Source organism: Caulobacter segnis, from assembly GCF_003243465.1.
Taxonomy (GTDB): domain Bacteria; phylum Pseudomonadota; class Alphaproteobacteria; order Caulobacterales; family Caulobacteraceae; genus Caulobacter; species Caulobacter segnis_A.
The window spans coordinates 1-54,313 of the sequence record NZ_QFQZ01000024.1 but is presented as its reverse complement, the minus strand read 5'-3'; the positions used below and the strand labels follow the sequence as shown (position 1 = coordinate 54,313).

The 54,313-nt window shown below is 67.4% G+C and carries 58 protein-coding genes and 1 pseudogene (1 of these 59 cut by a window edge); 35 read left to right on the top strand and 24 right to left on the bottom strand.

From position 1 onward, the window contains the following. Nucleotides 1–618, bottom strand: partial view of an alanine dehydrogenase gene (ald, locus tag DI526_RS09895; RefSeq protein WP_304277123.1) — the 5' portion only. 495 nt of this gene lie to the left of the window's left edge; 618 of the gene's 1,113 nt are visible here — the first part of the coding sequence; it begins with the start codon at nucleotides 616–618; the stop codon falls past the left edge of the window. A gap of 118 nt (nucleotides 619–736) precedes the next feature. Here ald and DI526_RS09890 point away from each other — a divergent pair, with 118 nt between their 5' ends. Then, the gene (locus DI526_RS09890; protein WP_304277121.1) at nucleotides 737–1,210 is read left to right on the top strand and encodes an Lrp/AsnC family transcriptional regulator; all 474 of its coding nucleotides are present in this window, start codon (nucleotides 737–739) and stop codon (nucleotides 1,208–1,210) included. Nucleotides 1,211–1,283: 73 nt separating this feature from the next. After that, entirely contained in the window at nucleotides 1,284–2,105 is an 822-nt protein-coding gene (locus DI526_RS09885) for a carbonic anhydrase (RefSeq protein WP_304277119.1), read from the top strand. 14 nt (nucleotides 2,106–2,119) lie between these two features. Here DI526_RS09885 and DI526_RS09880 read toward each other — a convergent pair whose 3' ends face one another. From DI526_RS09880 to DI526_RS09870, 3 genes are read right to left on the bottom strand one after another with little or no spacing between them, the layout of a single operon-like run. Continuing rightward, complete coding sequence (locus tag DI526_RS09880; RefSeq protein WP_304277117.1) at nucleotides 2,120–2,752, bottom strand: carbonic anhydrase; 633 nt, start codon at nucleotides 2,750–2,752, stop codon at nucleotides 2,120–2,122. Further along, nucleotides 2,753–3,385 (bottom strand): maleylacetoacetate isomerase, encoded by a 633-nt coding sequence (gene maiA / locus DI526_RS09875; protein WP_304277114.1) that lies wholly within the window; start codon nucleotides 3,383–3,385, stop codon nucleotides 2,753–2,755. Nucleotides 3,386–3,392: 7 nt separating this feature from the next. Continuing rightward, nucleotides 3,393–4,073, bottom strand: a complete 681-nt coding sequence (locus tag DI526_RS09870; RefSeq protein WP_304277112.1) for a fumarylacetoacetate hydrolase family protein — start codon at nucleotides 4,071–4,073, stop codon at nucleotides 3,393–3,395. A gap of 197 nt (nucleotides 4,074–4,270) precedes the next feature. Here DI526_RS09870 and DI526_RS09865 point away from each other — a divergent pair, with 197 nt between their 5' ends. Next, nucleotides 4,271–5,149, top strand: coding sequence for an ABC transporter ATP-binding protein (locus DI526_RS09865; RefSeq protein WP_304277110.1), 879 nt, complete (start codon nucleotides 4,271–4,273; stop codon nucleotides 5,147–5,149). 13 nt (nucleotides 5,150–5,162) lie between these two features. Next, the gene (locus DI526_RS09860; protein WP_304277108.1) at nucleotides 5,163–8,750 is read left to right on the top strand and encodes a M1 family aminopeptidase; all 3,588 of its coding nucleotides are present in this window, start codon (nucleotides 5,163–5,165) and stop codon (nucleotides 8,748–8,750) included. Nucleotides 8,751–8,804: 54 nt separating this feature from the next. Here DI526_RS09860 and DI526_RS09855 read toward each other — a convergent pair whose 3' ends face one another. Next, on the bottom strand, nucleotides 8,805–9,437 hold the full coding sequence (locus DI526_RS09855; protein WP_304277106.1) for a DUF4142 domain-containing protein: 633 nt from the start codon (nucleotides 9,435–9,437) through the stop codon (nucleotides 8,805–8,807). Between the two features lie 126 nt (nucleotides 9,438–9,563). Between DI526_RS09855 and DI526_RS09850 the strand changes: the two genes are divergently transcribed. Continuing rightward, nucleotides 9,564–10,760, top strand: coding sequence for a CaiB/BaiF CoA-transferase family protein (locus tag DI526_RS09850; RefSeq protein WP_304277104.1), 1,197 nt, complete (start codon nucleotides 9,564–9,566; stop codon nucleotides 10,758–10,760). Here DI526_RS09850 and aac(6') read toward each other — a convergent pair. Both aac(6') and DI526_RS09840 read right to left on the bottom strand, forming a co-directional pair. After that, nucleotides 10,757–11,200, bottom strand: coding sequence for an aminoglycoside 6'-N-acetyltransferase (gene aac(6'), locus DI526_RS09845; protein WP_304277103.1), 444 nt, complete (start codon nucleotides 11,198–11,200; stop codon nucleotides 10,757–10,759). The genes DI526_RS09850 and aac(6') overlap by 4 nt on opposite strands. A 4-nt stretch (nucleotides 11,201–11,204) precedes the next feature. Continuing rightward, a complete protein-coding gene (locus DI526_RS09840) occupies nucleotides 11,205–13,043 on the bottom strand; it encodes an HWE histidine kinase domain-containing protein (protein WP_304277101.1) in 1,839 nt (612 codons plus the stop codon). Nucleotides 13,044–13,227: 184 nt separating this feature from the next. Between DI526_RS09840 and DI526_RS09835 the strand changes: the two genes are divergently transcribed. From DI526_RS09835 to DI526_RS09820, 4 genes are all read left to right on the top strand, one after another. After that, a complete protein-coding gene (locus DI526_RS09835) occupies nucleotides 13,228–13,578 on the top strand; it encodes a hypothetical protein (protein ID WP_304277099.1) in 351 nt (116 codons plus the stop codon). Continuing rightward, the gene (locus DI526_RS09830; RefSeq protein ID WP_304277097.1) at nucleotides 13,575–13,973 is read left to right on the top strand and encodes a hypothetical protein; all 399 of its coding nucleotides are present in this window, start codon (nucleotides 13,575–13,577) and stop codon (nucleotides 13,971–13,973) included. Before DI526_RS09835 ends, DI526_RS09830 begins: the two co-directional genes overlap by 4 nt. Before the next feature lie 257 nt (nucleotides 13,974–14,230). Then, on the top strand, nucleotides 14,231–14,848 hold the full coding sequence (locus DI526_RS09825) for a superoxide dismutase (protein WP_304277095.1): 618 nt from the start codon (nucleotides 14,231–14,233) through the stop codon (nucleotides 14,846–14,848). A gap of 109 nt (nucleotides 14,849–14,957) precedes the next feature. Next, the gene (locus tag DI526_RS09820; RefSeq protein WP_304277093.1) at nucleotides 14,958–15,131 is read left to right on the top strand and encodes a DUF1328 domain-containing protein; all 174 of its coding nucleotides are present in this window, start codon (nucleotides 14,958–14,960) and stop codon (nucleotides 15,129–15,131) included. Nucleotides 15,132–15,175: 44 nt separating this feature from the next. Here the strand turns inward: DI526_RS09820 and DI526_RS09815 are convergent, their stop codons facing one another. Then, on the bottom strand, nucleotides 15,176–15,961 hold the full coding sequence (locus DI526_RS09815) for a metallophosphoesterase (protein ID WP_304277091.1): 786 nt from the start codon (nucleotides 15,959–15,961) through the stop codon (nucleotides 15,176–15,178). Continuing rightward, nucleotides 15,958–16,809 (bottom strand): diacylglycerol kinase family protein, encoded by an 852-nt coding sequence (locus DI526_RS09810; RefSeq protein ID WP_304277090.1) that lies wholly within the window; start codon nucleotides 16,807–16,809, stop codon nucleotides 15,958–15,960. Before DI526_RS09810 ends, DI526_RS09815 begins: the two co-directional genes overlap by 4 nt. Before the next feature lie 127 nt (nucleotides 16,810–16,936). On the opposite strand from DI526_RS09810, the gene DI526_RS09805 reads away from it, so the two are divergent. The 3 genes from DI526_RS09805 (at nucleotide 16,937) to DI526_RS09795 (ending at nucleotide 18,574) form a co-directional block, all read left to right on the top strand. Beyond that, the gene (locus tag DI526_RS09805; RefSeq protein ID WP_304277088.1) at nucleotides 16,937–17,281 is read left to right on the top strand and encodes a glycine zipper domain-containing protein; all 345 of its coding nucleotides are present in this window, start codon (nucleotides 16,937–16,939) and stop codon (nucleotides 17,279–17,281) included. Between the two features lie 76 nt (nucleotides 17,282–17,357). Beyond that, entirely contained in the window at nucleotides 17,358–17,819 is a 462-nt protein-coding gene (locus DI526_RS09800; RefSeq protein WP_304277087.1) for an OmpA family protein, read from the top strand. 491 nt (nucleotides 17,820–18,310) lie between these two features. Continuing rightward, nucleotides 18,311–18,574 (top strand): hypothetical protein, encoded by a 264-nt coding sequence (locus DI526_RS09795; protein WP_304277085.1) that lies wholly within the window; start codon nucleotides 18,311–18,313, stop codon nucleotides 18,572–18,574. Between the two features lie 117 nt (nucleotides 18,575–18,691). On the opposite strand, the gene DI526_RS09790 is transcribed toward DI526_RS09795, so the two are convergent. Then, nucleotides 18,692–19,492 (bottom strand): response regulator, encoded by an 801-nt coding sequence (locus DI526_RS09790; RefSeq protein ID WP_304277083.1) that lies wholly within the window; start codon nucleotides 19,490–19,492, stop codon nucleotides 18,692–18,694. 226 nt (nucleotides 19,493–19,718) lie between these two features. Here DI526_RS09790 and DI526_RS09785 point away from each other — a divergent pair, with 226 nt between their 5' ends. From DI526_RS09785 to DI526_RS09765, 5 genes are all read left to right on the top strand, one after another. Then, the gene (locus DI526_RS09785) at nucleotides 19,719–19,904 is read left to right on the top strand and encodes a NepR family anti-sigma factor (protein WP_297512500.1); all 186 of its coding nucleotides are present in this window, start codon (nucleotides 19,719–19,721) and stop codon (nucleotides 19,902–19,904) included. 2 nt (nucleotides 19,905–19,906) lie between these two features. Further along, on the top strand, nucleotides 19,907–20,512 hold the full coding sequence (locus DI526_RS09780) for a sigma-70 family RNA polymerase sigma factor (RefSeq protein WP_304277080.1): 606 nt from the start codon (nucleotides 19,907–19,909) through the stop codon (nucleotides 20,510–20,512). Nucleotides 20,513–20,568: 56 nt separating this feature from the next. Further along, entirely contained in the window at nucleotides 20,569–22,197 is a 1,629-nt protein-coding gene (locus DI526_RS09775) for a sensor histidine kinase (protein WP_304277127.1), read from the top strand. Between the two features lie 105 nt (nucleotides 22,198–22,302). After that, nucleotides 22,303–22,443, top strand: a complete 141-nt coding sequence (locus tag DI526_RS09770; RefSeq protein ID WP_099537138.1) for an entericidin A/B family lipoprotein — start codon at nucleotides 22,303–22,305, stop codon at nucleotides 22,441–22,443. 222 nt (nucleotides 22,444–22,665) lie between these two features. Further along, nucleotides 22,666–23,676 (top strand): hypothetical protein, encoded by a 1,011-nt coding sequence (locus DI526_RS09765; protein WP_304277076.1) that lies wholly within the window; start codon nucleotides 22,666–22,668, stop codon nucleotides 23,674–23,676. A gap of 2 nt (nucleotides 23,677–23,678) precedes the next feature. Here the strand turns inward: DI526_RS09765 and DI526_RS09760 are convergent, their stop codons facing one another. Genes DI526_RS09760 through chpT form a run of 3 tightly spaced genes read right to left on the bottom strand, consistent with a single transcriptional unit; the run spans nucleotide 23,679 to nucleotide 25,619 of the window. Beyond that, entirely contained in the window at nucleotides 23,679–24,509 is an 831-nt protein-coding gene (locus tag DI526_RS09760; RefSeq protein WP_304277073.1) for a protein-glutamate O-methyltransferase CheR, read from the bottom strand. Continuing rightward, a complete protein-coding gene (locus tag DI526_RS09755; protein WP_304277070.1) occupies nucleotides 24,506–24,883 on the bottom strand; it encodes a PleD family two-component system response regulator in 378 nt (125 codons plus the stop codon). Before DI526_RS09755 ends, DI526_RS09760 begins: the two co-directional genes overlap by 4 nt. 58 nt (nucleotides 24,884–24,941) lie before the next feature. Next, nucleotides 24,942–25,619 carry a histidine phosphotransferase ChpT gene (gene chpT / locus DI526_RS09750; RefSeq protein WP_304277069.1) on the bottom strand — a complete coding sequence of 226 codons (678 nt, stop codon included), beginning with the start codon at nucleotides 25,617–25,619 and terminating at the stop codon, nucleotides 24,942–24,944. Between the two features lie 65 nt (nucleotides 25,620–25,684). On the opposite strand from chpT, the gene DI526_RS09745 reads away from it, so the two are divergent. From DI526_RS09745 to DI526_RS09720, 6 genes are all read left to right on the top strand, one after another. Continuing rightward, nucleotides 25,685–25,873 carry a DUF3553 domain-containing protein gene (locus DI526_RS09745; RefSeq protein WP_304277066.1) on the top strand — a complete coding sequence of 63 codons (189 nt, stop codon included), beginning with the start codon at nucleotides 25,685–25,687 and terminating at the stop codon, nucleotides 25,871–25,873. Further along, complete coding sequence (gene cysQ / locus DI526_RS09740) at nucleotides 25,870–26,664, top strand: 3'(2'),5'-bisphosphate nucleotidase CysQ (RefSeq protein ID WP_304277064.1); 795 nt, start codon at nucleotides 25,870–25,872, stop codon at nucleotides 26,662–26,664. The genes DI526_RS09745 and cysQ overlap by 4 nt, the downstream gene beginning before the upstream one ends. 58 nt (nucleotides 26,665–26,722) lie before the next feature. Continuing rightward, entirely contained in the window at nucleotides 26,723–27,523 is an 801-nt protein-coding gene (locus tag DI526_RS09735; RefSeq protein WP_304277059.1) for an SDR family oxidoreductase, read from the top strand. A gap of 83 nt (nucleotides 27,524–27,606) precedes the next feature. Then, the gene (gene rlmN, locus DI526_RS09730) at nucleotides 27,607–28,818 is read left to right on the top strand and encodes a 23S rRNA (adenine(2503)-C(2))-methyltransferase RlmN (protein ID WP_304277056.1); all 1,212 of its coding nucleotides are present in this window, start codon (nucleotides 27,607–27,609) and stop codon (nucleotides 28,816–28,818) included. A gap of 123 nt (nucleotides 28,819–28,941) precedes the next feature. After that, nucleotides 28,942–29,370, top strand: a complete 429-nt coding sequence (locus DI526_RS09725) for a DUF350 domain-containing protein (protein ID WP_304277055.1) — start codon at nucleotides 28,942–28,944, stop codon at nucleotides 29,368–29,370. 19 nt (nucleotides 29,371–29,389) lie between these two features. Continuing rightward, nucleotides 29,390–30,223 carry a serine protease gene (locus tag DI526_RS09720; RefSeq protein WP_304277052.1) on the top strand — a complete coding sequence of 278 codons (834 nt, stop codon included), beginning with the start codon at nucleotides 29,390–29,392 and terminating at the stop codon, nucleotides 30,221–30,223. Here the strand turns inward: DI526_RS09720 and DI526_RS09715 are convergent. The 9 genes from DI526_RS09715 to rdgB all read right to left on the bottom strand — a co-directional run bounded on the left by DI526_RS09715 (nucleotide 30,220) and on the right by rdgB (nucleotide 40,120). After that, nucleotides 30,220–31,917: an MFS transporter gene (locus DI526_RS09715; RefSeq protein WP_304277049.1), complete on the bottom strand. Its 1,698-nt coding sequence runs from the start codon at nucleotides 31,915–31,917 to the stop codon at nucleotides 30,220–30,222. The two genes, DI526_RS09720 and DI526_RS09715, sit on opposite strands and share 4 nt — an antisense overlap. Before the next feature lie 34 nt (nucleotides 31,918–31,951). Then, entirely contained in the window at nucleotides 31,952–33,499 is a 1,548-nt protein-coding gene (locus DI526_RS09710; RefSeq protein WP_304277047.1) for a response regulator, read from the bottom strand. 36 nt (nucleotides 33,500–33,535) lie between these two features. Then, a complete protein-coding gene (locus tag DI526_RS09705) occupies nucleotides 33,536–35,068 on the bottom strand; it encodes a YifB family Mg chelatase-like AAA ATPase (protein ID WP_304277044.1) in 1,533 nt (510 codons plus the stop codon). Nucleotides 35,069–35,176: 108 nt separating this feature from the next. Beyond that, the gene (gene gshB / locus DI526_RS09700; protein ID WP_304277041.1) at nucleotides 35,177–36,130 is read right to left on the bottom strand and encodes a glutathione synthase; all 954 of its coding nucleotides are present in this window, start codon (nucleotides 36,128–36,130) and stop codon (nucleotides 35,177–35,179) included. An 89-nt stretch (nucleotides 36,131–36,219) separates the two neighbouring features. After that, on the bottom strand, nucleotides 36,220–37,035 hold the full coding sequence (locus DI526_RS09695) for a SirB1 family protein (protein ID WP_304277039.1): 816 nt from the start codon (nucleotides 37,033–37,035) through the stop codon (nucleotides 36,220–36,222). Beyond that, entirely contained in the window at nucleotides 37,032–37,430 is a 399-nt protein-coding gene (locus tag DI526_RS09690; protein WP_304277036.1) for a YraN family protein, read from the bottom strand. The genes DI526_RS09695 and DI526_RS09690 overlap by 4 nt, the downstream gene beginning before the upstream one ends. After that, nucleotides 37,427–38,299, bottom strand: coding sequence for a 16S rRNA (cytidine(1402)-2'-O)-methyltransferase (gene rsmI / locus DI526_RS09685; protein WP_304277035.1), 873 nt, complete (start codon nucleotides 38,297–38,299; stop codon nucleotides 37,427–37,429). Before rsmI ends, DI526_RS09690 begins: the two co-directional genes overlap by 4 nt. Before the next feature lie 77 nt (nucleotides 38,300–38,376). After that, the gene (gene hemW / locus DI526_RS09680; protein ID WP_304277033.1) at nucleotides 38,377–39,525 is read right to left on the bottom strand and encodes a radical SAM family heme chaperone HemW; all 1,149 of its coding nucleotides are present in this window, start codon (nucleotides 39,523–39,525) and stop codon (nucleotides 38,377–38,379) included. Beyond that, complete coding sequence (gene rdgB, locus DI526_RS09675; protein WP_304277032.1) at nucleotides 39,518–40,120, bottom strand: RdgB/HAM1 family non-canonical purine NTP pyrophosphatase; 603 nt, start codon at nucleotides 40,118–40,120, stop codon at nucleotides 39,518–39,520. The genes hemW and rdgB overlap by 8 nt, the downstream gene beginning before the upstream one ends. Before the next feature lie 35 nt (nucleotides 40,121–40,155). On the opposite strand from rdgB, the gene DI526_RS09670 reads away from it, so the two are divergent. The 4 genes from DI526_RS09670 (at nucleotide 40,156) to DI526_RS09655 (ending at nucleotide 41,895) form a co-directional block, all read left to right on the top strand. Then, nucleotides 40,156–40,749, top strand: a complete 594-nt coding sequence (locus tag DI526_RS09670) for a glutathione S-transferase family protein (protein WP_304277030.1) — start codon at nucleotides 40,156–40,158, stop codon at nucleotides 40,747–40,749. Nucleotides 40,750–40,914: 165 nt separating this feature from the next. After that, the gene (locus DI526_RS09665) at nucleotides 40,915–41,031 is read left to right on the top strand and encodes a hypothetical protein (RefSeq protein ID WP_304277028.1); all 117 of its coding nucleotides are present in this window, start codon (nucleotides 40,915–40,917) and stop codon (nucleotides 41,029–41,031) included. Between the two features lie 82 nt (nucleotides 41,032–41,113). Further along, nucleotides 41,114–41,647 (top strand): DUF2975 domain-containing protein, encoded by a 534-nt coding sequence (locus tag DI526_RS09660; protein WP_304277026.1) that lies wholly within the window; start codon nucleotides 41,114–41,116, stop codon nucleotides 41,645–41,647. Between the two features lie 17 nt (nucleotides 41,648–41,664). Continuing rightward, nucleotides 41,665–41,895, top strand: coding sequence for a helix-turn-helix transcriptional regulator (locus DI526_RS09655; RefSeq protein ID WP_304277024.1), 231 nt, complete (start codon nucleotides 41,665–41,667; stop codon nucleotides 41,893–41,895). On the opposite strand, the gene DI526_RS09650 is transcribed toward DI526_RS09655, so the two are convergent. Beyond that, nucleotides 41,892–42,869: a S1C family serine protease gene (locus DI526_RS09650; protein WP_304277022.1), complete on the bottom strand. Its 978-nt coding sequence runs from the start codon at nucleotides 42,867–42,869 to the stop codon at nucleotides 41,892–41,894. The two genes, DI526_RS09655 and DI526_RS09650, sit on opposite strands and share 4 nt — an antisense overlap. A gap of 61 nt (nucleotides 42,870–42,930) precedes the next feature. Next, nucleotides 42,931–43,647, bottom strand: a complete 717-nt coding sequence (gene rph, locus DI526_RS09645) for a ribonuclease PH (protein ID WP_304277020.1) — start codon at nucleotides 43,645–43,647, stop codon at nucleotides 42,931–42,933. Nucleotides 43,648–43,784: 137 nt separating this feature from the next. On the opposite strand from rph, the gene hrcA reads away from it, so the two are divergent. The 8 genes and pseudogenes from hrcA to DI526_RS09605 all read left to right on the top strand — a co-directional run bounded on the left by hrcA (nucleotide 43,785) and on the right by DI526_RS09605 (nucleotide 54,139). Beyond that, entirely contained in the window at nucleotides 43,785–44,861 is a 1,077-nt protein-coding gene (gene hrcA, locus DI526_RS09640; RefSeq protein WP_304277018.1) for a heat-inducible transcriptional repressor HrcA, read from the top strand. Between the two features lie 12 nt (nucleotides 44,862–44,873). Next, nucleotides 44,874–45,497, top strand: coding sequence for a nucleotide exchange factor GrpE (grpE, locus tag DI526_RS09635; protein ID WP_304277015.1), 624 nt, complete (start codon nucleotides 44,874–44,876; stop codon nucleotides 45,495–45,497). A 147-nt stretch (nucleotides 45,498–45,644) separates the two neighbouring features. Beyond that, the gene (dnaN, locus tag DI526_RS09630; RefSeq protein ID WP_304277012.1) at nucleotides 45,645–46,763 is read left to right on the top strand and encodes a DNA polymerase III subunit beta; all 1,119 of its coding nucleotides are present in this window, start codon (nucleotides 45,645–45,647) and stop codon (nucleotides 46,761–46,763) included. Nucleotides 46,764–46,828: 65 nt separating this feature from the next. Further along, nucleotides 46,829–48,763 carry a S9 family peptidase gene (locus DI526_RS09625; protein ID WP_304277010.1) on the top strand — a complete coding sequence of 645 codons (1,935 nt, stop codon included), beginning with the start codon at nucleotides 46,829–46,831 and terminating at the stop codon, nucleotides 48,761–48,763. An 81-nt stretch (nucleotides 48,764–48,844) separates the two neighbouring features. After that, nucleotides 48,845–49,216, top strand: coding sequence for a VOC family protein (locus tag DI526_RS09620; protein WP_304277007.1), 372 nt, complete (start codon nucleotides 48,845–48,847; stop codon nucleotides 49,214–49,216). A gap of 45 nt (nucleotides 49,217–49,261) precedes the next feature. Beyond that, nucleotides 49,262–50,425, top strand: coding sequence for a DNA replication/repair protein RecF (gene recF / locus DI526_RS09615; RefSeq protein ID WP_304277005.1), 1,164 nt, complete (start codon nucleotides 49,262–49,264; stop codon nucleotides 50,423–50,425). Beyond that, nucleotides 50,422–52,887, top strand: coding sequence for a DNA topoisomerase (ATP-hydrolyzing) subunit B (gyrB, locus tag DI526_RS09610; protein ID WP_304277001.1), 2,466 nt, complete (start codon nucleotides 50,422–50,424; stop codon nucleotides 52,885–52,887). Before recF ends, gyrB begins: the two co-directional genes overlap by 4 nt. Before the next feature lie 114 nt (nucleotides 52,888–53,001). Further along, nucleotides 53,002–54,139, top strand: a pseudogene (locus DI526_RS09605) (methyl-accepting chemotaxis protein). The last annotated feature ends 174 nt before the right edge of the window (nucleotides 54,140–54,313 follow it).

The following is a 54,313-nucleotide window of genomic DNA, read 5'->3' as shown; positions in this document are numbered from 1 at the left end:
CTCGCGCATCCGGGGGATCGAACGCTCCAGCACCACGACCTCGGCGCCGAGGCCGGCGGCCATGCGCGCGGCGTTGCTGCCGACTACGCCCCCGCCTAGGACAGCCACGCGCGCCGGCGGCACGCCGGGCACGCCGCTGAGCAACAGACCCATGCCGCCGTTGTGCTTGAGCAGGGTCTCGGCGGCCGAAAAGACAGCGATCCGGCCGGCGACCTCGGACATCGGCGCCAGCAGCGGCAGGCCGCCGCGCGCATCCGTGACCGTCTCATAGGCGATGGCGGCGCAGCCGCTGGCCAGCAGTCCTTCGGTCTGGGCGGGATCGGGCGCCAGGTGAAGGTAGGTGAAGAGGATATGGCGCGGTTCTAGCTTCTCCCACTCGACCTTCTGAGGTTCCTTGACCTTGACGATCATGTCGGCGCCGGCGAACACCGCCGCGGCGTCAGGGGCGATCGTCGCGCCCGCCCTGACATAGGCCTCATCGCCATAGCCGGCGCCAAGGCCCGCCCCGGACTGGACCAGGACCGTATGGCCGTGGCCGACATATTCCCGGACGGCCGTGGGCGTCAGCCCGACGCGATGTTCGCCCGGTTTGATCTCTGATGGAACGCCAACCCGCATGATGCTTCCTCCAAAGGCGCTTTCCCCGAATTCTGCTCTTCGACCTGCGCAGTGTCCTTGGTGATTTCATGCCTCAGCGCTACGCTTGTGCAGGATTCCTGCGCGAGACAGGTCAAGCATGATGAAACCCGCCGCTGGCCTTGATGGTTTCGACCGGAAGCTCCTCCACCTCCTGCAGAGGCGGGGGAGGGCTAGCTATGTGGAAATGGGCGAAGCGGTGAATCTGTCCGAGTCCGCCTGCCTTCGCCGCGTGCGGGCGCTGGAGGAGGCGGGGGTGATCAGCCGCTACGCCGCCGTGATCGATGAACGCGCCGTCGGCCTGCCGCTCAGCGTCTTCGTCACCGTCACCCTTTCCTCCCAGGCGGAGTCGGCGCTCAGCGCTTTCGAAAAGGCGATCGCGGGGGTCCGCGAGGTCGCGGAGTGCTATCTGATGACGGGCGGATCCGACTACCTGCTGCGCCTGGTGGTCCGCGACGTCGATGATCTGGAACGCGTGCACGCCCAGGAGTTGACGCGCATTCCCGGCGTCGTTCGAGTCAGCTCCAGCATCGCCATGCGCACGGTGGTCAAGCGCGTTGAATTGCCGCTGTAGCGCTCGGTTAACGTTCCTTAGAGCCGTTGTGGTCTAGCTGTTTCTCCGACATCGACCGACGTCGGGGGACGAGATGGTTTCGAGACGACTTCTGCTGGGCGCGCTCCTAGGCGCGACGGCGCCCGCCTTGGCTTTCGCCGAGGGCGAGGGCGGCTCTCCCAGCGTCCTGACCAAGAAGGGCCGCCGCACCGCACGGGCGCTGACTCACCAAGCCGCCGACAAGGCCGCCCTGGACAAGGCGCTGGCGACGGTCAAGCCCATGGAGCCGGCCCCGCCTCCCGCGCCCGCTCACGAGGCGATGGCCGTCAGCCCCGACGAAGCCCTCGGCCGCCTGAAACAGGGCAACGCCATCTTCGCTCGCGGGGGCGCCAACATCTCCCTGCCTTCCATGGTCCGCGTGGCGGAGCTGTCCAAAGGTCAGAAGCCCTTCGCGGTGATCATCGGCTGCTCGGACAGCCGCACCGCGCCGGAGCTGATCTTCGACTGCAACCTGGGTGAGTTGTTCGTGGTGCGCGTGGCCGGTTCGACCGTCAGCCGCGAGGGCCTGGGCTCCATCGTCTATGCGGTCGAGCATCTGGGCGCGCCGCTGGTCGTCGTGCTGGGCCACACCAAGTGCGGCGCCGTCGGGGCGGCCGTCGACGTCGCCACCAAGCACGCCGAACTGCACGGCGCCCTTCACGAGATGGTGCTGCCGATCCTGCCCGCGGTCCTGGAGGCCGAAGAGCAGCATCCGGCCGATCTCCAGGACGCGGCCATCCGCCAGAACGTCCGCGACATCGCCCACCGCTTGAAGGTGGCTGACGGGACGCTTTCTGAACGGCTCGAAGAAGGGCGGCTGAAGATTGTCTCGGCTTGCTATGACCTGAGCACGGGTGTGGTCGCCTTCGACGCCTGACGTCGAGTCCGTCTTCAGCCAGGCATCGACTCGGCCACGACGCGCTCGTAGTCGGCGAGACTGGCGATGCCGATGTCGAGGTCGTTCACGAGGCCGTCGTGCAGCGAATAGACCCAGCCGTGAACGGCGAGCGGCTGGCCGCGCGCCCAGGCGTCCTGGACGAAGACGTCGGCGGCGACGTTGCGCACCTGGCGAGCCACATTGAGCTCGGTCAGGCGGTCCAGCATCGCGCGCTTTTCGGGGATTTGCCCGAGCTCGTGCTTATGCTCGGCGCACACCTCACGGATCGGATGCAGCCAGTGGTCGACCAGACCACGACGCTGTCCGTCGATCGCCGCCGCCACGCCGCCGCAGCCATAGTGGCCCACGACCATGATGTGCTTCACCTTCAGCACATCGACGGCGAACTGCAGAACGCTCAGATAGTTGGCGTCCTGCGGCGGGGCTAGGTTGGCGACGTTGCGGTGGACGAACAGCTCGCCCGGATCCAGGCCCACGATCTCGTTGGCGGGGACGCGGCTGTCGCTGCAGCCGATCCAGAGATATTCCGGGCTTTGCTGGCCTTCCAGACGCTTGAAGAAATCCGGATCGACCTGGGTCTTGCTCTTCGACCAGGCGGCGTTCCTGGCTTTTAGGTCCTCAAGCATCTAGCGCTCCGGATGATGGTCGGGGTGTGCGGCCGCGATGGCCGGGTGCCGCGCCGCGCGACCGGCGGCGGCCTGGATCGCTGGAAACGGTGAAAGGTCGACGTTGAAGCGGCCTGCGTTGAACACTTGCGGAACCAAAAGACAATCCACGAGACCCGGCGTGTCGCCGAAGGCATAAGCGCCGCCGTGGCGCGAGACCATCGGCTCCAACGCCGAAAAGCCGTCGGAGATCCATCGGTTGGCCCAAGCGTTGCGCTGGGCTTCATCGATCTCCAGCGCGGTCAGGGCCCGCAGGATCCGCAGGTTGTTCAGCGGATGGATGTCGCAGGCGATGATCTCGGCCATCGCCCGCACCGTCGCCCGGTCGAAGGGATCGGTCGGGAGAAGACGGGGTTCGGGAAAGGCCTCGTCCAGCCATTCCAGGATCGCCAGGCTCTGGGTCAGCGCGCGGCCGTCCACCTCCAGCGTCGGGACCAGCGCCTGGGCGTTGAGGCTGCGATAGTCCTCGGTCTGGTGGGCGTTGGTGACCAGATCGACCGGGCGCAGCTCGAAGTCGAGCCCCTTAAGCTTCAGGCCGATCCGCACCCGATACGGCGCGCTCGCGCGCTTGGCGCTGTGCAGGACGAGTTTCATTCCAGCCTCAGACCAGGGTGAATTCCAGGCGGCCCACGCCCTCGACCTCGCCGGTCACAAGATCGCCGCGAGCGATCGCGCCGACGCCCTCGGGGGTGCCGGTGAAGATCAGGTCGCCGGCCGCCAGGGTCCAAAGCGCGCTGGCCTTGGCGATCACCTCGCCGATGTTCCAGATCATGTCGCCGATCTGTCCACGCTGACGCTCGGCGCCGTTGACCGAGAGGCTGACGAGAGCCTGTGGCGCGGGCTCGCCCATCACGCGGATCGCGCTGATCGGCGCGCTGGCGTCGAACGCCTTGCCGGCCTCCCAGGGCTGACCCTTGGCCTTGGCCGCGCCCTGCAGGTCGCGCCGCGTCAGGTCGACGCCGACCGCATAGCCGAACACGCAAGCCAAGGCCTGCTCCGGCGTCAGGTCCGCGCCGCCCGCCTTCAGCGCCACCACGAGCTCGATCTCGTGATGCAGGTCGCTGGTCGCGGGCGGGTAGGGGATTTCCGAGCGCACCGGGGCGATCGCGTCGGCCGGCTTGGCGAAGAAGAACGGCGGATCGCGTTCGTCGCCGCCCATCTCCCGCCGGTGCGCGGCGTAGTTTCGGCCGACACAAAGGATTCTGCGGACCGGGAAGACCGCGTCAGATCCTTCCACCGGGACCGTCGGAAGGGCGTGCGGGGGAAAGGCGTAAGGGGTCATGGCGATTCCTGTAGACCCAAACCGGCCGCGTAAAAACCCTTTCGTCGGCGCCCCGAGAGGCGGGCCCCAAGCCGCCGAACGGTCAAAAGGGCTTGGTTGAAGCGCGCCTAAACGTTCTTTCACTTGCCCCTATCAAGGCCGCCGAGTCATGACGGTGCGGGGATATTCGGGCGGAGTTCGGGGGCCTTGGAACGTTCATGCTGATCATCGAGAACTTAACCCACGTCTACGGCAACGGCGTCAAAGCCTTGAACGAGGTCAATCTGACGATCCCGCGCGGGATGTACGGCCTACTGGGGCCGAACGGCGCGGGTAAATCGACCTTGATGCGCACCATCGCGACCCTCCAAGCGCCAACCTCCGGCCACATCCGCTTCGGCGACATCGATGTCCTGAAGACGCCGGAGCTGCTGCGTCGGACGCTGGGTTATCTGCCGCAGGATTTCGGTGTCTATCCCCGGGTCTCCGCCTACGACATGCTGGACCATATGGCGGTGCTGAAAGGCGTCGCGGACGCCAAGGACCGCAAGGCGACGGTCGAGCACCTGCTGAACCAGGTAAACCTCTGGAACGTGCGCAAGAAGGCCATCGCCGGCTTCTCCGGCGGGATGCGTCAGCGGTTCGGGATCGCCCAGGCCCTGATCGGCGATCCGCGCCTGATCATCGTCGACGAGCCCACGGCGGGGCTCGACCCCGAAGAGCGCAACCGTTTCCTGAATCTGCTGGCCGAGATTGGCGAGAACGTGGTGGTGATTCTCTCGACCCACATCGTCGAGGACGTTTCCGACCTTTGCCCGGCCATGGCGATCATCTGCGACGGGCGCATCGTCAGCGAGGGCGCGCCGGCCGATCTGGTGGCCAAGCTCAAGGGCCGGATCTGGAAGAAGATCATCGACAAGAGCGAGCTCGAGGCCGCCAAGGCCCGTTACAAGGTCATCTCCACGCGTCTGCTGGGCGGGCGCACCGTCATCCACATCGAGTCCGACGACAATCCGGGCGACGGCTTCACGTCGGTCGAGGGCGGGCTGGAGGATGTCTATTTCTCCACCCTCTCGACCACGCGGCGCGCGGCCTGACGGAGGGCGGCCGATGTTTCGCAAGATCGCGGGCTTCGAGCTCCGCTATCAACTGAAGTCCCCCGTCTTCTGGGTGGTGGCGACCATCTTCTTCCTGCTGACCTTCGGGGCGGCGACGATCGACCAGATCCGCATCGGCGGCGGCGGCAACATCCACAAGAACGCGCCGTTCGCCATCGCCCAGACCCATATCATTCTCTCGATCTTCTACATGTTCGTGACCACGGCCTTCGTGGCCAACGTCGTCGTGCGAGATGACGAGACCGGTTTCGGGCCGATCCTGCGCTCCACGCGCGTGGGCAAGTTCGACTATCTGTACGGCCGTTTCACCGGAGCCTTCCTCGCGGCCGCGATCTCGTTCCTGGTCGTGCCGTTGGCGATCTGGCTGGGATCTTTCATGCCCTGGATCGACCCCGAACGTCTGGGGCCGAACGATCTCCACGCCTACCTCTTCTCGTATTTCGCGTTGGCCTTGCCGTCGATCCTGTTGACCTCGGCGCTGTTCTTTGCGCTGGCCACGGTCACCCGATCGATGATGTGGACCTACGTCGGCGTCATCGCCTTCATCGTGCTTTGGATCATCGCCGGCATCGCGCTGCGTCGGCCGGAGTATGCGAAGATCGCCGCCTACTGGGAGCCGCTGGGCGCATCCGCCTTCGGTCAGGCCACGCGCTACTGGACGGCCAGCGAGCGAAACAGTCTCGTGCCAGCCCTAACCGGCGCTCTCCTGTTCAACCGTGCCTTCGCCGTCGCTCTGGCGATGGGTTTCCTGGCGCTCGCCTACGGCCTCTTCCGGTTCCAATCGGCGGACCTGTCTGGGCGACGTAAGGGCAAGGCGGCGAAGGCCGTGCGAGACGACGCCATGCCCCCGCCGAGAAGCGGGCCCCTGCCGGCGCCGCGTTTCGATCGACGGACGGCTTTGGCTCAGCTGGTGGTGCGCACGCGGCTCGACATGGGCCAGGTGTTCAAGAGTCCCGCATATTTCGTGCTGCTGTTCCTGGGCCTCGTGAACGCCATGGGCTCTCTGTGGTTCGCGACGGAGGCCGGGACCTATGGCGGGGTGATCTATCCCGTCACGCGCGTTCTTCTTGAGCCCCTGATGGGCTCGTTCAGCCTGATCCCGATCATCATCGCCATCTACTATTCCGGCGAGCTGGTCTGGCGTGAACGGGAGCGAAAGACCCACGAGATCATCGACGCCACCCCCGTGCCTGACTGGGCGTTTGTCGCGCCCAAGACCCTGGCGATCAGCCTGGTGCTGATCTCGACCCTCCTGATCAGCGTCGTGGCGGCTGTGCTGAGCCAGGCGCTGCACGGCTACTTCAACTTCGAGTTCCAGAAGTATCTGCTGTGGTATCTACTGCCGCAGTCGGTGGACTGGATCCTGCTGGCGGTCCTCGCCGTGTTCCTGCAGGCGATAAGCCCACACAAGTTCATCGGCTGGGGACTGATGGTGATCTACCTGGTCACCACCATCACCTTCGTGAACCTGGGCTTCGAGCATAAGCTCTACAACTACGGCGCGGTGACAGCGACGCCGTTCTCGGACATGAACGGCGAAGGGAAGTTCTGGATCGGAGCCTGGTGGCTCCGCGTCTACTGGAGCGCCTTCGCCCTGGTCCTGATGGTGCTGGCCTACGCCCTGTGGCGTCGGGGGACCGAGAGCCGGCTTCTGCCGCGTCTTCGCCGCTTGCCCATCCGGCTGAACAGCGCGGCGGGGCTCCTGATGGCTGTCTCGATCGTCGTTTTCGCAGCGGCCGGCGGCTACATCTACGTGAACACGAACGTCTGGAATCCTTACCGCACCAAGATCGACAACGAAAAGTGGCAGGCCGACTACGAGAAGACCCTGCTTCCGTTCGAGAACACGCCCCAGCCGAAGATCGTGGCGATGACGCTCGACGTCGATCTGCGCCCGCATGCGCCCAGCATCGAGACCAAGGGCTCGTATGTCATCGAGAACAAGACCAGCGAGCCGCTGAAGGAAATCCACGTCCGGTTCGACCGCGACCTGCAGGTCAAGGGGCTGTCGATCGAGGGCGCGCGTCCCAAGAAGACGTTCGAGGCTTTCAACTACCGGATCTTCGCGTTCGATACGCCGATGCGGCCCGGCGAGCGTCGCAAGATGAGCTTCATCACCCTGCGCGCCCAGCGCGGCTTCCCCAACAGCGGCCAGGAACGCCGGGTCGTCGACAATGGGACCTTCATCAACAATTTCGAGATTGCGCCGATCCTGGGCATGTCGCGCGAGGGCTTGCTGCAGGACCGCGCCAAGCGCCGCAAATACGGCCTGCCAGCCGAGCGCCGCATGGCCAAGTTGGGTGATATCCCGTCCCGGCAGTTCAACGGCCTGCGCAAGGACGCCGACTTCGTCAGCTCCGATATCACGGTCTCGACCGAAGCCGACCAGACGCCGATCGCGCCGGGCTACAAGGTTTCGGAGACGCTGAAGAACGGTCGCCGCGTCGCGCGCTTCGTGACCGAGGCGCCGATCATGCCGTTCGTCTCGATCCAGTCGGCGCGCTACCAGGTGTCGCGCGAGCTCTACAAGGGCGTGGACCTGGCGGTCTACTACGACGCGCAGCACCCCTGGAACATCGAGCGCATGAAGACCGCGATGAAGCGGTCCCTGGACTACTTCCAGGCCAATTTCAGCCCCTACCAGTTCCGCCAGCTGCGCTTCCAGGAGTTCCCGGACTACGAGCAGTTCGCGCAGTCGTTCGCCAGCACCATCCCATGGTCGGAAGGTCTGTTCTTCATCTCCGACTATCGCGATCCGTCCAAGATCGACATGGTCACCTATGTCGGGGCGCACGAGATCGGCCACCAATGGTGGGCTCACCAGGTGATCGGCGCGGACCAGCAGGGCGGCGCCATGCTGAGCGAGACCTTCGCCCAGTATTCGGCGCTCATGGTCATGAAGCACGCCTATGGCGAAGACCAGATCCGCAAGTTCCTGAAATTCGAGCTCGACAGCTACCTGCGCGCCCGCGGCGGCGATGTGATCGACGAACAGCCCTTGGCCAAGGTCGAGAGCCAGCCCTACGTCTATTACCGCAAGGGCTCGCTGGTCATGTACCGCCTGCAGAACGAGCTGGGCGAGGAGACCGTCAATCGCGCGCTGCGCAAGCTGATCGCTCAGTATGCCTTCAAGGGCGCGCCCTATCCGATCACCACGGACTTCCTGACCTATCTCCGCGCCGAGGCGCCGGCGGACAAGCAGGCGCTGATCACCGATCTCTTCGAGAAGATCACGCTCTATGACCTCAAGGCCAAGAGCGCTTCGGTGAAGGCGCGTCCCGATGGGAAGTTCGACGTCACGATCACCGTGGACGCCCAGAAGAAGTACGCCGATGGCAAGGGCAAGGAGAGCGCCGCGGCTCTGAACGAGGCGATGGATATTGGCGTTTTCACCGCCAAGCCGGGCGACAAGGGGTTCGGCGCCAAGGATGTCCTGGTCTACCAGCGGCGTCCGATCCGCTCGGGCGTGCAGACTTTCACCTTCACCGTGGCCGGGAAGCCTAGGTTCGCGGGGATCGATCCCTACAACACGGTGATCGACCGCAACGGCGACGACAACACGGTCGCGGTCGGCAACTGACGCGAAAAAGCCCGCCGTCGCGATGACGGCGGGCTCTGTCCGGACGAGGCGGGCTTAGCGCTTGGCGTTGTCCTTGGCGACGTCCTCGCCGGTGTCGAAGCCCTTCTTCAGGCCCTCGGCCATGTTCAGGTGCTCCTGGACCTTCGGGGCCGTGGCGGCGGCGAAGGACTTTAGAGCAGCAGTGTCGCCGTCCTGGGCGTAGCGCTGCAGCAGGTTCAGCGCCGCCTGGTGGGCGTCGACCTGGCTGTCGGCGTACTTCTTGTCGAAGTCCTTGGCGTCGGCCTTGTTCAGGTCGTCCAGGTCCTCCTGCAGATCTTCCGGCAGCATGGCCGGGGTGGTGATCGCGGCGCCCGAGGCGGCGATGGCGGCCTTAAGCTCCTCGGTCGTCTTCATGTGCGCCTTTTGCATATTGGCGGCGAACGTCTTGACCGACGGATTGGTCGAGCGCTTGGCGGCGATCTTGGCGGCCTCGACCTCGAACATGTCGCTGGCGGCGGCCTTGGCGACGAAGACGTCGGCCTTGGTCTCGTCCGACGGGGTCGGGACGGTGGCGGCGGGGTTGGCGTCCGGCGTGGCGGCCTGCTCGGCCGGCGTCGCGGCGCCCTTGGTTTCGTCGGACTTCTGGCCGCAAGCGGCAAGGCTCAGCGCCGCTACGGCGGCGCCGACAATCATCAGGTGACGGGTCATGGCTCTGTCTTTCCCTGGGTTCTTTTTTGTAGAGAGGGATAAAACTCCGGCGCCGCGGTTCGCCGTCGCGTCACAAAGAACATCACGGGGCCGTGAACGGTTCCCGTGAAGCTGGGAAACATGCCGATGGCTGAAGGTCCGCTGTCCGGATTGCGGGTGATCGAGATGGGATCGCTGATCGCTGGCCCGTTCTGCGGCCAGGTCCTGGGAGACTTCGGCGCCGAGGTGATCAAGCTCGAGGACCCCAAGGTCGGGGACCCGATGCGTCAGTGGGGGCGCTCCAAGCCCAAGGGTCTCTCGCCCTGGTGGCCGGTGATCGGTCGCAACAAGAAATCGGTGACGATCGACCTTCGCACCGGAGAGGGCCGCGACATCGCGCGGACCTTGATCGCCAAGGCCGATGTGGTGGTCGAGAACTTCCGGCCCGGCACGCTGGAAAAGTGGGGCATGAGCTACGACGTCCTGGCCCGGACCAATCCAGGCCTGGTGATGGCCCGGGTGTCCGGCTTTGGCCAGACCGGCCCCTATGCGAAGCGCGCAGGCTATGCGCTGGTCGGCGAGGCGATGGGCGGCCTGCGCCACATCACCGGCGAGCCCGACCGCCCGCCGGCCCGCGCCGGCATCTCGATCGGCGACAGCCTATCGGGCCTCAACGCGGCGCTGGGCGTGATGATGGCCCTGCACGCCCGTCAGCGGACCGGCAAGGGGCAGGTGGTCGACGCGGCGATCTACGAGAGCGTCTTGACGGTCATGGAGAACCTGATCACCGAGTACGACCTCACCGGCTATGTCCGCGAGCGTTCGGGCGCGGTGTTGCCGGGCATCGCGCCCTCGAACGTCTATCCAACTAAGTCGGGCGAACTGGTGCTGATCGGCGCCAACCAGGACACGCTCTTCAAGCGGCTATGCGACCTGATGGAGCGGCCTGACCTGGCCGACGATCTGCGCTATCGCGATCACGCCGCGCGCGGCGCGCACCAGGGGGAGCTCGACGCCCGCATCGCCGCCTGGACCGCCGACCAGGACATCGATGACCTGCTGCCGAAGCTGGAGGCGGCGGGCCTGGCGACCGGCCGTATCTACCGCGCGCCCGACATGCTGAAGGATCCGCAGTTCCAGGCGCGCGAGTCGATCGTCACGGTGCCCCACCCCGTGTTCGGCGCCTTGAAGATGCAGAACGCCTTTCCGCGCCTGACGGAGACGCCTGGCGGCGTCCGTTGGCCGGGGCCGATGCTCGGCGAGCATACCGACGGGGTGCTGAGCGACTTGGCGGGGCTGAGCGCGGACGCCTTGGCCGACCTTCGGGCGAGGAGCGTGATCTAAAGAGCCTTGCGGAAATAGACCACCCGCTCGGTCTCCTCGAAGCCGACGGCCTGATGGAAGGCATGGCTCTCGAGGTTGTCCGACAGGGCGTCCGACGCCAGCTCGCTGCAGCCGCGCCGCCGGGCCCAATCGACGACCGCCTCGCAAAGGGCGCGTCCGACCTGGGCGCCGCGAAACTCCGGGCGGACATAGAGCCCTTCTACGAACCCGACCGGCGAGGTCTCACAGCCATTCACATAGTCGTGGCGCAAGGCCGCTTCGACAAAGCCGGCGAGGCGTCCGTCCGTCGCTTCGGCGACATAGGCGACGATGTCCTTCTCCGAGGCCAGCGCTTCGGCCACCTCCGTGCGGTGGTCGTCGGCCGTGTCCTCAGGCCAGAGCTCGGCCCGAAGGGCGGTCCAATCCTCCAGGTCTCGCGGCGCGGCCGGACGGATCAGCACAGGGTCAGCCCCGGCCGGTGACGCCGGCGACCGCGCGGGCGATTTGGTGGACGTTGTAGGGCTTGCGCACGATCGGCGCGTCGAAGCCCATGGGCGCGGCCTTGTCGGCATAGCCGGTGGCGAACACGAACGGCCGGCCCATGCTGCGCAGGATCTCGGCCACGGGCGCGACGGACTGGCCGTTCAGGTCGGCGTCCAGCACGGCGACGTCGAAATCCTTCTCGACCATCGACAGCGCCTCGCCAAGCTCGGCGGCGCAGCCCACGACCTCGACGCCGGCGTCCTCCAGGCCCGCCTCAAGCTCCAGCGCCAGCAGCAACGAGTCCTCGACGATCAGCACCTTCAGGCCGGCGATGGCGCCCGGACGAACCGTCTCGTCGGCGGCGACCACGGTCTCGACGATTCTTTCTGGCGCGGCGCTGACAGGCTCCACCGGCGGCGCGTCCGCCAAGGCCTCCGCCGACCCGACGATCATCGCGGTGACGCCGCTGGAGCGATAGTCGATCTTGGCCGAACCGCCCAACTCACGCCCGGCCACGTCCTCGATCAAGGTGGCGCCGAAGCCCTTGGTGACCGGCGCGACGGCGGGCGGTCCGCCGGTCTCGAGCCACTCCAGCGCGAAGCCCCCGTCGGGCGAGCGTCGCCAGACCACCTCGACCTTGCCGTTCTCGGTCGACAGGGAGCCATAGCGCACAGCGTTCACGGCCAGCTCGTGCAGCGCCAGGGACAGCGCGGCGGCGGCCTTGGGCGTGAGGAAAAGCTCGGGGCCGTCCCAACGCGTTTGAGTCGGCGCTAGCCCGCCTAGCTCCGCCGCGGCGATGCGCGCCAGGGTCGCGCCGCGCCAGCGGGCGGCGGTCAGAAGATCGTGCGCAGAACTCATCGACTTCAGGCGCGCCGCGAAGGTCTTCAGGAAGACGTCCAGCGAGGCCGACTTCCGCGCCGACTGGGCGGCGACGGATTGCACGACCGCGAGCAGGTTCTTGATGCGGTGGTCCAGTTCGGCGACGAGGTTTTCCCGCTGCTCCTCCTCGGCCTTGCGCTCGCTGATGTCCTGAACGACGCCGATCAGGTAGTTTGGCTGGTGCTGGGGGCCAAACAGCATCACACCCGAGCAGTGGTACCAGACGGCCCGGCCATCGGCGTCCGGAACGCGACGGTGCTCCACGCTGTAGCGACCGGTCTCCTGCAGCTGCTTGTCGATCGTCGCCCGCGCGACCTCGCGCTCGTCGGGGTGGATATAGGGATAGAGGGCCGTGCCGTTCTGAGCGGGCATTTCGCCCGGCGGCAGTCCTGCGATCTTCGCGAGGCGCGGGCTAATCTTGAAGACGTCGCGCTGGATGTCCCACTCGAACTCGCCAAAGGCGGCGGCGGTGATGGCCAGGTTCAGCCGCTCGCCCTCGAGCGATCGGTCGCTGAAGGGCTTGGCCGTCAGCATCTCGGACGCCAGGTCAGCGAGATCTTCGAGCGACTGCAGATCTTCGGCGTGCGCCGCACCGCTCGCGCCCGGCCCCTCGACGAGCAAGGCGCCTAAGACATGACCTTGGCCATCACGAATGGGGGCGGCGAAATCGATGGTTCGGCCGGAGGACACGACCCGCTCGGCCAGACTGCCGGCGCGCGGGGCCTCCGCCGACCCGTAGCCGACAAAAGCCTTCCGCCAGATCCGGTCCTGATCAACCAGAGCGACCGCAGCCTTGGGGGTGTCGAAAAGCCGGGCGGCCAGGCGAACCACTCGCAGCAGCCGCGGCTCGTTGACCTCGCCATCCAGGATTCCGAGCGCGCGCAAAGCTATCAGGCGCGAGGATTCCTGACGGTCGTCGCTGACGATTGGGGCGTCGTCCATGATTCGACCTTAGACTCGGTTCGCGTCCGGCGCGAGCGCCTTTCGGGCGGGGCTCCGCGAGGCGGATTCCGCTGTGGTGAAGCTTCTTCGCCTTGACTATCTTGGAACCGCACCGACGAATGCCACGTTGACGGGACGCCGCTTCCCGAGTTTCGGTCGGTTGCGTCGCGAACAGGAGATGCCAATGCCCGCCAATTCCCTGAACCCGGCCGCCAAGGAAGCCGACAAGGCCAAGGCCTCCAGCATGGATGCCGTGGAACACGCCGAACGCAGCTTCACGGAAGCCGCGCATGCCGCGCGCGTCTCGCTGACCGAGGCGGCCAAGCGGGTCGAGAAGTCCGTCGCGGAGGGTTTCGAGACCCTGCGCGCCCAAAGCCGCGCCTACACCGACACGGCCGGCCAACAGATCGAAGAAGCCCAGCGCTACGTCTCGGAGCGCGTTCGTGAGCGACCGATCACCGCCACCCTCGCCGGCGTCGGCGTGGGCGTCCTGATCGGCCTGCTGATCGCCGGCGGCCGTAGCAATAACCGGTGATGTTCGAGAAAACCCTCATGACCCTTGCTGCGGCCGCGGCGATCGCCGCGGCCGCAGCGGTGAGCGTCGTTTCGGCCGCCTTCGCGGTCTACGCGATCCTGCTGCCGATCGTGGGCGCCGCGGGTGCTTCGGCCATTGTCGCCGCCGTCGCCGCGCTAATCGTGGCGATTGCCGGCATGGTCGCCGCACGCAAGGCTGAAAGCCGTCGAACCAGCCATGAAGACATCCCGCAAGCAGGCTTCGACTTGACGGGCAGGGTCGTGGACATTGTCCGGGAGCGTCCGCTGATGTCGCTCGGCATCGGGCTCGCCGCGGGGATCATCGCCCTGAAGAACCCGACCCTCACAGCCTCGCTCGCCAAGGCGTTTCTCGATCCCAAGCCGCCGCAGCGTTAGACGCTCGCGGTTTGACCGCTCCGACACGCCAAGCCCCCGTCCCGAGCGCTGGAGCTCGGGACGGGGGCTTGGCCAAGGGTGGTCGCCGTCTCTGTCGCCGCGGTCCTGCCTCCCGCGCTGTTAGAGGCGTTGCAGAGCTTATCTCTAAAATTTGACCCAGATCAGATGTTCGACGACTTACACTCGCGCGCGTCTGTCTCTAGATGCCACGTCGCCTTTCCGCGCCATCGCGTGGCGCCGCCTTCCATGGAGTGAACATGTACAAGCTGCCGGACCTGCCCTACGCCTACGACGCGCTGGAGCCGACGATCTCCGCGAACACGCTCCGCTTCCATCACGACAAGCACCATGCCGCCTATGTCACGGCGCTGAACGGCCTGCTGAACGGCGACGACAAGGGTTCGCTGGAAGCGGTGATCAAGTCGGCCGGTCCTGGCAAGGTGTTCAACAACGCCGCCCAGGCCTGGAATCACGCCTTCTTCTGGGACGGCCTCAGCCCCACCAAGACCGCGCCGGGCGCTGAGCTGGCCGCAGCCATCGACAGCACCTTCGGGGGCCTAGCCGAGCTGAAGGAAAAGTTCGTCGCCGAAGGCATCGGTCACTTCGGTTCGGGCTGGGTGTGGCTGGTCTCGGACGCTTCGGGCGCGCTGAAGGTCATCTCGACCCACGACGCCGAGAGCCCGGTCACCCAAGACCTGACGGCCCTCGTCGTCGCCGACGTCTGGGAGCACGCCTACTACTTGGACTATCAGAACCTGCGGAAGGGCTTCCTCGAAGCGGTGTTCGACAATCTGGTCAATTGGACCCTGGCGGACAGCCAATACGCCGCCGCCAAGTCCGGCGCCCAAGGCTGGGCCTATCCCGCCCCGGAATAGCGTCGACTCCGGAACATGACGGGCGCCGGGTGCGTTGTCGAAAGCGAGGCCGTGAGCCTCGCTGACGAACATCGCCCCGGCGCATCGCCGGGCCTATCCGGAGAGGCCAATGCTGAACTGGGCCGTGACCTTCCTGGTGATCGCCTTGATCGCCGCCCTGCTGGGCTTCACCAGCGTCGCGGGCGCCGCGATCGGGATCGCCAAGATCCTGTTCTATGTCTTCCTGATCCTGTTTCTCGTGTCGCTTGTCAGTCACCTCTTCCGAGGTCGACGCGCGCCGTAGTCGGCGATTCAGTCGCGGCCTGATCGGCGCATGGCGTTGACGCCTTAGCGCCGGTCAAACGCCCAGGTTCGCCAGACCTCGTACCGCCCGTGCTCATAGCCGAGGGCGGTTACGCGGACGCAGTCAGCCTCCACATCGATCAGGTTGAATCCCGGCGCGGCCCCACGCTCGCGCAGGGACAGCGTGCCTGAACCGACCAGCTGGGTCTTGCCGTCGCCGAAGGGGATCGGCGTGACGAAGGGCAGGTGGATATGGCCGGACAGGATCATGTCGGCCCCCGCCTGGACGAAGCGATTGGCGGCGTCAACGCCGCCGCGGACGCGGGCGGTCATCGGCCCGCCCAGCACTTCCATCAGTGGGTGATGGCAGACCACCACCTTGAAATCGTTCGCCGGCGCGGCGTGCAGGGCCTCGCACACGCGGCGGATCTGCCCTCGCGAGACCGCGCCTTTGGACCAGTTCCAACGTAGCTGGGCGGCGCGAGCGGTATTGAGCGAGGTGACCGTGATCCCGTCGCTGCGCCAGTCCGCGCCGTCCTCGCGCCCGAAGCGTTCGGCGAACCGGCCCCAGGGGCGCGTAAAGCGCACCGACAGCTCGCCTGGCCCGACGAACGGCGTGTCGTGATTACCGGGCGCGACCAGCTTGGGGACGTCAAGTGTCCGGAGCCAGCCCGCCGCGGCGTCGAACTCCGCCGTCTTGCCATCAAGCGTCAAATCACCCGCCACGACCAGCAGGTCGGGCGCCTCTTCGGCAATGCGTCGCGCCGCAGCCTCGACAGCGTCACGATTCTCGCCGCCAAAGTGGATGTCCGAAACCTGCGCCAGCTTCATGCGGGAGGAACCAGGGCCCGAAACGCCTTTGGCCGAAAACGGATCGACACCTTAGGGTCAAATCGAGCCGGCTCTCCGTCGAGGATCGCCGGAATGCGGCCGCCGGCCCAGACGCGGCCGGTCCGGCAGCGTCCCACGGATACGGACGGGTCGTCCCGCCACTGTCCCCTCGCGGCGTTGAAACCGAGGCGGAAGACATCCAGGGCGCTCGACGGGTCCAGCGCCGCCGCTTCCAACGCTCGCTCTTCGGCGGCCAAGGCCGTGGATACGAGCGGGCACATCAGGGTCAAGGCCTCCGCTCTCTGCTTAGGTCGCCCGTCGAGCACAAACCGCAGCCTGCCGGAGAAGGCGCGTTGGAACGCCCGCCGCGCGCGCGCCACGGCGAGATCGAGGCGACCTTCCCGCGCCGCCTCGCGGGCTGTGGCCCAAAGAGCCGGACTGCCGAGAATGGCCGCGACGAAGAACAGCCGCCCTCCGACCTCGCCGCCGGAGATCATCCGGGCCTCACCGCTTTCGAGGCAGGCGGTCATCGCCTCCTCCCAGGAGCGTTCGCCATACAAGGCGTGCGGCAGCATGTTCATGGTGCCTCCAGGCAGCGGGGCGATCATGGGTCCCTCGGGGCCAGCCAGCTCGGCCGCAGCGCGCGCCGTGCCGTCTCCCGCCACGACAAGAACCGCGTCTGGCCCGGCGTCGATGACGGACTTGAGGCAGGCTTCGAGCTCGCTCGTTTCGGGAGCGTGCACGCGCCCGCTGACGCCATACTTGGCCATCAGGCGCTCGGCGATAGCCGGGGCCTGAGGGCCTACGGAGCCCGAGGCCGTGTTGACGACGATATCGATCCGCCGCAAGGGCGCCCCCTTCTGCCGAACTGCGGACCCAACGGTTCGCGGCGTCGCATGGTTCCGCTTGCCGGCGGAACCCTCCGGAACGGTGACCGTTTGCAGGGCAGGGGACAAGCTCGAACGGAGAGCCAAGATGAAGACGACCATGATCGCCCTGATGGGCGTGGGTGTGCTCGCCGCCGCGTGCACCTCGACCGGCAATGTGGAGCGCAACGCCGCTGGCGGCGCGGCGCTCGGCGCGCTCGCGGGTGCGGTGATCGGCAACAACGTGGGCGGCGGCAGCGCGAGCACGGGCGCGGCCGTCGGCGCGGCGCTCGGCGGGACCGTCGGCGCCGTGAAGGGCTGCCGCGAAGACGGCGGCTGCGGTGCCAACGCCGTCAACCGCCGCCAATATTACGACGAGCGCGCGGGCCGATACTATTACTACGACTCCCGCAGCGGCCGGTACTACTGGGAGGATGGCAGCCCCCGCTACTAGGCGGTGACCGCGGAATTATCGAAGGCGATCGGCCAAGCCGATCGCCTTCTTCATGTTGGCGATCGGGAGAGGGACCATGAAGACGACGAAAGCCATCGCCTTGGCCGTGACGACACTGGCGCTATCAGCCTGCAGCCAGACGTCCGGGCCTTGGCGCACCCTGAAGAAGCCTGTGGCCGCGGCTGGCCCGCCCTGCGCGGGCTTCACCTCGTCGATCTATTTTGACCGGGACAGCGCCGCGCTCACGCCAGAGGCTCAGCGCATGCTTGTAAACGCCCGCGCCCAGGCCAGAGGTTGCGTCATTCGCGCCGTGCACGTTGTGGGACTCGCCGACGCGGTGGGCGCCCCGGAGGCCAATCTCGCGCTTTCGAGGCGGCGCGCGCAGGCCGTATCAAGCGCACTTGCGGCGCAGGGATTCGGTAAGGCGGCTTTCGACCTAGCGGCGGTGGGCGACGCGGGAGCGGAAGCGCCTTCTGGCGCGGCCGCGCCGCTCCGTCGCCGCGCCGACATCATCTTCGACATCGCGCCCTCGCGCTGACTCACGAAGAAGGGCGGGCCGGAGCGCCGGTCCGCCTGAGTTCGCATCAACAAAGGGGGGTGTGAAGGCGGCAGGCTGGCTTTCGCTAGCCTCAAGTCGGGGGGGCGTCGCCGCCTTCACGCAGAAGAGAACGAGGTCGCGCCAAGGAGGTTCCCGTGAGGCGTGTACTTTTTTTGCGGAGGGCTCGGCTCCATCGGCCAGGGAACAGCGGCGGGACCGGGGCGTTGCCTAGAGGACCGCCCGCGAGGCGCTTGCGAACAAGGGGAATTGCACCGTGGTCCCGAGCTATCCCGCTGAACCCGCCGCGCTGTTAAAGCTTGGCGAACCTGGGCGGCCACGTCGTTGGCGTAGCGCCCTGATGGCGGTTGTCGTGATAGCGACCACCGCGTTCTCCGCCGCGACCTTGATGACTTTTACTCACCGCGCCGCCGCCCCGGCAAGCGCACCCATTGCAGCGTCCTGGTAGCGCCGGGACCATCAGGAGGCAGATCATGCCCGCCGACATTCACCACCACTCCGACGCTCGATCCTCCGGCCCGCGGGTCAATGCGACTCGCGCCAAGCAGGGCGGCGTCGGACGCCACATCTTTTGGATCCTGATCGTTTCGACCGTACTGGCGGCCCTGGCCCTGTTCGGAGCCTGGACCTTCCGGGCCCGCGACCTCGCCGCTGTGGACGCCAATACCGGCGCCACGACCCCCGCCGAGGCGCAATCAGGGACGACGACGCAGCAGCCGGCGCGGCAGGCTCCCTAGAGCCGGTCCTTACCTGGGCGGAAGGCCGGCCAAGTCCACGCATCCAAGACGCGGGCGCAAAAAACGGCCTCCCAGACGGGAGGCCGTTCTTTTGACTCGCCAAGGATATGTCCCGGCCTACGCCGCTTTGCGGGTGCGGCGCGGGTGGAAGAATAGGGCCTGCCCGATCGCCGCCTTCACCGTCTCCGGTTGGAAGGGCTTGGTGATCAGGAAGGTCGGTTCCGGCCGCTCACCCGTCAGGAGGCGCTCGGGGAACGCGGTGATGAAGATCACCGGCACGTCCAGGCGCCCAAGGATGTCCTTGACGGCGTCGATACCCGAAGAGCCGTCCGCCAGTTGGATATCGGCCAGCACCAGACCGGGCGTGCGGCGGGCGACGGCGTCGACCGCCTCGCCGCGCGTGGCGGCGATGTCGGTCACGTCGTGACCCAGTTCGCGCACCAGCGCCTCGATGTCCGCGGCGATCACCGGTTCATCCTCGATGATCAGGACTTCGGTCGCCAGTTCCGCATCGATTTCGGCTTGAGCGTCGGCGATCAGTCGTTCGATCTCGCCGAAGTCGCAGTCGAGGATCTGAGCGGCTTCGGTCGGCGTGAAGCCTTCCAGAGCGGTCAGCAGGAACGCCTGGCGAGAGCGCGGAGCGATTCGCATCAGGCGTTGGGCGGCATCGTCGGGCGGCGAGGCGCTCTCGTCGCGGCGGGCCTCCAACTGGGCGCCGGAGCTCAGCCAGATCGCATGGAAAACGCGGTAGAGCGCCACGCGCGGCGAAAGATCGGCGTCGAGCGAACGCTCGCCGGCGGCAAGGGCTTCCAGGGCCACGCGAACGTAATGGTCACCCGTATTCTGGTCGCCGGTCAGGGCGCGGGCGTAACGGCGGATGTAAGGCAGATGCGGCGCCAGCCGAGCAAGAAGACTCATGACCCCTCCCGATGCGGTGTCTCGAAAAAGCAGGAACGTACGGCAAAGCTGCGCTGTTCCGTCGAAGGCCCATAACGCCTCCTCAACTGAGCGGTTCCTTCAATCGACTATTTTTGACATCTTATGCCCAAGCTTATGGAACCCGGCACGGAAAAGCACGTTGTCATCCGGCGGAAAGACATTCGGCCAAAGGGGGCGGACGCCGATGCACTTCGGTGTCGAGGACATGATCGAACACGTACCCATGGAAGACAAACGCAAGAGCGCCGCGGCGCTTGACGAGGCGCGACTGCGCCAGCAGGCCATCGGCGTGAAGTTGCGCCAGATGTTCGACGAGGTCGTCAACGAGCCCGTGCCGGACGAATTCCTCGACATTCTGCGCAAGGCTGAACCGCCGGCGGGAGGCCAATGAGCATGGCCGAAGAAAAAGTGGGCCGTTCGCCGCCCGACCCCGCGCGTGACGCCCTGTTCAAGCGCGAGCTGGTTACGCTCATCCCTCATCTGCGCGCTTTCGCCCGCACCTTGACGGGTGATCCCACGGCCGCCGACGATCTGGCGCAGGACGCCATGATGAAGGCCTGGGACGCGCGCGCCAGCTTCCAGCTGGGCACGAACATGAAGGCCTGGACCTTCATGATCCTGCGCAACCAATTCTATTCTGAAAAGCGTCGCAGCTGGCGTCAGAGCCAGCTGGACCAGGAGGCGGCCGAGCGGACCCTCGTGGCGGTCGACGATCCCGAAGCGCCGGTCGCGCTGGACGAACTTCGTCTGGGCCTGGCCATGCTGCCGGCCGAGCAACGCGAAGCGCTGATCCTGGTCGGCGCCGGCGGCTTCGCCTACGAGGAAGCGGCCGACATCTGCGGCTGTGCGGTCGGGACGGTGAAGAGCCGGGTCAGCCGAGCGCGCCGTGCGCTGCAAGCGATCTTGGAGGCGGGCGCCTATGACCGTGACGGCGCGGCCGCTGGGGACGCGATGCACGCTATCCTGGCCGACGCGGAGCGCTTGAGCTCTCTGCGGTGAACGCTTTGCCCGGCCGCGCCGCGCGGGCCGTCAACTCGATCCGGGTCCGCCTCGCGATCGCCCTGAGCGTTGCGCTGCTGCCTGTCCTGATCCTCGGCGTCATGCAGTCCGTCTTCGCCTTCCGGGCGGAGGCGGACTCGCGCCGGCAGAGTCTGGAACTGGCGGCAGGGCGCAGCGCGGCCATCGCGCGGGCCCGGATAGAGGCGGCTGGCGTGCTTCTGCAGACCCTGGGACCGCAGTCTGTCGGTCTGGAATGCGCGCAGCGCCTAGCTGATGTCCGGGCGCGCCTGCCCGGATACGCGAATCTCATCCGCTTCGACGCTCGCGGTCGGGTGGCCTGCGCGGCCGCGACGACGCCATATGACCCGCAACGCGGCGCGAGAACCTGGTTCCAGTCCTTGCGCCAGGGCGAAGCCTTGGTGGTGGCGGCCGAACCTGGCGCTGCCTACGCCAACGAGCCGTCGGTTCTGGCCGCGGTTCGCGCTGGTCCGCCTGGAGAGTTCGAGGGCGCGATGGCCGCCGTCCTGACCTTGGCGGACCTGAAGGTGGAGACCGCCAACCGGTTCCTCCCCGGCGGAGCCGAGGTGGCCTTGGCCGACTCCAGCGGCCGCGTGTTCGCCGCGACCGATCCCGCCGCCTTCAGCGCCCCGCCCAGTGGCTGGCGCGCGGTCGCCGCCGAGCACGGCGCGGCCCTCTGGAGCGCGCGTGACGCTCAGCGTCGTGATCGAACCTATTCCGCCGCCCCCCTGGTCGATGACAGCGTCTTTGTGATCCTGTCAGCGCCGTCGCCGCGGCTGCTCTCGTGGGCGATCAATCCCATTTCGCGCCTGATGTTGCCGCTGCTGGCCTTCGTCCTGGGCCTCGGCGCGGTGTGGTTCGCGGCCGAGCGTGGGGTCATCCGCTGGATCGTCTATCTCCAGCGCGTCGCGGCGATCTATGCGCGCGGCCGCTTCACGGTCCGGCCCCTGCAGGCCGAACGCGCGCCGCCCGAGATCCGCGAACTGGCCGCCACGCTCGACGCGATGGCCGGGGCCATTGTCGCCCGGGACGCGTCGCTGATGGATAGCTTGGCGGAGAAGGACGCGCTGATGCGCGAGATCCATCACCGGGTGAAGAACAACCTTCAGATCATCACCTCGCTCCTGAACATGCAGCAGCGCGCCCTGGCGGACCCGGCGGCCAAGGCGGCGATGAATGACACGCGCCAGCGGATCACCGCGCTCGCCCAGATCTACCGCGCCCTCTACCAAGGGCCTGATCTGAAGCGCGTCGACCTGCGCCCGTTCCTCGAGGAGCTGACCGCCCAACTGCTGGCCAACGACATGGCCGCGTCGGGCCTCGTCCGCACGGAGGTACACGCCGATCCTCTGGTGATCGATCCCGACCGCCTGGCGCCGATCGCCCTCTTCGCGGTGGAGGCGATCACCAACGCGCAGAAGCACGCCTTCGGGCCGGCCGGCGGAACTCTCCGCGTCAGCTTCAGCGTGCGCGGCGAAGAAGCGGAGCTGTCGATCAGCGACGACGGCCCCGGCGCCCCCGACAGCCTGGGCGGTGGGGTGGGGCGTACGCTGATGACGGCCTTCGCCCGTCAGCTGAGGGGAAAGGTCGCGTTCGAGAGCCAGGCGCCGCGGGGCCTGACGGTGCGTCTTGTCTTCCCTACCCCGCTCGTGGGCGGTCTCTCCTGAATCGGGAAACTCGGCTGGAACCCAGCTTCGCCGCTGACGTTCTTTCCGGGCGATTGTAAAACAGCCTTCCCACGATGCTCTGGGAGGCGAACAGCGGAGAAGACCATGCGTAAACTGGTGATCCTGGCCGCCCTCGCCGCCAGCCTTTCGGTGGCGGCCTGCAACACGGTGGAAGGCGCCGGCAAGGACGTCTCGTCGGCCGGACGCGCCGTCAGCGACACGGCCAAGGACGTCAAGAACAACTAAGTTCGACGTCAGCCCGATAGAAGGCCCGCCGGAGACGGCGGGCCTTTTTCGTGTTGGGAATATTGCTGCGCCGAAAAATAACAGGGTCGCTGCGATATAATGTTGAAAAACACGCAGCAGATCGTCGTCGTCTGGAGGGGCGGCGGCTTGCTGAACAAGGTTCTGTTTATTCATAGCGGCTGGCGATGCTCCAGCACGTACATTTGGCATCGCTTTCGTGTCATGCCGGGCGTTCGCGCCTATTACGAGCCCTGGCACGAGCAGCTCGCGCGGATGACTTGCGACGACCTCCGCGCCGAGACGCCTAAGAACAGCGGCCTGCGTCATCCGGGCGGCGACGAGCCCTATCTCAAGGAGTTCGAGCCTGTCCTCGATCCCCGAGGCGGCGTGGGCCGGTTCGACCCCAGCTTCGCCCTCGACCGCTTCTGGATTGAGCCTGAAGCCAGCGATCTGGCCCAGCAAGCCTATGTCGAGGGCCTGATAGACACGGCGCGGGGCCTAGGCGAAACCCCGGTTCTGGCCTGTTGCCGGACGCTGGGACGCGCTGGCTGGCTTAAGCGGCGGTTCGGCGGGTTCCATGTCGTGCTGGTTCGCGATCCCGTCCAGCAATGGCTTTCCTTCTACTCGCTGCGGAAGCGTCCGCGACCGACCTATTTCGAGCTCTGCCACTACCTTCTGTTGTCCGAGATGTCTGGCTGGGGCGATGTCGCCGATCGGATCTTGGGTGTCGGGACTCCTGGTTCTGGAACGCTGGCCGAGCGCTTGGCTAATGTTCGGCGCAGGTTCAAGCGCAGCCCCGCCAGCCTCTCGTTCCAAGCTTTTCTCGCGGTCTGGCTGGCGTCGCACCTGAAGGCGTTGCCCCACGCCGATCTTGTCGTCGACGTCGATCGGTTGGCCCGCGACCAGGCCTACGCCCGCGAGGTGGAGTCGGCGATCGCACGCGGATGCGGCCTCAAGCCCGACTTTTCTGATTGCCGTGCGCCGACCCCGCACGGCGTGGCGCCGCCGATCGCTTGGCGTAAGGCCGCTCGATCGGTCGTCGAGGCGATGGGACTGCACCAGGCGATCGTCGGTCCAGACGCGCACCCGATCCTGTTCCGCAAGCTGGCGCCGGCGTTTGCGGCGCTGCCGCCTAGTCAGGCGGGACCGCTGGCGCGGATGGGCGAGACGCTGGGCGGCCTTGCGGGCGGGGCGGCGTTGGCGCGACTGCAGGCGCGCCTCAAGCGCGCCTAGGTCTAGGCGGCCACAAGGCGCGCGATCGATGGGTCGCGGAGGTAGATCCCTGCGTTCCCCGGCGCGGCGACGAGCCGGTCGGTCAGGCCGGAGACATCGTCTTCCGGATCCAGCACCAGAACGCCATCGGGCGAAAGCCGGTCGGCCAGGCTTCGCACGATCTTCCCGCGCAGCGGCGCGGCCATGTTGCGCAGCACGTTCCGCAGGAGGATGACGTCGAACAGGCCCAGCGCCGACAGATCCGAAAGCAGGTTGATCCGACGCCAGCGAACCATCTGGCGAAGGCGCGGCGAGATCGTCCAGGTGTCATCCTGGCTCTCGAAGTACTTCACCAGCATCCGGATGGGCAGGCCGCGCTGGACTTCGAACTGGGTGTAGAGCCCGCTCTGGGCTTTTTCCAGGCAACGTTCGGAGAGGTCCGAGCCGAACAATTCGAACCGAGCACCGGCGGCGAGCTCCGTGGCCTCGGCGGCGGTCATCGCCAGGGAATAGACCTCCTGGCCAGTGGCGCAGGCCGCGCTCCAGATCCGCAGCGGCGTGTCGCGGCGATGCGATAGCGCGGGCAGGACGCTGTCTCGCAGCGCGTCGAAGGCTTCGCGGCCGCGAAAGAAGGTCGTGTCCGTGCGACAGAGCGACTCCACGACCGCCCAGATCAGTCGCTCTTCGCGCTTGGCGCGGAGCTCGTCGATGAGGGCCTCGATGCTCTCGAACCCTTCCCGGCGAACGAGCGGGGTCAGGCGGCTTTCGATCAGGTAGGGCTTTTCGACATCGACGCGCACGCCGGCCCGCGCGCGCCCGAGCGCCGCCAGAAGATCGATGTGCTCGGGCGTCACAGAAGGCCCGCCTGGGCGAACTTCGCCTGGATGATGTCGCCGTCGAACGGCTTCATGATGTACTCGTCGGCGCCGGCGTCCAGCGCCTCGCGAATGCGGTCGACGCTGTTCTCGACCGTGCAGAAGATGACCTTGGGCGTCTTGCCGTCGCGTTCCCGTCGCAGGAGACGAAGGAACTCCAGCCCGTTCATCACGGGCATGTTCCAGTCGAGCAGCACCGCGTCGGGCATAGCCGCGCGACACCAGGCCAGAGCTTCCATGCCGTCGGAAGCCTCGGCGATGTCGAAGCCGATGTCCTCAAGGACTCGGCGGGCGACCTTGCGGATCACCCGGCTGTCGTCGACCACCAGGCAGGTCTTCACGGCTTGCTCCAATCCAGACGCCCACAATGCAGACCTCTGGTTAAGGAGCGGTTTGCCGCGCTCGAAGGTGCTAGGCCGGCACCCAGGCGGCCACGGACGCGCGTTCCTCGCCCACCTCGACGGCGATTTGACCGCCGGCGGCCCGAACCAGGGCGTTCAGATAGGCCGCCTGCACCCAGGGGCCGCCAAGGCCCTCGGCGAGCGGCTCTCCCTTCAGCCCCGCCAGCACTTCCGGCCGGAGACGCGCGCGGGCGCCGATCGCCTCGGCGATGATCGAGAAGCGGCCGTCGGCGTTCACGCCCTTGATCGTCGCTACGCCGCCCGCTGGCAGGGCGCTGGCGGCGATCTGGGCGATGTTGAGCACCGCGCGGGCCGAGGGCTTGTTCATGGCCTGGGGTTCGATCGCCCAGTTCAGGGTGGGTCGCACATGGGCGAACACGCCCTGCGCCAGCTTCTCCAGTTCTCGGCTGTCGAAGTTCTCCGCCGAGGCGGAGGCCCCAAAGGCCACGCGCGTGAACTGCAGCAAATCCGCCAGCTTGCGAGCCGAGGAGGCGATCAGGTTCATCGCGTCGTCGCGCATGTCCTGAGCCGCAGGATCTTCAAGCAGGTCCAGGCCCGAGACGATCGCGCTGGCCGGGCTGATGAAGTCATGACACAGGCGGGCGGCCAGCATGGCGGCGAAATCGGGGCCTTGCACGTCGATCTGCGGAGGCGCGGACGCCGGGGTCTCGGGGACGGTATCGGTCATGGCGGCGGACTCTGCCGTGATTTGAGGCTTTGGGAAACTGGGCCTTGCCTCTACAGGAAGCGGCCATGGATCCGTTTCTAGAGCCGGGCGTCCTGGTGCGCCATCCCGACAAGCCCGATTGGGGTTTGGGACAGGTTCAGTCCGTGATCGGCCACAGGGTTACCGTCAACTTCGAAGAGGCGGGAAAGCAGATGATCGATGGCCGCCGCATCCGGCTGGAGTTCGTCGGCGACGATCCCCGGGGACAGGCATGAGCGACACCGCCACGATTCAGCAATTGGCCGACTGGGGCCCCGCCTTGGCGCGGATCACCGAGGAGGCCGCCACGATCATCCTGCCGTTCTGGCGGACGGAGCTGGCCGTCGCTCAGAAGGCGGACGAGAGCCCGGTTACCGAGGCCGATCGCGCGGGCGAGCACCTGATCCTGCAGCGCCTGGCTGAGGCGTTTCCCGGCGTCGCGGTGATTTCCGAGGAGCACGCCAGCGAGTTCGGCACGCCCGACGCCGTCGGTTCGCGCTTCTTCCTGGTGGATCCAGTCGACGGCACCAAGGCCTTCGTGCGCGGCGATCCGAACTTCACCGTAAACATCGGCCTGATCGAGAACGGCCTGCCGGTGGCCGGCGCCGTCTGTGCGCCCGCCACGGGCGAAGTCTGGTACACGACCGCCGCGGGGACGATGAAACGCACGAGCCCCGATGCGGCCGAGGCCCCAGCACGTGTGCGCCCTTGGCCGGCCGGTCGGGCCCTCGGCCTGATCAGCCACACCATGCGCGAGGAGAAGGCCGCGGAACTGGCCGCCGAGTATGGCTTCGACCTGCGCACCGCCATGGATTCCTCGATCAAGATGTGTCGCATCGCCGAGGGCGCGGCCGACATCTATCCGCGCCATGGTCCAACGTCCGAATGGGACACCGCCGCCGCCCACGCCGTGCTGGTCGCCGCCGGCGGGACCTTCACCCAGCCGGACGGCTCGCCGTTCACCTATGGCAAGGCTGATCAGGGCTTCCGCAACGGCTGGTTCGTGGCGCGCGGCGGCGCGGCTTGAACCAAATCATCGGCCGTGCTGCTGTCCGGCGAAGTTTTGCTCTGACCGGATCGACCGCATGGCTCGCCGTCTCGCCCTGATTACCGGCGCTTCCGCCGGCATCGGCGCCGCCTCCGCCCGCATCTACGCCAGCCATGGCTATGACGTGGTGCTGACCGCCCGCCGCGCCGAGCGTCTTGAGGCCCTGGCCGCGGAGATCAAGCTGCGCTCCGGCGGCGAGGCCTATGTCGTGGCCGCCGATCTTTCCGACCCCACCGGCGTCGATACGGTGTTGGCCGCCGTCGCCGAGCAGGGCCGGGTGGTCGACGCCCTGGTCAACAACGCTGGTTATGGCTTGCCCGGGACCTATGCGACGACGAGCTGGGCCGATCAGGCGACCTTCCTGCAGGTCATGCTGACCTCGGTCTGCGAGATGACCCACAAGGTGCTGCCGGGCATGGTCGAACGCCGGTTCGGGCGGATCACCAACGTCGCCTCGCTGGCAGGCCTGGTGCCTGGCGCCGCCGGCCATACGCTGTACGCCGCCACCAAGGGCTTTCTGGTGAAGTTCTCCCAGAGCCTGCACCTGGAGAACCTGTCGACCGGCGTGCATGTCAGCGCGCTGTGCCCGGGCTTCACCTATTCCGAGTTCCACGACGTCAACGGCACGCGCGCCCAGGTCAGCCAGGGCGTGCCGAACTGGATGTGGCTGGGCGCCGACGAGGTCGCGGCCGCCGGTTACGAGGCGGCCGAGGCCAATCGCCCGATCTGCGTGCCGGGCTCGCCCAATAAGGCGATCGCCGCCGTGGCCAAGGTCCTGCCCGACGACTGGGCCCTGGCCTTGATGGCCAACCAGGGAAGCCGCTTCCGGAAGGTCTGAGCGCCCGCGACGTCGCGGCCTTTTGGAAAACCGGCCTGGACCTGCTATATGTCCGCCTCGACCCCGAAGATCCGGACACCCCCTTGAGCGTCACCCTCGACCTGTCGCGCGTCTCATCCGACGCTGCGCCCGTAACCCCCGTCACCAAGCCGCTGGTCAACCTGTCGGGTCTCACGCGCCCGCAGCTGGTCGCCGCCTTGGTCGAGAGCGGCGTGGTCGAGCACGGCAAGGCCAAGATGCGCGCGACGCAAATCTTCCGCTGGATGCATCATCGCGGTGTCACCGATTTCGCGGCGATGAGCGACGTGGCCAAGGAAACGCGCGCGCGGCTGGCCGAGGCCTTCACGATCGCTCGTCCCGAGATCGTCGAGCGTCAGGTCAGCCAGGACGGCACCCGCAAGTGGCTGATCCGCATGGCGCCTGGCATCGAGGTCGAAAGCGTCTACATTCCTGGCGTCGGTCGCGCCGGCGCCTTGTGCGTGTCGAGCCAAGTGGGCTGCACCCTGAACTGCAGCTTCTGCCACACCGGCACCCAGCCGCTGGTTCGCAATCTGACGACCGCCGAGATCGTCGCCCAGGTCCAGGTGGCCAAGGACGACTTGGGCGAATGGCCTTCGGACAAGGAAGACCGCGTGCTCTCGAACATCGTGTTCATGGGCATGGGCGAGCCGCTCTACAATCTAGGCCAGGTCGCCGACGCGATCGAGATCATCAGCGACAACGAGGGCATCGGTATCTCACGTCGGCGGATCACGGTCTCGACCTCTGGCGTCGTGCCGATGCTGGGCAAGCTTGGCGAGACCACCCAGGCCATGCTGGCGATTAGCCTCCACGCCACCAACGACGCCCTGCGCGACGTGCTGGTGCCGCTGAACAAGAAGTACCCGATCGCCGAGCTGATGGCCGGTATCCGCGCCTATCCCGGCCTGTCGAACGCCCGCCGCGTGACCTTCGAGTACGTGATGCTGAAGGGCGTCAACGACAGTCCCGACGAGGCACGCGCCTTGGTGAAGCTGATCAAGGGCATCCCCGCCAAGATCAACCTGATCCCGTTCAATCCGTGGCCGGGCAGCGATTATCAGTGCTCGGACTGGGCGACGATCGAGGCGTTCGCCGCGATCCTCAACAAGGCCGGCTATTCCTCGCCGATCCGCACGCCTCGCGGCCGCGATATCCTGGCCGCCTGCGGCCAGCTGAAGAGCGAGAGCGAGAAGGTCCGCGCCTCGGCGCTGCGCAAGCTCTCCCTGGCGGCCATGGCTGGCGTGCTCAGCGAGGACGACGACGAGGCGGCTTAAAAGGCTCCGCCCGCCTGGACGAAGAGCTTCTGCAAGTTATCGTTCCGTCCACGCGCCCTCTACGCAAGGCTCGGTTCGCCGTGTTAGTCAGTGAGCCGCACCTTTCGGGGGTAGTTCGCGTCGATGCCGTCACAGCTCCAGTCGCCTGAGGTTCAGGCGTTCGCCACCGGCTTTCCGATCACCCTGCTGCACGCGGGCGTGACCCTGCTCATGCTGATCCTGGGGACGGCGCTCTACGCGCTGATGACGCCGCATAAGGAAATCACCCTGATCCGCGAGGGCAACTCGGCGGCCGCCCTGTCGCTCGGCGGGGTGATGGTGGGGCTGGCCATTCCGCTCGCCGTGTCGCTGAGCGCCGCGACGTCGGTGGTCGAGATCGTCATCTGGGGCGCGGCGACCACCGCCGTGCAGTTGCTGGTCTTTCGCTGCACCGACATGGTGCTGAAGGGACTTCCGGAGCGCATCCAGGATGGCGAGATCTCCGCGGCGGCCCTGCTGGTCGGCGCCAAGCTGGCCACGGCGCTGATCCTAGCCGCCGCCGTGGCGGGCTGAGCGGACGCGGGGCGTCCCGGTGCATTTCCCCAAGCTCCCTGACTGGCTGGTCTATGCGGTGGTGGTCAGCGCCTTGCTGGTCGTCGCCGTCGGTCGCCAGGAGCGCTCCGATGCGCCGCCGCCGCCGCCACCCGTGCCGGGCGAGGAGGGGCTGCCCCTGGGGCCGTCTTCCCCGTTTGACCCCTCGATCGTGGTGCAGGTGCCCGAGCGGCCGGAGCCTGGATCGGGCACGGCCTTCTCCATCGGCGATGACGGCGCCTGGCTGACCGCGCGCCACGTGGTCGACGGCTGCAAGCAGGCGGCGATCGTCGTCGCAGACGGGCGGGGCGTGGCTGCCAAGGTCCATGTCGACCCGCGCGCCGATGCGGCGCTCCTGACCACCGAGGGGGGCGCGCCGGCCGTGCCTCTGGGCATCGACCAACCGCTGCGCCGCGGCGCGCGCGCCTATCATCCGGGTTTCCCGCAAGGACATCCGGGCGAGGCGGCGTCTCGGCTGCTTGGGCGCGAGAACCTGGTGGTCCATGGCCGCGGGGCCCGCACCGAGCCGGTTCTGGTCTGGGCCGAGGTAGGCCGCACCGATAGCCTGAAGGGGACGCTGTCGGGTCTGTCCGGAGCGCCGGCGCTGGATGCGGCCGGGCGCGTGATCGGCGTGACGGTGGCGGAGGCGCCGCGTCGTGGCCGCATCTACACGACGGCGCCGGAGACGTTGAAGACCTTGCTGGGACCGCGCCGCCATCCTTCGCCGTCGGAGTTCGCGTCGAGCGAGCCGATCACCACCGACAACTACGGCCGCGTGGCCGACGGCCTGCGGCGCGATCTTCGGGTCGCCCAGGTGGTGTGCCTAGCGGTCTAAGTCGACGCAGGCGTCTCCTCAGGCTTCTGGCGAGCCGCGACCATGAACGACAGCACGATGCCCACCACGCCGATCAGCGCCGTGTAGATGAAGAAGGCCGTGTAGCCGGCTGCCATGGCCGGGCCGCCGACACCGAGCTTGGCGCCGGCGGCGGTGAAGCTTTCCGGCGGCAGGCGCGTGAACAGTCCCTTGAGCACGCCGATCGGTCCGCCATGCTCGGCCGCCTGGGCCGAGGCTTCGACGATGCGGCCGGACTGCGAAGCGACCAGCTTGCCGGGCAAGGCGTAGAGCGAAGAGAACAGGGCGTACTGGGTGGCGGTGAAGCCCGCCGAGGTCAGGCTCGACATGTAGGCGATCAGGGCCGTGCCGGCGACCCCGCCGGCGATGTTGTCAAGGCAGATGGCCGTAAACAGCATCGGTATATTGTGACCACTCATGGCCAACAGGGCGAACATCAGGTTGCTGATCGGCTGTGCGAACGCTCCGATGATCAACGCCTTCATCAAGCCCAGGCGCGCGACGACCACGCCGCCAAGGAACACCCCGATCATCGACGCGATGATGCCGAACACTTTGCGGATCTCGGCGATCTCGGTCAGCGAGAAGCCCATGTCCCGGTAGAACGGGTTCATGATGTTCAGCACGAAGTCCGAGACACGATAAACGCAGATCGCCGCCAGGATTAGGCCGGCCACGCCCTGGAAGCGGGTCAGGAACTCGCCCAGCGGCTCGCCGAAGGCCTTCGACATGTAGACGCCGGGCTTGGTGCGCACCTTGGGTATGGGCCAGGCGGCGATCACGACGATAGCCAAGCCAGCCAGCACACCGAGCAACTGTAGCCAGACGCCGTTCGGCTTGGCCGTCCAGGCCGTCGCCAGCGCTTCGCCGCCGATCAGCTTCGACAGCAGGGAGGCGTCGCCTGCGAGGCCGGAGCCCAGCGCCAGAGCGCCCAGAAGCAGGACGGCGAGGCGAGCCAGCCATTCGAGCACTTCCAAGATCCGCGGCTGATCGACGTCGTCGGTGGGGATCGGACGGATGCTGTGCTCAGCCTCGCGCGGGGCCCACAGGGTCGCCAGGATCCCAATCCCGACGATCACGCCCATCGCGGCGTAGGAGAGATTCCAGCCATAACGCTCGGCCAGGAGGAGCGGAGCAGCGCCGGCCGCGATCATGGCGACGCGATAGCCCCATTGGTAGGCGACCACCATGGGTCCCTGCTCTTCCTTGTCGGCGACCTCGATGCGCCAAGCGTCGATCACGATGTCATGCGAGGCGGTGGCGAAGCCGACGACTACCGCGGTGGCGGCCAGGACGCCCAACTGGTGGGCGGGGTTCATGGTCGATATGGCCCAGAGGCCCAGGACCATTGCGCTTTGGAAAACCAGCATCCACGCGCGCCGGTGGCCCAGCAGGCGGTGAAGGACAGGGACCTTGGCCCGGTCGATAAGCGGCGCCCAGAGAAACTTAAATGAGAAGGACAGCGTGGCCAGGCTGAAGAAGCCGATCACCGCCAGCGACAGGCCCGCGTCGCGCAGCCACAGCGACAGGGTGTCGAAGATCAGCATGAACGGAAGCCCGGACGCAAAGCCCAGGCCGAGCATGACCAGGCTGCGCCGCTCGCCGAAGAAGGCGAGAGTCTGCAGCAGGCTCTTCTTCTCTGGTCCAGCCTTGGCGTCCGTCGTCTGCTCGGTCATGCGGCGAATTCCCCAGCGGGGAACCGCCCCCGCTTCAGCCGGCGACCTTGGATCGCGTCGCGGCTTTCGTCCAGCGGGCCGCCGAGGCGCCACGGCTGGTCCAGCGGGTCAGCACGTCGCGTAGGGCTTCCTGGGTCAGGGGCTTGACCAGGAAGTCGTCCATGCCGGCGGCCAGGCAGGCGCGCTTGTCCTCGTCAAAGGCGTCGGCCGTCAGGGCCGCGATCGGGGCGGCGACGCCCTTGGCGCGGACGGTGCGGGCCGCCTCGACGCCCGACATGCCCGGCATGCGCAGGTCCATCAGGATCAGGTCATAGGAGCCCGCCACGGCGGCGGCGACCGCTTGGTCGCCATCCGCGACACGGTCGACCTTGCAGCCTTCGCGCTCGAGGAGGGTGCGCGCCAGCAGGGCGTTGATCGGATTGTCCTCGGCCAGCAGCACGCGCACGCCATGGGCCACGGCGCCGGCGATACGGTCGTCGTCGTGGTGGGCGACCGGACCGGGCGCGGCTTCGGCGGCGTCGGCCTGCAGCACCTGGGCGACCATGGAGGCTGTCCGCAGCGGCTTGATCAGATAGCCGCTGAAGCCGGCGGCTTTCAGCGGATCAATGCGGCCGCGCTGCTCGGGCGTGAGCAGGACGACGGCCTTGCGACCCGGCGGCGGCTTGAGGGCGCGCGAGCCGGTCAGAGCGGCGTCGATCAGCAGGACGGCGTCGGCGGGCGCGCCCGCCAGGGCGGCGTTGACGTCCACGGCGGTGAAGGCGCGGCCTCCCGCCGCCTCGATCTGGCGTGCGGTGGCGATCCTGACGATCGGGTTGGGAGATGCGATCGCGACACTGCGTCCCGCCAGCGGCGCCTCGCTTTCGGCCGGCGTCGCCGTCTCGAATGGCGCCTCAAACCAGAACTCCGCGCCGCGCCCGACTTCGCCGCCAACACCGACCTGCCCACTCATGGCGGCGGCGAGGCGCGACACGATGGCAAGCCCGAGGCCGGCGCCGCCCAGCTGCGTGCTGTGAGTGATGTCGGTCTGGACAAAAGCTTCGAAGATACGGGCGCGCGCTTCAGGCGCGACGCCGGGCCCGGTGTCGGTCACCGAAAACCGCACCCGGCCGCCTTCGGCCATGGAGGCGGAGAGCAGAACGCCGCCAGCCTCGGTGAACTTCACGGCGTTGCCGGCGAAATTGAGAAGGATCTGCCGCAGCCGGCCTTCGTCCGCCTGGATCGTCGGCAGAGGCGCCGTCAGCGCCCAGGCGATCTCCACGCCCTTTTCGTGGGCGCGGGGGCTCATCAACTCCGCGACCTGCCGCAGCAAGCTCTCGATATCGACCGGCGCCAGGCTCAGCTCGATCGACGCTGCGCCCAGGCGGGCGAAGTGCAGGACGTCATTAACCAGCGACAGCAGGTGGTCGCCGCTTTCACGGAGGGCGGTGACGTACGACCGCTGCTCGGCCGTCAGCTTGGTGTTCTCAAGCAGGCGCGCCATGCCGAGCACGCCATTGAGGGGCGTGCGGAATTCATGGCTCAGGGTGGCCAGCTGCTCGGGCGTGACGCCGGGTCGCCCACTCGTCGCTTTGGGGTCGCTCATGAGACGCGACCTTAACCGGAGCCCATTAACGGGGGGTCAACCCTGTACGGCCGTCTCACCGACGGCCGCCGTCCGCCGATAGGCCAGGGCCTCGGCGATGTGCACCCGTCGCACAGTATCCGCCTGTTCGAGGTCGGCGATGGTCCGCGCCAGCCGCAGGACGCGTGTCCAGCCTCGGGCGCTGATGCGTCCTGCATCAGCCGCTCGGGTCAAGAGCGACTGTCCAGCCTCGTCGATCGCGGTGATGCGTTCGAGGAAGGCGCCCTCCGCGCGGCCATTCAGGTTTTCGCTTCCGCCCAGCTCGGCCGCGCGGTCGGCTTGCAGCCTTCTCGCACGGCTGACGCGCGCGGCGACCTCGGCCGAGCCCTCGGAAGGGGGCGGCAGCGACAGATCGGCCGCCGTCACCGCAGGCATGTCGATCGCGAGGTCGATTCTGTCCATTAGGGGGCCGGAGACGCGCCCCTGATAGTCCTTCTGGCACCGGGGAGCCTTGCCGCACGCCCCGCGCCCGGGGCCGCCGTGGCCGCAGCGGCATGGGTTCATCGCCGCCACCAACTGCACCCGCGCCGGATAGCGCACGTGGGCGTTGGCGCGCGCGACCATGACCTCGCCGGTCTCCAGCGGTGCGCGCAGGCTGTCGAGCGCCTGGACGCTGAACTCCGGCAGCTCGTCCAGGAAGAGCACGCCGTTGTGGGCCAGGGACACTTCGCCAGGCTTCGCCCGATGTCCGCCGCCCGTTAGGGCCGCCATGCTGGCGCTGTGGTGCGGGGCGCGGAAGGGGCGGGCGCGGCTTAAGGTCCCGCGCGCGATCAGCCCCGCCACCGAATGGACCATGGAGGTTTCCAGCAGCTCGACCGAGGTGAGGGGCGGCAACAGACCGGGCAAGCGCTGGGCCAGCATCGACTTGCCCGAGCCGGGAGGGCCGCAGAACAAGAGATTGTGCCCGCCGGCGGCGGCGATCTCCAAGGCGCGCTTGGCGTGTTCCTGCCCCTTCACGTCTCGGAGGTCCTTGGGCGGCTCGCCCTCAACGATCGGTCCAGGCGAGGGCGCAGAGAGGACTTGGCTGCCCCGGAAATGATTGATCAGCGACACCAGCGAGCGCGGCGCCAGGATACGGGTCTCGCCGGCCCATGCCGCCTCTGGACCCGACGCCTCGGGGCAGATCAGCCCAAGGTCCATCGCGCCGGCCGCCATGGCGGCGGGCAGCGCGCCGGCGGCGGGGACGATGCGGCCGTCCAGCGACAGTTCGCCCATCGCCGCCCAGCCGTCCAAGGCGTCCAGCGGAATGACGCCTAGGGCCGCCATCACCGCCAAGGCGATGGGCAGGTCGAAGTGGGTGCCCTCCTTGGGCATATCGGCGGGCGCCAGGTTGGCGACGATGCGCTTGCCGGGAAGGGAGAGGCCAAGCCCGGCGAAGGCGCCGCGCACCCGCTCGCGGCTCTCGGCCACGGCCTTGTCGGCCAACCCCACGACCACGAAGGCGTGGTGACCCGTGGTCAGTTGAACCTCGACGTCGACCCTTCGCGCCTCGACCCCGTCGAAAGCCACCGTGACGACTCGTGCCGCCATGCCCCTACCTTGCGGATAATCAATTTATCCACAACTTGCAGCATAGCTTGCGGGGAGGAGCAAGAACGAAAAACGAACGTTTCAGGAAAATCCGAGAATTTGGGAAAGTTACCCACGGACTCCGCGAATGTCTTCGATGCGATCCCAAAGTACAGCGGCGGCGTTCACGCCGCTGAAGCGCAGCAGCTGTTGGGCGCCCGTAGGCGACGTTACGTTGATTTCGGTCAGGTACTCGCCAATGACGTCAATGCCGACAAAGATCAGTCCACGGCGCTTAAGCTCGGGGCCGATGATATTGCAGAGCTCGATGTCGCGAGCCGTCAGTTCGACCGCCTCGGCCCGGCCTCCGACCCGCAGGTTGGAACGCACCTGACCGTCAGCCGGCACGCGGTTGATCGCGCCGACAGGCGCGCCGTCGACCAGCAGGATCCGCTTGTCGCCCTTGCTGACGGCGGGCACGAACTTCTGGGCGATGACCTGCTCTCGGCCGATCATGGCGTGCAGTTCGAGCAGGGCGTCCAGGTTCGGGTCGTCCTGCAGCAGGCGCGCCACGCCCGAGCCGCCGCCGCCGTAAAGCGGCTTCAGGACGATGTCCCCATGCCGGGCGCGGAAATCATAGATGGCTTCGTGGTCGCTGGTGATCAGGGTCGGGGGCTGGACGCCGGGGAGGTCGGTGACGAACAACTTCTCGGGCGCGTTGCGCACCTCCGCCGGGTTGTTCACCACCAGGGTGTGGGGATGCACCTTCTCCAGGAAGTGGGTCGCGGTGATGTACGCCATGTCGAAGGGCGGGTCCTGGCGCATCAGCACCACGTCGACGTCGTCCTTCATGTCGATCAGGATGGGTTCACCCAGCTTGGCGTGGGCGCCCTTCTCGGCGAACACTTCCAGCGGCTGGGCGCGGGCGAAGACGCGGCCGTCCTCCAGCGAGAGCTTGTCGGGGGTATAGAACCACAGCCGGTGGCCGCGGTTCTGGGCCTCCATCATCATCAGGAAGGTCGTGTCGGTGTCGATATTGATCCCCAGCACGGGATCCATCTGGACGGCGACTCGCAGCGACATGGGAACTCCTGATGTTCTTCGGCGTCTGGACGCGACGGCTTAGTTAGGCGTTCTTGCGCGTGGCTCCAACCAAGGAAGCGGCCTTGCCGTCAGTTCAGCCGCAACCGCATCCGCTCGCGCGCCGCCCGAGCGGCCATGGCCGCGCCGCCGTCCAGCACCTGGGCGCGCGACAGGGCCTGCAACGCGCCCGCCAAGGCGCCCTGGCCTTCTCGCGCCGCGGCGACGTCCAGCCAGGGCCGATGATCGTTCGGGTTCAGCAGGGCTCGGCGAAGGGCCGACCGCTCGGCGCGCACCCAGTCCTTGGCCCGCTGGGCGCGGGCGAAGACGTTGTTCTGCAGGCGGATCAGCACCGCACGGTCCGATATGGGCGCCATCAGGAGCTCCAATCGCGCCGCGACGTCCGGCATCAGCCCGGTGCGCAGCGCTCGCCGCGACAACTCCGACGGCAGAACGACCCGCCCTTCACTGAAGGGGTCTAGCGCCAGCGGACCTTCCTCCGTCTCGATGCGCAGCAGGAAATGGCCTGGGAAGTCGACGCCATGCACATCGAGGCCCACCGCCCGCGCCGCGTGCAGGTAGAACACGCCCAGCGCCACGGGGAGGCCCTTGCGCCGATCGGCGATGGCGATCACGTCGGCGTTGTCGGGGTGATCGTAGGTGAGGACGTCGCCTGTGAGCCGAAGATCGCCGGCCAGCGCCTCCGCGATCGCTTCTTCGGGCGACTCCATCTCCAGGCGGCGCCGCAGGCGCTCGATCGCTTCGGCGGCCAAGGCCGTGGTCGCCGATGTGTCGCGGCTGGGATCGTCGTGCGCCGCGCAGGCCAGAGCCGCCTCGAAGAGCGGGAACCCTTGATCACCACCTTGTCCCACGCGCGTGAGGATCTCTTCAGCCTCGTCGCGGGTCATAGCGTCATGCCTTGAGAAATCTCGGCGCCCCAGGCGTTCGTAAGGTGACGCGGCATCCGACCCGGCGACAGGGCGATGAGGTCAAGGCGAGCCTCAAGGGCGCGCAGGCCCGGCCGGTGCGCGATGAGATGGGCGGCGGCGCGCCGCAGACGGTCGCGCTGGGTGGGCGTCACGGCGTCCAGAGCGTCCTCTATCGTGGTCCGTTGCTTGACCTCCACAACGGCCAGGACGCCGCCGCGTTGCGCCAGCAGGTCGATTTCGCCCAGCGGCGTGATCAGGCGGAATCCCAGGATGCGATAGCCCTTGGCCATCAGCCAAAGCGCGGCCAGCACTTCGGCGCGCCGCCCAAGCTTACGGGCCGCCGCGCCCCGGATCTGGCGAACGCTCGCCGTCATCCCGCCGCTTCCTTGAGGGCGAGGGCCTGGCGATAAAGATCCTTCCGGGAGAGGCCGAACGCCTTGGCGACTTCGGACGCCGCCTCGCCGAGCGGAAGTCTGGCGACGGCCTCGCGCAGGGCGGCCTCCACGTCACCCGCGCTGGCGGCCTTCTCGACGCCCGGGCCTACGAGAATGACGATCTCGCCCTTCGGCGCCTCGAATCTCGGGTCGGCGGCCAGGTCGGACAGACTTCCGCGTACGCAGGTCTCGTACAATTTCGTGAGCTCGCGGCAGACCGCCGCCGGCCGATGGCCAAACACCGTCGCCATGTCGGCCAGGCAATCGGCGACGCGCGATGCGCCCTCGTAGAAGATCAGCGTGGCGCGGATATTGGCGAATTCTTCGAGGAAGGTTCGGCGCGCGGCGCTCTTGGGCGGTGGAAAGCCCGCGAACATGAAGCGGTCCGTCGGCAGGCCGCCCAGCGTCAGCGCTGCCAAGGCGGCGGAGGCGCCGGGAATGGGGATCACCGGATGGCCGGCCGCAATCGCCTCCCGCGCCAGGCGATAGCCTGGGTCGGAAACCATCGGCGTGCCGGCGTCCGACACCAGCGCGATGCGCTCGCCGGCCTCCAGGCGCTCCAAGATTCCAGGGATGGTCCGTTCGGCGACGTGCTCGTCATGTCGCTCAAGGCGCGTTCGGATCCCGTAGGCCGAAAGCAGCTTGCCGGAGACGCGGGTGTCCTCGGCGAGAAGCACGTCGCAGCCCGCAAGCACATCGAGCGCGCGCAGGGTGATGTCGCGCAGATTGCCGATCGGGGTCGCGACCAGATAGAGGCCTGGCGACAGTGACGCATCCGAGAGGGCTGGCGGCGGAGGCTGACGGCTCAAATCACGCGTCCTTCGGATCTCACTCAATCTCAGTTCCATCCCTCGGCGGCGCTAAACCATCGCGGGGCGTACTCATATCAGGTCACCAGCAGGCCTGTCAGCCGGTCCAGGACAAGACGTCCGGCGCGCGTCGCCCTTAGGCGAGTGTGATCTTCCACGAGCAGGCCAGCCTCGACCAGATCATGCACCTTGGGCCGGTCATACGTCAGTCCCAGGGCGCTTATTTCAGAGAACGAGACGCCGGCGTCGATGCGCAGGCCCAGCAACAGCCGCTCCTCGGCGGCCTCTTCCGGTGTCAGGATCTCCTTGGCGAAGCCAAATCCGGTCTCCCTGACGGCGGTGGTGTAGTCGGCGATCCCGCGATGGGCGATGGTGGCCGCGCGCCCCTCCGACAGGTTAAGGCGCCCGTGCGCGCCGGGCCCGACGCCGACATAATCGACGCCCCGCCAGTAGACCAGATTGTGGCGCGACCGCGCCGCCTCGCCCCAGGCGTGGTTCGACACCTCGTAGGCGTCGAAGCCCGCCGCTTCCAGAACCTCCTGCGTCGTTTCGAACAGGGTCGCCGCGAGGTCCTCGTCCGGGACTTTCAATGTCCCACGCCCCACCGCCCGATCGAAGGCGGTGCCGGTCTCGATGGTCAGCTGATAGGGCGAAACGTGTTCCGGCCCCGCCGCCAAGGCCTCGGCCAGCTCGGCGCGCCAGGCGGCGTCGGTCTGGCCTGGGCGCGCATAGATCAGGTCGATCGACAGGCGCGGAAAGGTTCGGCGGGCCGTCGCCATGGCCCGTCGCGCCGACCCGGCGTCGTGGTTGCGACCCAGCATCTTTAGGGCTTCGTCGTCGAGCGCCTGGACGCCCAGCGACAAGCGCTGGACGCCAGCGCTGGCCAGGGCCGCGAAGCGATCGGACTCCGCATCCGTGGGGTTGGCTTCCAGGCTGATTTCGAGATCGTCGGCCGGCGACCACAGCCGCTTGGCGGTCTCGATCACGCGGGCGACCTGGACCGGATCCATCAGCGAGGGTGTGCCGCCGCCGAAGAAGATCGACAGCAGCCTGCGATCGCCGGTCAGCGCCCGCTGGGCCTCAAGGTCCGCGACAATGGCGTCGGCCAGCGCCGCTTGCTCCGCGCTTCGCCCTCGGTCGCGCACGACATTGAAGTCGCAATAGGGGCAGATGCGGGCGCAGTAGGGCCAGTGAACATAGACCCCCAGCTCGGCCGGATCACTCAAAAAGCGCCGCCTTCAGCTTGGCGAAGGCCCGGGCGCGGTGGCTCATCGCGTCCTTGGCCGCCGGCTCCATCTCGCCGAAGGTCGTCTGATGACCTTCCGGGACGAAGATGGGATCGTAGCCGAAGCCGCGATCGCCGCGCGGCGGGAAGCTCAGGGCTCCGTCAATACGACCCTCGACGACGACGGCCGGACCGTTCGGCCAAGCCACGGCCAGGGCCGAGGTGAACCAGGCCGAGCGGTCGTCGGACCCGGTCTCTTCGAGCCTCTCCTCGACCTTGCGCATGGCCGCTGCAAAGTCCTTGCCGGGGCCGGCCCAGCGCGCGGAATAGACGCCCGGCGAGCCCCCAAGCGCGGCGACCGACAGGCCGGAATCGTCCGCCAGAGCGACGAGGCCCGAGCGGTCGGCCGCATGGCGCGCCTTCAGCAGGGCGTTGCCGACGAAGGTGCTCTCGGTTTCCTCCGGCTCAGGCAGACCCAGTTGGCCAGCGGTGACAATCTCGAAGCGACCGTCAAGCAGCGCCATGATCTCCGGAACTTTGCCAGGATTGTGGGTGGCGGCCACAAGCTTCATTCCCATCTCAAGCTTCAGCGCCATTCGTCCCTCCGGGGCAAACAAGGAAAACCAGTTCGATGCGGCTCCTTTACTCCGCCCTGTCGCCTTTTGCGCGCAAGGTTCGTGTTTTGGCCTTCGAAAAAGCCCTTGCCGACCGCATGCGCCTGGAGCCCGCCGCCCCCTACCAGGACGAGGCGGTCCGCGTCCTCAACCCACTGAACAAGATCCCGACTCTCGTGACCGACGACGGTGAGGCCGTCTACGACTCGGCGGTGATCTGCGACTATCTCGACGGATTGGCCGAACCGCGCCTGATCCCGCAGGGCCAGCCAGAACGTCGCCGCGCCTTGACGCTGGAAGCCGCCGCGGACGGCTTGGGGGACGCGGCGCTGCTGGTCGTGCGCGAGCGGATGCGCCCCGAGGGCGAGCGCCGGCAGGACGTGTTCGAGCGCCAGCTCAAGGCGATCGCGGCCGCGCTCGACCTGTTCGAAAGCGTCGACCTGACCGTGGATCGTTTCGGGATCGGCGAGATCGCCGTGGCGGTCCAGCTCGGCTATCTGGACGCGCGGAAGGTTGTCGACTGGCGAGAGGAGCGGCCGGCCCTTGCCTCTTGGTTTGAGGACGTCTCAAAACGCCCCTCGATGGTCGCTACCGATCCCAGCGCCAGCTGACTGTGGCGCTTGAGACACGGCCGCGGACGAGCGCGCAACATTACTAGAGTTTAATATCGTTTTTCGATAATCGCGATTGGCGGAACGGAAATCGGCTCCTATTTGTTGATCGTGGCAGGCGCTGGATCGTCGGCGCCCGCCACATCTCTTGAACCGGAAAGCCCCATGTCCGCCGCCCGCCTGTTTCGCCTCGCCGACAAGGTCATCATGACCGCCATCACCGTCGCCCTGATCGCGGCCGTGCCGGTCTCGGTCGTGGCGTTCGTGGCGCAGACGCTCTAGGGGCCAGTCCGGCGGGAGTCTCGCCGTTGACGTTTCCCGCGACGCGGGGCGTTCTGTTCAGCGTCGCTGTCGGGGAGCAGCCATGCGCGCCTTGGGGCCAGGCTCCGTTTCGAGTTTCCTGAAGATCATCCTGGACGTCATCTACGTCGGGCTTTGGATCTTCGTGAGTCTTCTGTCGCTGTTCACGCTGGTCGCGCTGTTGTTCAGCTTCAATCCTGAACTGCTGGCCTCGATGCTGCCGATCAGCGATGCGGTCGAGGCTGTCAGCCGCGACGGCCCGCTGTTCGCGGGCGCCCTAGCCGCCTGGGCGCTGCTTCTGGGCGGCTGGATGGTGATCGTCGAGCGCCTGCGCAAGATCTTCGCGACCCTGACCGCCGGCGACCCCTTCCATCCCGACAATGTCGTGCGCCTGCGTCTGATCGGCCTGGTGCTCGCGGGCCTGGAGGTCGGCCGCTACGTGTTCTCGGGCATGGCCCGCTGGCTGGCCCCCAAGACCAAGGTCATCAACGACAGCTTTACCCTGACCGCCTGGTTCTCGGTCCTTGTCGTGTTCGTGCTGGCCGAGGTGTTCCGTGAGGGCGCGCGCCTTCGCCGTGACGCCGAACTGACGATCTGATCCGGAGCAAGCTTTCGATGCCCGTTCGCGTGAACCTCGACCGCGTGCTGCTGGACCGTCGCATGTCGCTGACGGAGCTTTCCGATCGTGTCGGCGTAACGATCGCCAACCTCTCCATCCTGAAAACCGGCAAGGCGCGGGCGGTGCGCTTCTCGACCCTCGACGCCCTGTGTCGCGAGTTGCAATGCCAGCCGGGCGACATCCTGACCTTCGAGAGCGGCCCGCCCGGCGGCTATGAGGAAGATTAGTTGAGGCGGCGCTTCTTGAGCAGGCTGTTGCGGTCCATGGAGCGCACCTCGACTTCGAAGGCGTCACCCTCGCGCAGGATCTTCAAGGGCGCCGTGACGCCCGCCTCGCCCAAGCTCCAGAGGGCCGTGTAGAACTCGGCGAGGTCCGAGACCGGCTTGCCGTCGACGGCAAGGATCAGGTCGCCGGGCTTGATCTCGGCGCGCGCGGCCGGACCCTTGGGCGAGATCCCCACGACCACAACATGGTTCTCCATTTCCTGGGCGAAGATCCCCAGCCACGGGCGCGGCGGGTGCGGCGAGCGTCCGCGCGCCATGTCGTCCAGGATGGGCGGCAGCAGTTCGGCGGGCACGAACATGTTCAGCGGCCGGGTCTCGCCGGTCTGGTCGCGGCCCTCCAGGGTCAGCGAGCCAAGGCCCACCAGATCGCCCTTGGGTCCGATCAGGGCCGCGCCGCTCCAGTGCGGGTGGGCGGGCGCGGTGATGATCGCCTCGTCCAGCAGATATTCCCAGTAGCCGGCGAAGGGGATGCGGGCCAGGACCTTGCTGGCCAAGGCGTGGGCGCGTCCGCCCGCGCCGGCGGCGATCACCGGCGCGCCGGCCTCCAGGTCCTTGGCGCTGCCCAAGGTGATGACCGGCAAGTCCAGAGGCTCCAGCGCCTGCACCAAGCCTAGGCCCGAGCGGGCGTCCAGGCCCAGCACATGCGCTGGAATGCGGCGACCGTCGTTGCGGGTGAGCACGACGTCTTCCGCCTCGGTTATCAGGTAGGCCATGGTCAACACCAGGCCCGAGGGGCCGATAACCACGCCGTTGCCGACGCGCTCGGTTCCCAGGATCGCGGCGGTGTAGGCGTCGGCCGGGACCTTCGCCTCCAGGGCCACCACGCTGGCCAGGACGTGGTCGAGGTCGAACCGGTAGGCCTCGGCCGACGGACGCAGGCGCGCTTCGACTTCGTAACCTTCGAACGGGGTAGGCACACAGAACTCCTGATCTTTCAGGGTTCGAATCTGGGTCCTGGCGCCTTCCCGGACAAGGGGCCTAACCGCCGATGACCGAGCGCTGCAGAGCGAACAGTTCGCCGATGCCCTTTTCCGCCAGGCCGTAGAGCGCTTCGAACTCGGCGCGCGTGAAGCCACGCTTTTCGCCGGTCGCCTGGATTTCGACGATGTCGCCCGCGTTGGTCAGCACGAAATTGCTGTCAGCCTCGGCGCTGGAGTCTTCCTCGTAGTCGAGGTCCAGCACCGGAGTGTCCTTGAAGACGCCGCACGAGACGGCGGCGACCTGGCCGAGGATCGGATCGGTCTTCAGCACGCCCTCGTCCAGCAGATACTTCGTCGCCAGCCGCAGAGCGACCCAGGCGCCGGTGATAGCGGCGGTGCGGGTGCCGCCGTCGGCCTGGACGACGTCGCAGTCCAGGGTGATCTGGCGCTCGCCCAGGGCTTTCAAGTCGACCACGGCGCGCAGCGAGCGGCCGATCAGGCGCTGGATTTCCTGGGTGCGGCCGCTCTGCTTCCCGGCGGCGGCTTCCCGGCGGCCGCGGCTGTGGGTGGCCCGCGGCAGCATGCCGTACTCGGCGGTGACCCAGCCCTGGCCCTTGTTGCGCAGCCAGCCCGGAAGATTCTCCTCGACCGTGGCGGTGACCAGCACCTTGGTGTGGCCGAACGAAATCAGGCACGAGCCTTCGGCGTAGCGGTTGACGCCGGTTTCCAGCGTGACGGCGCGCATCTGGTCGGGGGCGCGTTCGGACGGACGCATGGGAAACTCCGGGGTTTGAATAGGTTGATGGGGCCGCTTATCCTATTGCTGGCGGAACTTGAAAGGGGCCGACTTCTTTTGTTCGCTGACCGGGTCTCAAACGACACGACTCAAGAGGGCAGGCTCGGGATGACGCCATGACGCAGCTGTTCCCAGGGCCGATCGTCCGCGCGCCGGGGCTTACCGAGCTGGACGCCCGCGCTCGCGACATTTTCCGGCGGGTCGTGGAGTCGTATCTCGAGACCGGCGAGCCCGTGGGTTCGCGGACGATCTCCAAGGGCGGCGTGGCGCTGTCGCCCGCCTCGATCCGAAACACCATGCAGGATCTCGCGCAGCTCGGGCTGCTGGACGCGCCCCACACCAGCGCGGGGCGGATGCCGACCCACGCCGGCCTGCGAATGTTCGTCGATGGCTTCCTGGAGGTGGGCGACATCGCCGAGGCCGAGAAGCGGGCGATCGAGGCGCGGCTAGCGGTCAAGGGGCGCTCGTTCGAGGAGGCCCTGGCCGAGGCTTCGGCGGTGCTCTCGGGGCTGGCGGGCGGCGCGGGCATCGTCGTCACGCCGGTCCGCGAGGGCGGGGTCAAGCACGTCGAGTTCGTGCCGCTGGGCGGCGGCCAGGTTCTGGCGGTCATGGTGTTCGAGGATGGCCAAGTCGAAAACCGCCTGATGCGGCAAGCGCCCGGCGTGACGCCTTCGGCTCTGCAGGAAGCCAGCAATTTCCTCAATGCTCGCCTGCGCGGTCGCACCCTCAGCGAGGCGCGGGTCGAAATGGGCGCTGAGTTGGACACTGCGCGCCGCCAGCTGGACGAGACCGCCGCTCGTCTGGTCGAGGAGGGCCTCGCGGCTTGGAGCGGCGGCGAGGGCGACGCCCGCTCTCTGATCGTCCGTGGGCAAGCCAACCTGCTGGCCGACGCAAGGGCTCGCGAGGACATCGACCGGGTGCGCCAGCTGTTCGACGATCTCGAGCAAAAAGGACAGCTGATCGGCCTGCTCGACGACGTCCGCGACGCCGAGGGCGTGCGCATCTATATCGGGGCCGAGACTCGGCTCTTTTCGCTTTCGGGTTCCTCCGTGATCGCGGCGCCCTATATGACTGGCCGACAGAAGGTGCTGGGCGCGATCGGCGTGATCGGTCCCGCCCGCTTGAACTACGCCCGTGTCATCCCGTTGGTGGACTACACCGCCCGGGTGCTCGGGCGCATGATGGATGGATAAGGACCTTAAGAGATGACCGACGACCAAACGCCGGCTGAAGACACGATGTTCGAGACCGAAGACCTCGCCCAAGAGGTCGAGGCCCTGAAGGCCGAGGTCGCCGCCCTCAAGGAGCAGGCGCTTCGCTACGCCGCCGAGGCCGAGAACACCAAGCGCCGCGCGGAGCGCGAGATGAACGACGCGCGCGCCTATGCGATCCAGAAGTTCGCGCGCGACCTGCTGGGCGCCGCCGACAACCTGGCCCGCGCCACCGCCCACAGCCCGCGCGATTCGGCCGATCCGGTGGTGAAGAACTTCGTTATCGGCGTCGAAATGACCGAGAAGGAGCTGCTGACCGCCTTCGAGCGCAACGGCTTGAAGAAGATCGACCCGGCCAAGGGCGAGAAGTTCGATCCGCACCTCCATCAGGCGATGATGGAGCAGCCTTCGGACGAAGTCGCCGCGGGCGGCGTCGTGGCGGTTCTGCAGGCGGGCTACGAGCTGATGGGCCGCCTGGTCCGCCCGGCCATGGTGGCGGTGGCCGCCAAGGGTTCGACCGGCCCGGCGGCCTCCGAGGCCTCCGCCGCCGCCAACCCCTACGCCGACGCGGCGGCCGACGCCGACGGTTCGGGCGGCTCGTTCGACACCAAGGCCTGAGCCCGTCGAATTTTGCCTTCGGGGGCGCGCAAATGACGGGCGCGCCCCCTTTCCCCCTTCGCGCTTTGCGATAATGTCGGCGGTCCATTCACCACGGGGGTAGCGGGCGATTCTGAAATCGGACGCCCGTACGATCTGGACCGCACTATGAAGCTTACCATCGAACGGGCGGCGCTCCTTAAGGCGCTGGGGCATGTGCAGAGCGTCGTGGAGCGGCGCAACACCATCCCGATCCTGTCGAATATCCTGTTGTCCGCCGAACGTGACCAGCTGTCGTTCTCGGCGACCGACCTGGACATGGAGATCATCGACGAGGGCCTGGCCCAGATCGACGTGCCCGGCCAGATCACGGCGCCGGCCCACACCCTGTACGAGATCGTCCGCAAGCTGCCCGACGGCGCCGACGTGTCGTTGAGCTTCAGCGGCGATGATCCGCGCCTGGTCATCCAGGCCGGCCGCTCGCGCTTCAACCTGCCGGTGCTGCCGGCCGGCGACTTCCCGGTGATGAGCAGCGACGGCCTGTCGAGCCGCATCGCCGTCGACACCAACGAATTGATCCGCCTGATCGACAAGACGCGTTTCGCGATCTCGACCGAAGAGACCCGCTACTACCTGAACGGTCTTTATCTCCACACCGTCAATGACGGCGGCGAGACCAAGCTGCGCGCCGTGGCCACCGACGGCCACCGCCTGGCGCTGGCCGAAATGCCGGCGCCGGAGGGCGCGGTTGGCCTGCCGGGCGTGATCGTGCCGCGCAAGACCATCGCCGAGGCCCGCCGCCTGATGGAATCGGCCGGCGAGACGGTTGATTTGCAGGTCTCGCCGCAGAAGGTCCGCTTCGAGTTCGGGGCCGCCGCCCTGACCTCCAAGGTGATCGACGGCGCCTTCCCCGACTACATGCGCGTGATCCCGCGCGACAACGCCAAGATCCTGACGCTCGACAACGACCTGTTCGCCAAGGCCGTCGATCGCGTGGCCACGATCTCGGCCGAGAAGAGCCGCTCGGTGAAGCTGGCGGTCGAGCCGGGGCGCATCACCCTGACCGTCCGCAACATGGAAGCCGGCCAAGCCGTCGAAGAGGTCGAGGTCGACTACGACGGCGAGCCCTTCGAGATCGGCTTCAACGCCCGCTACCTGCTCGACGTCTGCGGCCAGATCGCCGGCCCGCAGGCCGAGTTCCGCTTCGCCGACCCGGCCAGCCCGACCCTGGTGGTCGACCCGGTCGACCCCGGCGTCAAGTACGTCCTGATGCCGCTGCGGGTCTAATCCGCGATTTTCGAGTGATGACGAACGGGCGCTTTGGGCGCCCGTTCCGCTGTTTGGGGGTCCGTATGAACAAGCTGCTCGCCACGTCCGTCGCCGTCCTGGCCCTCGCCGCCGCCGCGCCCGCCCTGAGCCAGGCGCAGGCGATCGAGCGCCGTGAGATCGGCAACCAGATCCTGGAGAACGTGCCGGTGGCCCCGGCCTCGATCAGGGAGGGGCTGGCCAAGTACCAGAACGCCCGCTCGGCCGGCTTCGTGGACTGGGCTCCGGGGGGCGGCATTCTGATCAGCACCCGCTTTGGCAACACCAACCAGCTGCACCGCGTCGCCGCCCCGGGCGCGGACCGCAGCCAGATCACCTTCTATGAAGAGCCGGTCGGCGGGGCCAGCGCCCTGCCCACGGGCCAGATCCTTTTCTCCAAGGACACCGGCGGGGACGAGTGGTTCCAGTTGTTCCTACTCGGCCCTGACGGCAAGACGATCCAGCTCACCGAGCCGAGCACGCGCAATCAGTCGCCGGCCCGCTCGCAGGACGGCGCGACGATCGTCTGGGCGAAGGCCGTCAAGGGCTCGGCCGACTACGACATCCTGATGCGCGACGCCTCGGGCGCGACCAGGGTGATCTACAAGGGCCAGGGCCAGGTGTCGCCGGAGGCGGTGTCGCCCGATGGCAAGACCGTCCTGCTCGGCCGTTACTTCTCGATCAGCGAGTCCAAGCGCTGGCTGCTCGACGTGGCCAGCGGCAAGCTGACCGAGCTGAACCCGTCCAAGTCCAAGATTTCCTATTCCGGTGGCGTGTTCACGCCCGACGGCAAGAGCGTCTTGATGCTATCGGACGAGGGCTCGGATTTCACCCGCCTCGTGCAGTACGATTTGGCCACGGGCCAGAAGACCATCGTGTCAGGCGAGCGCCCCTGGGACATCGAGAGCTTCACCCTGTCGGACGACGGCCGCGTCCTGGCCTATTCGTTCAACGAGGACGGCTATTCCAAGCTGGTGGTGCAGGACTTCCGCACCCGCCGCGCCCTGCCGCAGCCCCAGCTGCCGGCCGGAGTCGTCTCGGGCCTGGCCTTCTCGCCGGACGGTGCGCGCCTGGGCTTCAGCCTAGCCTCGCCGACGGCGGCCAGCGACGCCTGGAGTTGGGGCGTTCTGGACGGCAAGCTGGAGCGCTGGACGGCCTCGGAGCTGGGCGGCCTTGATCCCAAGGCGCTGGCGACGCCGGAGCTGGTCCGTTTCCCGTCCTTCGACAAGCGCTCGATCCCGGCCTTCGTCTACAAGCCCAAGCTGGCCGCAGGCCAGAAGGCGCCGGTGATCATCAGCATCCACGGCGGCCCCGAGGGTCAGTCGCGTCCGACCTTCGACACCTTCAGCCAGCACGCGGTCGCCGAGCTGGGCGCGGCGGTGATCGTGCCCAATGTCCGCGGCTCCACCGGCTACGGCAAGACCTTCCACTCCCTCGACAACGCCGAGAAGCGCGAGGACTCGGTCAAGGACATCGGCGCGCTGCTGGACTGGATCAAGACCCAGCCCGACCTCGATCCCAGCCGGGTGGTGGTCTATGGCGGCTCGTACGGCGGCTACATGTCCCTGGCGGTCATGACCCACTATTCGGACCGCATGGCCGGCGGCATCGAGATGTTCGGCATCTCCAACTTCGTGTCGTTCCTGCAGAACACCGAGGCCTACCGCCGCGACCTGCGCCGCGCCGAATATGGCGACGAGCGGGACCCGAAGATGCTGAAGGCCTTCGAGACCATTTCGCCGATGAACAACGTCCAGAAGATCACCAAGCCGATGCTGGTGATGCAGGGCTGGAACGATCCCCGCGTGCCCAAGTCGGAGTCAGACCAGGTCGTCGCCAAGCTGCGCGGCCAAGGCGTGGAGACCTGGTACGTGCAGTTCAAGGACGAGGGCCACGGCTTCCGCAAGAAGGTCAACAGCGACCGTCGCCGCGAGGTCGAGGTGCAGTTCCTGCAGAAGGTGTGGGGTCTGCCGTCGCGATAGAGCCTCGTCGCTAGCGTTCTAGTCGTTGCCACCAGCGAAAGTCGCGCTAAGGTCCGTTGCGTATAAAAACGGGAGGTGGCGATGGCCAAGGTGAACTACGTGACGGTCGGCTCCAACGACCTTGAAAAGGCGAAGGCGTTCTACGACGCTCTGCTCGGATCGATCGGGTTCAAGCCGCTTTTCGATCACCCCTCCGGCGGTCGCCTCTATCGGGGCGACGGTTGCATGTTCGGGGTTCTGGGCCCGTATGACGGCAATCCCGCCTGCGTCGGCAACGGCATGATGGGCGGCTTTGCGTTCGATACGGTCGAGGAGGTCGACGCCTTCCACGCCAAGGCCCTTGAGCTTGGCGGCGCGGACGAGGGCGCGCCTGGAGCCCGTATGCCCAAGGCCTATTTCGCCTATTTCCGCGACCTGGATGGCAACAAGCTGTGTGGGTACAAGCTGGGCTGAACGCCCCCTGTAGCCTCGGCCGACGACACCGCTTAAGAACGCGGCATGGCGTCGGCCGCACTGCTTTCCCTGACCCTGACGGATTTCCGGTCGTACGACCGCGCCCGGCTCGAGACCGGCGGGCGCAGCGTCTATCTGTTCGGGCCCAATGGCGCGGGGAAGACCAACCTTCTCGAGGCCATCAGCCTTCTGACGCCCGGCAAGGGGTTGCGGGGCGCGAGCCTTGGCGAGGTTGGCCGGCGCTTGCCGGGCGAGGCGATCGGTCGGCCTTGGGCCGTGGCCGCCGAGGTCGAGAGCGGCGCTGACGAGCCCGCGCGGATCGGCACGGGCGTCGAGCAGGGTGGCGCCAGTCGGCGAACCGTGCGCCTCGACGGCGAGACCGTGTCGCCGGGGCGTCTGGCCGACCATGTCCGGCCAATCTGGCTGACGCCCGCCCAAGATCGTTTGTTCCTTGAGGCGGCGTCGGAGCGTCGGCGTTTTTTCGACCGGCTCGTCTTCGCCGGTGAGCCGTCGCACGCCGCCAACGCCAACGCCTACGACAAGGCCCAGCGCGAGCGGATGCGCCTCCTGACCGAGGCCGCCGATCGCGGCGAGCCGCCGGACGCCACCTGGCTCAACGCGTTGGAGGCGCGGCTTGCCGAGAGCGGGGCTCTGTTGGCCCAGGCGCGGGCGCGGACGCTGCAGGCGCTCCAGGCCGAGATCGATGGGCGTGGGGACCGGCCGTTCCCGCAGGCGCGCCTGACGCTGACGGGGGAGTGGGAAAAGCTGGCGCTGGATGATGCGCCCTTCGCGCTGATTGAGGAGAAGCTCGCTAGCGCGCTGAGCGCCGCCCGCACCCGCGACGCCGCCGCCGGCCGCGCCTTGACCGGCCCTCATCGCGGCGATCTGGCGATCTTCCATGTCGAGAAGGACCGTCCGGCGGCGGAATGCTCGACCGGAGAGCAGAAGGCCCTGATTTTGAACCTCGTTTTGGCCCAGGCCGCGCGACTTTCGCGTGCGGAATCCGCGCCGAATCCTGTAATATTGCTCGACGAAGTCGCCGCGCATCTCGATCTTGCCAGACGAGCCGCATTGGCCGACGAACTCACGGCGCTCAAGCTCCAGGCCTTCCTTACCGGCACGGACGAGTCGCTGTTCGACCATCTCAAGGGTCGGGCTCTAGGCGTTCGCGTGGGCGACGCCGGCCTGACCGCTCTGGAAGACGAATGACCGAGAATACCGAAGACCAAGTTCCAGACGTGTCGAGCCCGGAAATGACGACCGAGGAAGCCGCCGCCCAGTACGGCGCGGACTCGATCAAGGTCCTGAAGGGTCTGGACGCCGTTCGCAAGCGTCCTGGGATGTACATCGGGGACACCGATGACGGCTCGGGCCTGCACCACATGGTCTATGAGGTTGTCGACAACGCCATCGACGAGGCCCTGGCCGGTCACGCGACCAAGGTCCAAGTGATCCTGAACGCCGACGGCTCGGTCACGGTCACCGACGACGGCCGAGGCATCCCGGTCGGCATCCACGAGGAAGAAGGCGTCTCGGCGGCGGAGGTCATCATGACCCAGCTGCACGCCGGCGGTAAGTTCGACCAGAACAGCTACAAGGTCTCGGGCGGCCTGCACGGCGTGGGCGTCTCTGTCGTCAACGCGCTGTCTGACTGGTTGGAACTTTTGATCCACCGCGACGGCAAGGTTCACCAGATGCGCTTCGAGCGCGGCGATGCGGTGACCTCGCTGAAGGTCACCGGTGACTCGCCGGTGCGCGAGGACGGGCCCAAGGCGGGCGAGACTCTGACTGGCACCGAGGTGACGTTCTTCCCGTCCAAGGACACTTTCGCCTTCATCGAGTTCGACCGGAAGACGCTCGAACACCGTCTGCGCGAACTGGCCTTCCTGAACTCGGGCGTCACCATCTGGTTCAAGGACCATCGCGACGCTGAGCCTTGGGAGGAGAAGCTCCATTACGAAGGCGGCATCGAAGCCTTCGTTCGGCACTTGGACAAGGTCAAGACCCCGCTGCTGAAGGCACCGATCACGGTGCGCGGGGTGAAGGACAAGGTCGAGGTCGACCTCGCTATGTGGTGGAATGACAGCTATCACGAGCAGATGCTGTGCTTCACCAACAACATCCCCCAGCGGGATGGCGGCACGCACCTTTCGGCCTTCCGCGCGGCCCTGACGCGGATCATCACCAACTACGCCGAAAGCTCGGGCATCCTGAAGAAGGAAAAGGTCAACCTCGGCGGCGAAGACGCCCGCGAAGGCCTGACCTGCGTCCTGTCGGTCAAGGTGCCGGACCCGAAGTTCAGCTCCCAGACAAAGGACAAGCTGGTTTCGTCCGAAGTTCGCCCGGCCGTGGAAGGCCTGGTGTCGGAGGGGCTCTCGACATGGTTCGAGGAACACCCCAACGAGGCCAAGGCCATCGTCTCGAAGATCGCCGAGGCCGCCGCCGCCCGCGAGGCCGCCCGCAAGGCGCGCGAACTGACCCGTCGCAAGAGCGCGCTCGACATCACCAGCCTGCCCGGCAAGCTGGCCGACTGTTCCGAACGCGATCCGGCCAAGTCCGAGATCTTCATCGTCGAGGGTGACTCGGCCGGCGGCTCGGCCAAGCAGGCCCGCAACCGAGACAACCAGGCCGTCCTGCCCCTGCGCGGCAAGATCCTGAACGTCGAGCGCGCCCGTTTCGACAAGATGCTGTCGTCCGACCAGATCGGCACGCTGATCACCGCCCTGGGGGCGGGCATCGGCCGCGACGACTTCAACCCGGACAAGGTGCGCTACCACAAGATCGTGCTGATGACCGACGCCGACGTCGACGGCGCTCACATCCGCACCTTGCTGCTGACCTTCTTCTACCGGCAGATGCCGGAGCTGATCGAGCGCGGCTACATCTACATCGCCCAGCCGCCGCTCTACAAAGCCAGCAAGGGCAAGTCGTCGCGCTACCTGAAGGATGACGCCGAGATGGACGCCTTCCTGGTGGACGAAGGCGTCGACGGCGCCGAGCTCGACCTGGCGACGGGCGAGCGCCTGATCGGCCAGGACCTGCTGGCCCTCGTCCAGACCTGCCGCTCGGCCAAGGGCAATATCGATCGCCTGGCCGCCCGCGCGCCGGCGACCGCCATCGAGCAGGCGGCCCTGGCCGGCCTGCTGGGCGACGACGCCGATCCCGCGGCGGCCGCCAAGCGGCTCGATCTCTACGCCGAAGAGGGTGATGGGCCCTGGAGCGGCGAGCGCGGCGACACGGGCTTTGTGTTCAGCCGGGTGCGGCGCGGAGTGTCGGAGCGGGTCGTGCTCGACGACGTTCTGCTCAACGCCGCCGACGCCCGTCGCCTCGCCGAGCGCGCGGTCAAGCTGGCTGAGGTGTTCTCCGGTCGGGCCGTCTTCCGCCGTAAGGACAAGTCGACCACCATTCGCGGGCCGCTCGACCTGGTGAACGCGGTGCTCGACGCCGGGCGCAAGGGCCTGGCGATCCAGCGCTACAAGGGTCTGGGCGAGATGAACCCGGAACAGCTGTGGGAAACCACGCTGGACGCCGAGGCCCGCACCCTGCTGCAGGTCCGAGTCAACCACGCCGACGACGCCGACGACATGTTCAGCCGCCTGATGGGGGATCTCGTCGAGCCGCGTCGCGAGTTCATCCAGGAGAACGCGCTGGACGCCGAGGTGGACGTCTAGGGCCTAGACGATTGTTTTCCGATCGCCGGGCGCCCGTTTTCGGAGCGTTCCGGCGTTTTCGCACCGCTGAGGCGATCGGAACCGCCCGCGCCCTTTCCACGCCATCGCGTGACGATGACGACCGCGTCATCTTCTTGAGCGGGGTGATTCGCTTAAGCGTATGCGTGGGAGTGCGTCAGTCATGGAACAAGACTCCAGTTTTCGTCCGGAACGGATCCTGGACTTGTCCGAACGGCTTTCGAGCGTAGCGGGCGAGAAGATTGGCGAGATCGCCAGGGTCAACCGCGCCGCCAAGATGCTTGCAATCAACGCCCTGATCGTCGCGGCGCGGGCGGGCGAGGCCGGCAAGGGCTTCGCGATCGTCGCCGAAGAGTTCAAGAAGATCTCCACGGAGATCGACGCCGTCGCCGCGGCGCTCGAAAGCCAGGTCCGCGCCGATCTCGACGATCTGTCGGCCATCGGCGGGGCGATCCTCGGGCACATGCGTGGGCAAAGACTGGCTGACCTGGCGCTCAACGCCATCGAGATCGTCGACCGAAATCTCTACGAGCGGACCTGCGACGTGCGCTGGTGGGCTACCGACTCGGCCGTGGTGGCTTGTCTGGCCGAAGGCGACGACACAGCGGCGCGGCGGTACGCCAGCGAGCGCCTGGGCGTGATCCTCGACGCCTACACGGTCTATCTCGATCTCTGGATCTGCGACAGCAAGGGGCGCGTGGTCGCCAACGGTCGGCCGAGCCGCTATCCTGGCGTTGTCGGCCGCTCGGTGGCCGACGCCAAGTGGTTCCAGGACGGTTTGCGCACGGCCTCTGGAGACGACTTCGTGGCTTGCGACATCGAGCGTTGCGGCCCGCTCGGCGATGCGCCTGTAGCCACCTACGCCACCGCCATCCGCGCGGGCGGACAGTCGAAAGGACAGGTGCTCGGCGTACTCGGCGTGCACTTCGACTGGCGTCCGCAGGCCCAGGCTGTCGTGGACGGCGTGCGCCTGACGCCGGAGGAGCGCGAACGCTCCCGGGTGATGCTGCTGGACCAGAAGGGGCGCGTCCTGGCGTCGTCTGACGGCAAGGGCGTCCTGGGGGAGACCTTTCCCCTGGACGTATCGAGCGGTCCGATGGGGAGCTACGCGAACGGAGACGTTACGGTCGGCTACGCCCTGACGCCCGGCTACGAGACCTATGCCGGCCTCGGCTGGTACGGCTGCATCGTCCAGCGACAGCAAGGCCAGAACGACGCGAGCGTCGCCGCCTGACCGCGTCGGCGCAATGAAGCGCGCCGTGATCAAAGTCACATTATGGCCGCCTGATTTCTGCGATCCATGGCGCTAGTCGGGGTGTGCGTTGGCGTCTAAAGCGACGACGAGACAACTGAAGCGAGATTTTTGATGTTCTCCGCGCCGCGCGCCGACCTTGTTCCGAATACCGCC

What these genes read in the sequence shown, in the direction of transcription:
- DI526_RS09780 (WP_304277080.1), top strand. Translation starts at nt 19,907, where the DNA reads ATGGCCGAAGAAAAAGTGGGCCGTTCGCCGCCCGACCCCGCGCGTGAC.
- rdgB (WP_304277032.1), bottom strand. Translation starts at nt 40,120, where the DNA reads ATGGCGCTGAAGCTTGAGATGGGAATGAAGCTTGTGGCCGCCACCCAC.
- DI526_RS09785 (WP_297512500.1), top strand. Translation starts at nt 19,719, where the DNA reads ATGATCGAACACGTACCCATGGAAGACAAACGCAAGAGCGCCGCGGCG.
- grpE (WP_304277015.1), top strand. Translation starts at nt 44,874, where the DNA reads ATGACCGACGACCAAACGCCGGCTGAAGACACGATGTTCGAGACCGAA.
- DI526_RS09705 (WP_304277044.1), bottom strand. Translation starts at nt 35,068, where the DNA reads ATGGCGGCACGAGTCGTCACGGTGGCTTTCGACGGGGTCGAGGCGCGA.
- cysQ (WP_304277064.1), top strand. Translation starts at nt 25,870, where the DNA reads ATGAGCGACACCGCCACGATTCAGCAATTGGCCGACTGGGGCCCCGCC.
- DI526_RS09690 (WP_304277036.1), bottom strand. Translation starts at nt 37,430, where the DNA reads ATGACGGCGAGCGTTCGCCAGATCCGGGGCGCGGCGGCCCGTAAGCTT.
- DI526_RS09770 (WP_099537138.1), top strand. Translation starts at nt 22,303, where the DNA reads ATGCGTAAACTGGTGATCCTGGCCGCCCTCGCCGCCAGCCTTTCGGTG.
- hrcA (WP_304277018.1), top strand. Translation starts at nt 43,785, where the DNA reads ATGACGCAGCTGTTCCCAGGGCCGATCGTCCGCGCGCCGGGGCTTACC.
- DI526_RS09665 (WP_304277028.1), top strand. Translation starts at nt 40,915, where the DNA reads ATGTCCGCCGCCCGCCTGTTTCGCCTCGCCGACAAGGTCATCATGACC.
- DI526_RS09820 (WP_304277093.1), top strand. Translation starts at nt 14,958, where the DNA reads ATGCTGAACTGGGCCGTGACCTTCCTGGTGATCGCCTTGATCGCCGCC.
- DI526_RS09805 (WP_304277088.1), top strand. Translation starts at nt 16,937, where the DNA reads ATGAAGACGACCATGATCGCCCTGATGGGCGTGGGTGTGCTCGCCGCC.
- DI526_RS09715 (WP_304277049.1), bottom strand. Translation starts at nt 31,917, where the DNA reads ATGACCGAGCAGACGACGGACGCCAAGGCTGGACCAGAGAAGAAGAGC.
- DI526_RS09860 (WP_304277108.1), top strand. Translation starts at nt 5,163, where the DNA reads ATGTTTCGCAAGATCGCGGGCTTCGAGCTCCGCTATCAACTGAAGTCC.
- DI526_RS09870 (WP_304277112.1), bottom strand. Translation starts at nt 4,073, where the DNA reads ATGACCCCTTACGCCTTTCCCCCGCACGCCCTTCCGACGGTCCCGGTG.
- DI526_RS09865 (WP_304277110.1), top strand. Translation starts at nt 4,271, where the DNA reads ATGCTGATCATCGAGAACTTAACCCACGTCTACGGCAACGGCGTCAAA.
- rph (WP_304277020.1), bottom strand. Translation starts at nt 43,647, where the DNA reads ATGCGTCCGTCCGAACGCGCCCCCGACCAGATGCGCGCCGTCACGCTG.
- DI526_RS09745 (WP_304277066.1), top strand. Translation starts at nt 25,685, where the DNA reads ATGGATCCGTTTCTAGAGCCGGGCGTCCTGGTGCGCCATCCCGACAAG.
- DI526_RS09840 (WP_304277101.1), bottom strand. Translation starts at nt 13,043, where the DNA reads ATGGACGACGCCCCAATCGTCAGCGACGACCGTCAGGAATCCTCGCGC.
- DI526_RS09670 (WP_304277030.1), top strand. Translation starts at nt 40,156, where the DNA reads ATGCGGCTCCTTTACTCCGCCCTGTCGCCTTTTGCGCGCAAGGTTCGT.
- gshB (WP_304277041.1), bottom strand. Translation starts at nt 36,130, where the DNA reads ATGTCGCTGCGAGTCGCCGTCCAGATGGATCCCGTGCTGGGGATCAAT.
- DI526_RS09795 (WP_304277085.1), top strand. Translation starts at nt 18,311, where the DNA reads ATGCCCGCCGACATTCACCACCACTCCGACGCTCGATCCTCCGGCCCG.
- DI526_RS09885 (WP_304277119.1), top strand. Translation starts at nt 1,284, where the DNA reads ATGGTTTCGAGACGACTTCTGCTGGGCGCGCTCCTAGGCGCGACGGCG.
- DI526_RS09835 (WP_304277099.1), top strand. Translation starts at nt 13,228, where the DNA reads ATGCCCGCCAATTCCCTGAACCCGGCCGCCAAGGAAGCCGACAAGGCC.
- DI526_RS09735 (WP_304277059.1), top strand. Translation starts at nt 26,723, where the DNA reads ATGGCTCGCCGTCTCGCCCTGATTACCGGCGCTTCCGCCGGCATCGGC.
- gyrB (WP_304277001.1), top strand. Translation starts at nt 50,422, where the DNA reads ATGACCGAGAATACCGAAGACCAAGTTCCAGACGTGTCGAGCCCGGAA.
- recF (WP_304277005.1), top strand. Translation starts at nt 49,262, where the DNA reads ATGGCGTCGGCCGCACTGCTTTCCCTGACCCTGACGGATTTCCGGTCG.
- DI526_RS09655 (WP_304277024.1), top strand. Translation starts at nt 41,665, where the DNA reads ATGCCCGTTCGCGTGAACCTCGACCGCGTGCTGCTGGACCGTCGCATG.
- DI526_RS09800 (WP_304277087.1), top strand. Translation starts at nt 17,358, where the DNA reads ATGAAGACGACGAAAGCCATCGCCTTGGCCGTGACGACACTGGCGCTA.
- DI526_RS09725 (WP_304277055.1), top strand. Translation starts at nt 28,942, where the DNA reads ATGCCGTCACAGCTCCAGTCGCCTGAGGTTCAGGCGTTCGCCACCGGC.
- DI526_RS09625 (WP_304277010.1), top strand. Translation starts at nt 46,829, where the DNA reads ATGAACAAGCTGCTCGCCACGTCCGTCGCCGTCCTGGCCCTCGCCGCC.
- dnaN (WP_304277012.1), top strand. Translation starts at nt 45,645, where the DNA reads ATGAAGCTTACCATCGAACGGGCGGCGCTCCTTAAGGCGCTGGGGCAT.
- DI526_RS09620 (WP_304277007.1), top strand. Translation starts at nt 48,845, where the DNA reads ATGGCCAAGGTGAACTACGTGACGGTCGGCTCCAACGACCTTGAAAAG.
- chpT (WP_304277069.1), bottom strand. Translation starts at nt 25,619, where the DNA reads ATGACCGATACCGTCCCCGAGACCCCGGCGTCCGCGCCTCCGCAGATC.
- DI526_RS09815 (WP_304277091.1), bottom strand. Translation starts at nt 15,961, where the DNA reads ATGAAGCTGGCGCAGGTTTCGGACATCCACTTTGGCGGCGAGAATCGT.
- maiA (WP_304277114.1), bottom strand. Translation starts at nt 3,385, where the DNA reads ATGAAACTCGTCCTGCACAGCGCCAAGCGCGCGAGCGCGCCGTATCGG.
- DI526_RS09825 (WP_304277095.1), top strand. Translation starts at nt 14,231, where the DNA reads ATGTACAAGCTGCCGGACCTGCCCTACGCCTACGACGCGCTGGAGCCG.
- DI526_RS09880 (WP_304277117.1), bottom strand. Translation starts at nt 2,752, where the DNA reads ATGCTTGAGGACCTAAAAGCCAGGAACGCCGCCTGGTCGAAGAGCAAG.
- DI526_RS09765 (WP_304277076.1), top strand. Translation starts at nt 22,666, where the DNA reads ATGCCGGGCGTTCGCGCCTATTACGAGCCCTGGCACGAGCAGCTCGCG.
- DI526_RS09855 (WP_304277106.1), bottom strand. Translation starts at nt 9,437, where the DNA reads ATGACCCGTCACCTGATGATTGTCGGCGCCGCCGTAGCGGCGCTGAGC.
- DI526_RS09850 (WP_304277104.1), top strand. Translation starts at nt 9,564, where the DNA reads ATGGCTGAAGGTCCGCTGTCCGGATTGCGGGTGATCGAGATGGGATCG.
- DI526_RS09660 (WP_304277026.1), top strand. Translation starts at nt 41,114, where the DNA reads ATGCGCGCCTTGGGGCCAGGCTCCGTTTCGAGTTTCCTGAAGATCATC.
- DI526_RS09710 (WP_304277047.1), bottom strand. Translation starts at nt 33,499, where the DNA reads ATGAGCGACCCCAAAGCGACGAGTGGGCGACCCGGCGTCACGCCCGAG.
- DI526_RS09790 (WP_304277083.1), bottom strand. Translation starts at nt 19,492, where the DNA reads ATGAGTCTTCTTGCTCGGCTGGCGCCGCATCTGCCTTACATCCGCCGT.
- DI526_RS09890 (WP_304277121.1), top strand. Translation starts at nt 737, where the DNA reads ATGATGAAACCCGCCGCTGGCCTTGATGGTTTCGACCGGAAGCTCCTC.
- DI526_RS09695 (WP_304277039.1), bottom strand. Translation starts at nt 37,035, where the DNA reads ATGACCCGCGACGAGGCTGAAGAGATCCTCACGCGCGTGGGACAAGGT.